General features: G+C 66.2%; 45 protein-coding genes and 1 tRNA gene (1 of these 46 running past the window's edge). 30 read left to right on the top strand and 16 right to left on the bottom strand.

The genetic code is table 11. The features are described from left to right. The 7 genes from PYV00_RS07315 to PYV00_RS07285 form a co-directional block, all read left to right on the top strand. On the top strand, positions 1 to 7 hold the final stretch of the coding sequence (locus PYV00_RS07315) for an NAD(P)-dependent oxidoreductase (protein ID WP_275227620.1). It extends 869 nt beyond the left edge of the window; only the last 7 of its 876 coding nucleotides appear in the window; its start codon lies beyond the left edge, outside the window; it ends in the stop codon at positions 5 to 7. Between the two features lie 31 nt (positions 8 to 38). Next, positions 39 to 926 carry a polysaccharide deacetylase family protein gene (locus tag PYV00_RS07310; RefSeq protein ID WP_275227619.1) on the top strand — a complete coding sequence of 296 codons (888 nt, stop codon included), beginning with the start codon at positions 39 to 41 and terminating at the stop codon, positions 924 to 926. A 5-nt stretch (positions 927 to 931) separates the two neighbouring features. Further along, a complete protein-coding gene (locus PYV00_RS07305; RefSeq protein ID WP_275227618.1) occupies positions 932 to 1,870 on the top strand; it encodes a polysaccharide deacetylase in 939 nt (312 codons plus the stop codon). Positions 1,871 to 2,009: 139 nt separating this feature from the next. Beyond that, on the top strand, positions 2,010 to 2,870 hold the full coding sequence (locus PYV00_RS07300) for a TauD/TfdA dioxygenase family protein (protein ID WP_275227617.1): 861 nt from the start codon (positions 2,010 to 2,012) through the stop codon (positions 2,868 to 2,870). A gap of 52 nt (positions 2,871 to 2,922) precedes the next feature. Next, positions 2,923 to 3,720, top strand: coding sequence for an ABC transporter ATP-binding protein (locus PYV00_RS07295; RefSeq protein WP_275227616.1), 798 nt, complete (start codon positions 2,923 to 2,925; stop codon positions 3,718 to 3,720). A 43-nt stretch (positions 3,721 to 3,763) separates the two neighbouring features. Next, entirely contained in the window at positions 3,764 to 4,573 is an 810-nt protein-coding gene (locus tag PYV00_RS07290) for an ABC transporter permease (RefSeq protein WP_275227615.1), read from the top strand. Between the two features lie 68 nt (positions 4,574 to 4,641). Continuing rightward, the gene (locus tag PYV00_RS07285; protein WP_275227614.1) at positions 4,642 to 5,013 is read left to right on the top strand and encodes a nuclear transport factor 2 family protein; all 372 of its coding nucleotides are present in this window, start codon (positions 4,642 to 4,644) and stop codon (positions 5,011 to 5,013) included. A gap of 21 nt (positions 5,014 to 5,034) precedes the next feature. On the opposite strand, the gene PYV00_RS07280 is transcribed toward PYV00_RS07285, so the two are convergent. Continuing rightward, the gene (locus PYV00_RS07280) at positions 5,035 to 6,510 is read right to left on the bottom strand and encodes an OprO/OprP family phosphate-selective porin (RefSeq protein WP_275227613.1); all 1,476 of its coding nucleotides are present in this window, start codon (positions 6,508 to 6,510) and stop codon (positions 5,035 to 5,037) included. A gap of 198 nt (positions 6,511 to 6,708) precedes the next feature. Between PYV00_RS07280 and PYV00_RS07275 the strand changes: the two genes are divergently transcribed. Beyond that, positions 6,709 to 8,313 (top strand): inorganic phosphate transporter, encoded by a 1,605-nt coding sequence (locus PYV00_RS07275; protein WP_275227612.1) that lies wholly within the window; start codon positions 6,709 to 6,711, stop codon positions 8,311 to 8,313. Positions 8,314 to 8,375: 62 nt separating this feature from the next. On the opposite strand, the gene ppk2 is transcribed toward PYV00_RS07275, so the two are convergent. Beyond that, a complete protein-coding gene (ppk2, locus tag PYV00_RS07270; protein ID WP_275227611.1) occupies positions 8,376 to 9,299 on the bottom strand; it encodes a polyphosphate kinase 2 in 924 nt (307 codons plus the stop codon). A 182-nt stretch (positions 9,300 to 9,481) separates the two neighbouring features. Between ppk2 and PYV00_RS07265 the strand changes: the two genes are divergently transcribed. From PYV00_RS07265 to PYV00_RS07230, 8 genes are all read left to right on the top strand, one after another. Further along, positions 9,482 to 10,987 (top strand): hypothetical protein, encoded by a 1,506-nt coding sequence (locus tag PYV00_RS07265; protein ID WP_275227610.1) that lies wholly within the window; start codon positions 9,482 to 9,484, stop codon positions 10,985 to 10,987. Between the two features lie 101 nt (positions 10,988 to 11,088). After that, positions 11,089 to 12,132 (top strand): glycosyltransferase family 2 protein, encoded by a 1,044-nt coding sequence (locus tag PYV00_RS07260; protein ID WP_275227609.1) that lies wholly within the window; start codon positions 11,089 to 11,091, stop codon positions 12,130 to 12,132. Continuing rightward, on the top strand, positions 12,129 to 12,827 hold the full coding sequence (locus PYV00_RS07255; RefSeq protein WP_275227608.1) for a class I SAM-dependent methyltransferase: 699 nt from the start codon (positions 12,129 to 12,131) through the stop codon (positions 12,825 to 12,827). Before PYV00_RS07260 ends, PYV00_RS07255 begins: the two co-directional genes overlap by 4 nt. Continuing rightward, positions 12,815 to 13,216: a GtrA family protein gene (locus PYV00_RS07250; RefSeq protein ID WP_275227607.1), complete on the top strand. Its 402-nt coding sequence runs from the start codon at positions 12,815 to 12,817 to the stop codon at positions 13,214 to 13,216. The genes PYV00_RS07255 and PYV00_RS07250 overlap by 13 nt, the downstream gene beginning before the upstream one ends. Continuing rightward, on the top strand, positions 13,213 to 14,769 hold the full coding sequence (locus PYV00_RS07245; RefSeq protein ID WP_275227606.1) for a hypothetical protein: 1,557 nt from the start codon (positions 13,213 to 13,215) through the stop codon (positions 14,767 to 14,769). The genes PYV00_RS07250 and PYV00_RS07245 overlap by 4 nt, the downstream gene beginning before the upstream one ends. A 331-nt stretch (positions 14,770 to 15,100) precedes the next feature. Next, positions 15,101 to 17,461, top strand: a complete 2,361-nt coding sequence (locus PYV00_RS07240; RefSeq protein WP_275227605.1) for a TonB-dependent receptor plug domain-containing protein — start codon at positions 15,101 to 15,103, stop codon at positions 17,459 to 17,461. Between the two features lie 23 nt (positions 17,462 to 17,484). Beyond that, entirely contained in the window at positions 17,485 to 18,756 is a 1,272-nt protein-coding gene (locus PYV00_RS07235) for an aminotransferase class V-fold PLP-dependent enzyme (RefSeq protein ID WP_275227604.1), read from the top strand. Between the two features lie 160 nt (positions 18,757 to 18,916). Beyond that, a complete protein-coding gene (locus PYV00_RS07230) occupies positions 18,917 to 20,209 on the top strand; it encodes a GGDEF domain-containing protein (protein WP_275227603.1) in 1,293 nt (430 codons plus the stop codon). Between the two features lie 43 nt (positions 20,210 to 20,252). Here PYV00_RS07230 and PYV00_RS07225 read toward each other — a convergent pair whose 3' ends face one another. Continuing rightward, a complete protein-coding gene (locus PYV00_RS07225) occupies positions 20,253 to 21,341 on the bottom strand; it encodes a tyrosine-protein phosphatase (protein ID WP_275227602.1) in 1,089 nt (362 codons plus the stop codon). Positions 21,342 to 21,364: 23 nt separating this feature from the next. Beyond that, positions 21,365 to 23,653 carry a TonB-dependent receptor gene (locus tag PYV00_RS07220; RefSeq protein WP_275227601.1) on the bottom strand — a complete coding sequence of 763 codons (2,289 nt, stop codon included), beginning with the start codon at positions 23,651 to 23,653 and terminating at the stop codon, positions 21,365 to 21,367. 174 nt (positions 23,654 to 23,827) lie between these two features. Here PYV00_RS07220 and PYV00_RS07215 point away from each other — a divergent pair, with 174 nt between their 5' ends. Then, positions 23,828 to 25,063: a TetR/AcrR family transcriptional regulator gene (locus PYV00_RS07215; protein ID WP_275227600.1), complete on the top strand. Its 1,236-nt coding sequence runs from the start codon at positions 23,828 to 23,830 to the stop codon at positions 25,061 to 25,063. A gap of 119 nt (positions 25,064 to 25,182) precedes the next feature. Next, positions 25,183 to 26,499, top strand: a complete 1,317-nt coding sequence (locus PYV00_RS07210; RefSeq protein WP_275227599.1) for an MFS transporter — start codon at positions 25,183 to 25,185, stop codon at positions 26,497 to 26,499. Positions 26,500 to 26,554: 55 nt separating this feature from the next. On the opposite strand, the gene PYV00_RS07205 is transcribed toward PYV00_RS07210, so the two are convergent. From PYV00_RS07205 to PYV00_RS07190, 4 genes are all read right to left on the bottom strand, one after another. After that, positions 26,555 to 27,694, bottom strand: coding sequence for an alpha-hydroxy acid oxidase (locus PYV00_RS07205; protein WP_275227598.1), 1,140 nt, complete (start codon positions 27,692 to 27,694; stop codon positions 26,555 to 26,557). Further along, positions 27,691 to 28,371 carry a Fe2+-dependent dioxygenase gene (locus tag PYV00_RS07200; RefSeq protein ID WP_275227597.1) on the bottom strand — a complete coding sequence of 227 codons (681 nt, stop codon included), beginning with the start codon at positions 28,369 to 28,371 and terminating at the stop codon, positions 27,691 to 27,693. Before PYV00_RS07200 ends, PYV00_RS07205 begins: the two co-directional genes overlap by 4 nt. 70 nt (positions 28,372 to 28,441) lie before the next feature. Further along, on the bottom strand, positions 28,442 to 29,197 hold the full coding sequence (locus PYV00_RS07195) for an energy transducer TonB (protein ID WP_275227596.1): 756 nt from the start codon (positions 29,195 to 29,197) through the stop codon (positions 28,442 to 28,444). 179 nt (positions 29,198 to 29,376) lie between these two features. Beyond that, positions 29,377 to 31,716, bottom strand: a complete 2,340-nt coding sequence (locus PYV00_RS07190) for a TonB-dependent receptor (protein WP_275227595.1) — start codon at positions 31,714 to 31,716, stop codon at positions 29,377 to 29,379. Positions 31,717 to 32,085: 369 nt separating this feature from the next. On the opposite strand from PYV00_RS07190, the gene PYV00_RS07185 reads away from it, so the two are divergent. The 5 genes from PYV00_RS07185 to PYV00_RS07165 all read left to right on the top strand — a co-directional run bounded on the left by PYV00_RS07185 (position 32,086) and on the right by PYV00_RS07165 (position 35,525). Continuing rightward, on the top strand, positions 32,086 to 32,709 hold the full coding sequence (locus PYV00_RS07185; protein WP_275227699.1) for a PepSY-associated TM helix domain-containing protein: 624 nt from the start codon (positions 32,086 to 32,088) through the stop codon (positions 32,707 to 32,709). A gap of 14 nt (positions 32,710 to 32,723) precedes the next feature. After that, positions 32,724 to 33,218, top strand: coding sequence for a DUF2271 domain-containing protein (locus tag PYV00_RS07180; protein WP_275227594.1), 495 nt, complete (start codon positions 32,724 to 32,726; stop codon positions 33,216 to 33,218). 12 nt (positions 33,219 to 33,230) lie between these two features. Continuing rightward, complete coding sequence (locus PYV00_RS07175) at positions 33,231 to 34,196, top strand: DUF4198 domain-containing protein (RefSeq protein WP_275227593.1); 966 nt, start codon at positions 33,231 to 33,233, stop codon at positions 34,194 to 34,196. Positions 34,197 to 34,240: 44 nt separating this feature from the next. Next, positions 34,241 to 35,179 (top strand): FAD:protein FMN transferase, encoded by a 939-nt coding sequence (locus tag PYV00_RS07170; protein WP_275227592.1) that lies wholly within the window; start codon positions 34,241 to 34,243, stop codon positions 35,177 to 35,179. Between the two features lie 109 nt (positions 35,180 to 35,288). After that, positions 35,289 to 35,525 (top strand): hypothetical protein, encoded by a 237-nt coding sequence (locus PYV00_RS07165; protein ID WP_275227591.1) that lies wholly within the window; start codon positions 35,289 to 35,291, stop codon positions 35,523 to 35,525. On the opposite strand, the gene PYV00_RS07160 is transcribed toward PYV00_RS07165, so the two are convergent. From PYV00_RS07160 to PYV00_RS07135, 6 genes are all read right to left on the bottom strand, one after another. Further along, on the bottom strand, positions 35,507 to 36,391 hold the full coding sequence (locus PYV00_RS07160) for an SUMF1/EgtB/PvdO family nonheme iron enzyme (protein ID WP_275227590.1): 885 nt from the start codon (positions 36,389 to 36,391) through the stop codon (positions 35,507 to 35,509). The genes PYV00_RS07165 and PYV00_RS07160 overlap by 19 nt on opposite strands. Before the next feature lie 2 nt (positions 36,392 to 36,393). After that, positions 36,394 to 38,058: an arylsulfatase gene (locus PYV00_RS07155; RefSeq protein WP_275227589.1), complete on the bottom strand. Its 1,665-nt coding sequence runs from the start codon at positions 38,056 to 38,058 to the stop codon at positions 36,394 to 36,396. Continuing rightward, the gene (locus PYV00_RS07150) at positions 38,058 to 40,502 is read right to left on the bottom strand and encodes a TonB-dependent receptor (protein ID WP_275227588.1); all 2,445 of its coding nucleotides are present in this window, start codon (positions 40,500 to 40,502) and stop codon (positions 38,058 to 38,060) included. The genes PYV00_RS07155 and PYV00_RS07150 overlap by 1 nt, the downstream gene beginning before the upstream one ends. Before the next feature lie 195 nt (positions 40,503 to 40,697). Further along, positions 40,698 to 41,570, bottom strand: coding sequence for a TauD/TfdA dioxygenase family protein (locus PYV00_RS07145; RefSeq protein WP_275227587.1), 873 nt, complete (start codon positions 41,568 to 41,570; stop codon positions 40,698 to 40,700). Between the two features lie 53 nt (positions 41,571 to 41,623). Continuing rightward, positions 41,624 to 43,030 (bottom strand): MFS transporter, encoded by a 1,407-nt coding sequence (locus PYV00_RS07140; protein WP_275227586.1) that lies wholly within the window; start codon positions 43,028 to 43,030, stop codon positions 41,624 to 41,626. 107 nt (positions 43,031 to 43,137) lie between these two features. Continuing rightward, positions 43,138 to 44,094, bottom strand: coding sequence for a TauD/TfdA dioxygenase family protein (locus PYV00_RS07135; RefSeq protein ID WP_275227585.1), 957 nt, complete (start codon positions 44,092 to 44,094; stop codon positions 43,138 to 43,140). Between the two features lie 649 nt (positions 44,095 to 44,743). Here PYV00_RS07135 and PYV00_RS07130 point away from each other — a divergent pair. From PYV00_RS07130 to PYV00_RS07105, 6 genes are all read left to right on the top strand, one after another. Further along, positions 44,744 to 44,817: transfer RNA gene (locus PYV00_RS07130), tRNA-Gly, on the top strand. Between the two features lie 195 nt (positions 44,818 to 45,012). Further along, positions 45,013 to 46,245, top strand: a complete 1,233-nt coding sequence (locus tag PYV00_RS07125; protein WP_275227584.1) for a tyrosine-type recombinase/integrase — start codon at positions 45,013 to 45,015, stop codon at positions 46,243 to 46,245. A 155-nt stretch (positions 46,246 to 46,400) separates the two neighbouring features. After that, entirely contained in the window at positions 46,401 to 48,221 is a 1,821-nt protein-coding gene (locus tag PYV00_RS07120) for a type I restriction-modification system subunit M (RefSeq protein WP_275227583.1), read from the top strand. Further along, positions 48,218 to 50,182: a restriction endonuclease subunit S gene (locus PYV00_RS07115; RefSeq protein WP_275227582.1), complete on the top strand. Its 1,965-nt coding sequence runs from the start codon at positions 48,218 to 48,220 to the stop codon at positions 50,180 to 50,182. Before PYV00_RS07120 ends, PYV00_RS07115 begins: the two co-directional genes overlap by 4 nt. Next, the gene (locus tag PYV00_RS07110; protein ID WP_275227581.1) at positions 50,179 to 51,642 is read left to right on the top strand and encodes an ATP-binding protein; all 1,464 of its coding nucleotides are present in this window, start codon (positions 50,179 to 50,181) and stop codon (positions 51,640 to 51,642) included. Before PYV00_RS07115 ends, PYV00_RS07110 begins: the two co-directional genes overlap by 4 nt. Positions 51,643 to 51,781: 139 nt before the next feature. Further along, positions 51,782 to 54,859: a type I restriction endonuclease subunit R gene (locus PYV00_RS07105; RefSeq protein ID WP_275227580.1), complete on the top strand. Its 3,078-nt coding sequence runs from the start codon at positions 51,782 to 51,784 to the stop codon at positions 54,857 to 54,859. A gap of 9 nt (positions 54,860 to 54,868) precedes the next feature. On the opposite strand, the gene PYV00_RS07100 is transcribed toward PYV00_RS07105, so the two are convergent. Both PYV00_RS07100 and PYV00_RS07095 read right to left on the bottom strand, forming a co-directional pair. Beyond that, a complete protein-coding gene (locus PYV00_RS07100) occupies positions 54,869 to 55,078 on the bottom strand; it encodes a helix-turn-helix transcriptional regulator (RefSeq protein ID WP_275227698.1) in 210 nt (69 codons plus the stop codon). 177 nt (positions 55,079 to 55,255) lie between these two features. Then, positions 55,256 to 56,409, bottom strand: a protein-coding gene (locus tag PYV00_RS07095; protein ID WP_428981612.1) for an IS3 family transposase whose coding sequence is annotated in 2 segments (ribosomal slippage) — positions 55,256 to 56,166 and positions 56,166 to 56,409 — 1,155 coding nt in all. Because the reading frame shifts where the segments join, the coding sequence is not laid out codon by codon here. Positions 56,410 to 56,901: 492 nt separating this feature from the next. On the opposite strand from PYV00_RS07095, the gene PYV00_RS07090 reads away from it, so the two are divergent. Further along, on the top strand, positions 56,902 to 57,648 hold the full coding sequence (locus PYV00_RS07090) for an ArdC family protein (RefSeq protein WP_275227579.1): 747 nt from the start codon (positions 56,902 to 56,904) through the stop codon (positions 57,646 to 57,648). Positions 57,649 to 57,671: the final 23 nt, after the last annotated feature.

Raw genomic sequence — 57,671 nt, 5'->3', positions numbered from 1 at the left:
CACCTAGGCCGCGCCTCTCACGGGAAAAGGGAACGATCGTGGACAGATATGAGGCCAGCGCAAACCGGGGCGAGCCGATCCAGTGGCCCGGCGGCGCGCGGATCGCGGTCTGGCTGGTGCCCAACATCGAATTCTACGAGCTGGATCCGCCGGCCAATCCAGCGCGCGCGGCCTGGCATCGCCCGGCGCCCGACGTGCTGGCCTATTCGCGGCGCGATTTCGGCAACCGCGTGGGCCTGTGGCGGCTGATGGACAGCCTCGATCGCCATCAGGTGCGGGCCAGCGTCTCGCTCAATGCGGCGGTCTGCGATCATTTTCCCGAGATCGTGCGCGAATGCGTCAACCGGCGCTGGGAACTGCTCAGCCACGGCATCTACAACACCCGCCTGCTGTTCGGCATGGACGAGGCGCAAGTCCGCGAAGTGATCCGCGACAGCGTGGAGACGATCCGGCGCTGTTCGGGCCAGCAGGTGGCGGGCTTCCTCGGCCCGGCGATCAGCTTTACCGAGACGATGCTCGACCTGCTGCCCGAATGCGGCATCTCCTATAGCATAGACCTGGTGCCCGATGACCGGCCGGTCATGCTCAAGCTGCGGTCGGGCCAGCTTGTCTGCGTGCCGTATTCCAGCGAGATCAACGATATCCGCATCCTGGGCTTTCGCAGCTACAGCGCCGCGCAATGGGCCGCGATGGTGACGGCCGCGTTCGACCAGCTTTACGAGGAAGGCGAGCGCGACGGCACGGTGCTGTGCATTCCGCTGCATCCCTTCATCATCGGCCAGGCGCACTGCATCGACGCGCTCGACACCGTGCTCGATCATATCGGCGCGCGCGAAGCGGTGTGGTTCGCCACCGGGCGGGAGATCGCCGCGCATTATGCCGCCCATGTCGGCGCGGCCGGCCAGTTCCCCCTGCTCGCGGATTGAACGCCATGCCTCTCGATCCCTCGTACCTGACTTACGCCAAGCGCGGCCCGGGCCTGGACCATGACTGGTTCGCCCACCGCACCGCGCGCGCCTGGCCGCGCCTGGCCTGGCCCGGCGGCAAGCCGGTCGCGCTGTGGCTGGTGGTGCCGGTGGAGCATTTCCCGCTCCATCCCGCCAGCGGCCCGGTGCGGCCGACCGGCGCACTGGAGCCGCCCGCGCCCAACCTGTGGGCCTATGCCAATCGCGACTATGGCAACCGCATCGGCATTCACCGCATCCTGCGCGTGCTGGACCGGCTGGGGCTGAAGGCCAGCGCCGCGATCGACCCCCTCGCCGCCGCACGCTATCCCGCGCTGATCCCGGCGGTCGAGGCGCGGGGCTGGGAGATCATGGCCCACGGCTGGCGTGCCGACGCGCCGCTGCACGGCGGCATGGACGCCGGGGAGGAAGCGGCGCGGATCACCGAGGCGCTGGCCAGCCTGCGCGCGGCGGCGACCACGCCCGTCACCGGCTGGCTTTCGACCGCCTGCTCCGAATCGTTCCACACGCTGGGCCTGCTGGCGGCGCGCGGCGTGACCTATGTCGCGGACTGGCAGAACGACGAGATGCCTTACGCGCTGACTGGCCCCGCCAGTTCGATGATGATGTTGCCGACCAGCCACGAATTGTCCGACCGGCACCTGCTGGTGGAACAGGACCGCATGGTGGACGATTACGCCGCCGCCGTCCTGGCCGCCTTCGCGCGGATCGGCCGGGAAGCGCGCGAACAGGGCGGCGGGCGCGTGTTGCCGCTGGCGATCACCCCATGGATCCTGGGCTATCCGCACCGCATCGCCGCGCTGGCCCGGCTGCTGGAGACGATCACCGCCAGCGGCCTGGTGTGGAACGCGACCGGCGCCGAGATCATCGCCGCCTGCCGCGCGCAGATCCGCAGCGATCCCTGACCGATTTTCCTCGCGCGCGGGCCGGCGCGTGGCGATTGTGCCGATGTACTATCCATTGACGAAATACATCGGTAGCGATATATATTTCTGATCCGGGATGCCGGCGCAGTCCCGATCCGTAGCGTGGAGACGTTTTTCGATGGAATACAGGGAAATCTCCGTAACCCGCGTGACCCCGCACATCGGCGCGGAAATCGGCGATATCGACCTTACCCGCCCGCTGGACGACAGCCAGCTTGCCGAGCTGAAGGCCGCCTTCGCGGAAAACCTGGTGCTGTTCTTCCGCGACCAGCCGGTCAGCGTCGAGAACCTGCGCGAGCTGGGGATGCATTTCGGCACGCTGCACCGCCACGTCGGCCCTTCGACCGAGAGCCGCCAGCACGCCGATTATCCCGACGTGCGCGCGCTGCATTTCGATGCCAATTCGGCCAAGGTCGCGGGCGAGCGCTGGCATACCGACCAGTCCTGCGCGCAGACGCCGCCCTTGGGCAGCATCCTGTACCTGCACACCGTGCCGCCCGACGGCGGCGGCGCCACGCTGTTCGCCAGCATGTATGCCGCCTATGACGCGCTGTCGGACAACATGAAGGCCTATCTCGCGCCGCTGACCGCCACGCATGACGGCAGCCGCGCTTTCGGCAAGGACGCGCCGGTCAATGTCCATCCGGTGATCGCGCGCCACCCGGTGACAGGCCGCAAGCTGCTTTACGTCAATCGCGGCCAGACCTCGCACCTCAACGGCATTCCGCCCGAGGAAAGCGCGGCGGTGCTGGAATTCCTCTACGATCACTGCGCCAAGCCCGATTTCCAGGTGCGCTTCCAGTGGCGCGCGCATTCGATCTGCTTCTGGGACAACCGCTGCACCCATCACCGGGCGATCTGGGATTACTATCCGCATACCCGCTCGGGCTATCGCGTGCAGATCCAGGGCGAGCGGCCGCCGGTGCCCGCCTATGGCCCCGAACAGGCAACGGTGCTTCATGCCGATGTTGCGGATTGATGGTCGGTGCGATGGGCAATTTGACGGCCAGCCCGCATCGGTGCACGATCGCATGACCGCCATGCCAGCCCAAGCCACCGCTCGCCCCTCGGTGATCATCGACGATGTCAGCCAGGTCTATCCCACGCGCAATGGCGATTACCTGGCGCTGGACCGCGTATCGCTGACCATTGCCCAGGGTGAGTTCGTCTCGCTGCTCGGCCCTTCGGGCTGCGGCAAGAGCACGCTGCTCAAGGCCGTGTCGGGCCTCACGCGCCACACCTCGGGCCGGATCGAGATCGGCGGGCACCCGGTGGTCAAGCCGCAGACCGATATCGGCATCGTCTTTCAGGAACCGTTCCTGCTGGAATGGCGCAGCGTGCTGCGCAACGTCATGCTCCAGGCCGAATTCCGCAAGCTGGACAAGGCGGTCTACACCGAAAAGGCCAGGGATCTGCTCGAACGGGTGGGCCTGGGCGGCTTTCTCGACAGCCTGCCGCACGAATTGTCGGGCGGGATGCGGCAGCGCGCGGCGATCTGCCGGGCCATGCTGCACGATCCCTCGCTGCTGCTGATGGACGAGCCGTTCGGCGCACTCGACGCGATGACGCGCGACAACCTCAACCTGCTGCTCCAGGATATCTGGCTGCGATCGCCCAAGACGGTGCTGTTCGTCACCCATGGCGTAACCGAGGCGATCCTGCTGTCCGACCGGGTGGTGGTGATGTCGCCGCGTCCCGGCCGGATCGCCGAGGTCATCACCATAGACTTGCCCCGGCCGCGCACCCTGAAGCTGCGCGCCACGCCGGAATTCGGCCGCTATGCCCATCAGATCCACGAAGTCTTCCGCTCGCTGGGGGTCGATTCGTGACGGCGGCCCGCCACCCTTTCCCTTCTTCCCAAGGACGCATCCCGTGGACCTGAGCGCCAAGATCCGCAACTATATCCGGTTCCACAACTGGATCCTGACCGTCATCGTCGTCGTCCTGATGATCGCGGCCTGGCACCTGGCGATCGTCGCCTTCGACGTGCAGCCCTTCGTCCTGCCCAAGCCGGCCGACGTGCTGGCATCGGTGATCTATGGCGCGGGCGATTTCCTGCCGGCGGCGCTTTCCACCACCAAGTCGATCCTGGGCGGCTTCCTGCTGGCGGTCGGGCTCGGCGTCGGGCTGGCGCTGGTGCTGCTGTCGTCGCGGACGCTGGAACGCGCGTTCTTCCCGCTGCTGGTGGGCGCGCAGCTGGTGCCCAAGGTGGCGCTGGCGCCGCTGCTGACGGTGTGGCTGGGCATCGGCCGGCCGACCGAGATCATGGTCGCCTTCCTGCTTTCGTTCTTCCCGATCGTGGTCAACACGATGATCGGCATCAAGGGCGTGGAACTGGGCAAGCTGGATGTCGCCCGCTCGATGGGGGCCGGGCCGATGGGCATCTTCATCAAGGTGACGCTGCCCAGCGCCTTGCCGAGCATTTTCGCCGGCATGAAAGTGGCCTCGACCCTCGCGGTGGTCGGCGCCATCGTCGGGGAGTTCATCGGCGCGCGCGACGGGCTGGGCAACGTGCTGCTGACCGCGAACAGCAATTTCGATACCGCCACGATGTTCGCCGCGATCCTCTATCTCACGGTGATCGGCATGGTGCTGTTCTTCGCGCTGGAACTGATCGAGCACTTCTCGATCCCCTGGCATCATTCCAAGCGCGGCCTGAACCTGACCCCCGGCGGCGCCTGAACCGCGCCGCCCGCAAGGGTCCGAAAGGCACGCTTGCCCCCGCGCCGCCGCCAGGGCATCACCGCCTGATGGACCCTATCGCCGAAATCGCCGCGCGCGAGGCGGACTTGCGCCAGGCCATGCTGGCCGGCGACGTCGCCGCGCTGGACCGGCTGCTGGCCGATGACCTGATCTTCACCAATCAGGACGGCCAGCGCCTGACGAAAGCCGATGATCTCTCGGCCCACCGCTCGGGCCTGCTGCGGATCGTGCGGCTCGATCCGGTGGGCGCGCCGGTCATGCGCCTGCTGGGCGATGCCGCGATCGCCTGCGTCACGGTCGATCTGGCGGGCACATACGCCGGCCAGCCGTTCGGCGGCGTGTTCGCCTATACCCGCGTCTGGCACCGCGCGGGTGAGGCGTGGCGGGTCGCCGCCGGCCATTGCTCGCCCGTGGCGTAGCGCAGGCCGGAATTCCGACCCTCAGAAATCGAGCTGCGAGCGCAGGCCCACCACGTCCGCGTCGAACCGGGGCTGGGCGTTCGGGATATCGTAGAGCAAGTGCATGTAATTCGCCATGAAGCGCACGTTGTCCACCGGCGTCCAGACGATGGCCGAGCCGAAGCCGTCCTGCGTGCCGCCGCCGATGCCGGCGTCGGTCAGGTCCAGGCGATCATAACGCAAGTTCACCTCGATCGCGCCGATGCCGCCCGCGCTCAGCGGATGGGTGGGCACGGTGCGATCGAACGTGCCGTTGCGGTAGCCGCGACTGTCGGGCGTCAGGAACAGGCCCGCTTCGAAATAGCCGCCGAAAAACGTCGGGCTGCGATCGGCGGGACGGCCGACCCGCAGCCAGGCCGCTTCACCGGCCAGATGCAGGCGCTTGCGGTTGAGCGCGAATTCAAGGCCGTACTGGGTCTCGTCCTCCACCGTCAGGATGCCGGTATCGACATAGCGGATATCGGTGGTGGCGATATAGGGCCGCGCGCGATAGCGGCTGCCCAGCGTCGCCTGGAAATCGCCCAGCCTGCGGTAATGCGCCGATCCGCCCAGATGCAGCTGCGCGGCGCCGAGCCGGGGCATCCACACCACGCGGCCATCATAGCTGACGCTCTTGTCGCCATCGTTGGTCAGGCTGCTGAGATCGTCGGTGAAGACGCCGGCATTGGCCATGAAGCTCTTGCCCCTGTAGCCCATCGACACGCCGACCCGCCGCTCAAGGTTGAACGCGGTGATGAACGAGGCGCGCTCGTTGAACGTCAGGAACAGGTCGGACTGCATCTGCTCCAGCGAAGTGAAGGCATTCTGCTGGCCGATGGTGACGTTGAACGGCCCCTTGTCATAGGCCAGGAGCAGATCGACCCACGAGACCGCGTTGGTGCCCAGATCGACTTCCGCGCGATAGCTGAAGCCGCCCGGAATCGTGCCTTGCGCACCCAGATAAGCGCGGCGCACCCGCGTGGTGACGCCGCGCCCGTCCGCCTGCCCGCTGAAGCGCGAAGCGGGCGCGGCCAGATAGCCGCCATCGATCTGCAGCCGTCCGCGCGGCTTGAAGCTCCAGCCATTGTCGCTCCTGAACTCCGGCGCGCCTTTCCAGGCGGTGGCCGCCAGCACGCCTGGCGCGGGCTTGCCGGCATCGGCGGGCTTGGCGGGCGGCGCGGCGCGGGCCACCTGGGCTTCGCTGGCGGGGGCGGCGGGAACCGGGGCTGCCGGCTGGCCCGCGGCCGCCATTTCGCCGCGCAGGCTGCGCATTTCCGCTTTCAGCGCTTCCACTTCGGCGCGCAGGCGCACGACTTCGTCCTGCAGTGCGGTGCCGGCGGGCGCCGGGTCGGGCGAGGCGGCCGTGGCGGGAGAGGCCGGCGCTGGCGGGGAAACCGCCTGGGCCACGGCCGGGGCGGCGCAGATCGTCGCGGCCGCCACACACGCCGGCACGCCCAGGGCAAAGCGCTTGCCAACCATACCGATGATCCCCGTTTCGTATCGGTCTATCACTGCAACACCCGGTCAGGTGGCATCGCCAGATGACGCTCTCATGTCGATCCGCCCGCGTCCTCCCCGCTTGCCCCCGGAACGTCGCGGTCGCCTGCGATTGCATGTCACACGCGTGTCACCACCACCTCCTAGCCGCTGGAAAACCAATCACACAAGGCAGAAACAATGGACGCAACGCTCGCAATAACCGAGCCGTTTGCCCGCCCCGATCTGGACAAGGGCTTGGGCAAGGCCGGACAACTGGGCTTCGGCGCGATCATGCTCGCGGCCATCGCCTATGTCGCCTACAGTGTCTATGTCGATGCGACCGCCACGGGCGCTCCGGCACTGGCGATCCTGCCGTTCATCCTGCTGTTCGTCGCATTGCTCATCGCGCTCGGGTTCGAGTTCGTGAACGGCTTCCACGATACCGCCAACGCGGTGGCGACGGTGATCTACACCAATGCCATGCCCGCCCATGTCGCGGTGGTCTGGTCGGGCTTCTTCAATTTCCTGGGCGTGCTCCTGTCCACCGGCGTCGTCGCCTTCGGCATCGTCTCGCTGCTGCCGGTGGAACTGATCCTGCAAGTCGGCTCCAGCGCTGGCTTCGCGATGGTCTTCGCGCTGCTGCTGGCCGCGATCATCTGGAACCTGGCGACCTGGTGGCTGGGCATCCCCTCGTCCAGTTCGCACACGCTGATCGGCTCGATCATCGGCGTGGGCGTCGCCAACGCGATCCTGCACGGCAAGAGCGGAACCGCCGGGGTCGACTGGAGCAAGGCGACCGAGATCGGCCAGGCGCTGCTGTTCTCGCCGCTGATCGGCTTCGGCGTGGCCGCGCTGCTGTTCCTGGCGATGAAAGTGCTGATCCGCCACGAAGCGCTTTACCAGGAACCGCATGACCGCCTGCCGCCGCCGTGGTGGATTCGCGGCCTGCTGATCTTCACCTGCACCGGCGTCAGCTTCGCGCACGGATCGAACGACGGGCAGAAGGGCATGGGCCTGATCATGCTGATCCTGATCGGCACGGTGCCCACCGCCTATGCGCTGAACCGCGCGGTCCCGGCCAACTATGCCGCCGAGTTCCACGCCAATGCCGATGCCGCGCGCACCGCGCTGCATGTCGCGCCCGGCACCGTCATGCCCGCGCCGCAGGCCCGCGCGGCGATCACCCGCTACATCGCCGACAAGACCTATACCCCTGTCACCACGCCGGCGATGGCCGTGCTGATCGGCGATATCGATCGCCAGGTCAGCGAATACGGCTCGCTGGCCAAAGTGCCCGCCGCCGCCGTCGAGAACGTGCGCAACGACATGTACCTGGCCTCCGAAGGCATCAAGCGGCTGAGCAAGGAAGAGGCCGCCGGGCTGACTGACGGGCAGAAGGAAGCGCTGGGCGCCTACAAGGACGGGCTGGACGCGGGCACGCGCTTCATTCCCACCTGGGTCAAGGTCGCGGTCGCCATCGCGCTGGGGCTGGGCACGATGGTCGGCTGGAAGCGGATCGTCGTCACCGTGGGCGAGAAGATCGGCAAGTCGCACCTGACGTACGCGCAAGGCGCCGCGGCGGAGCTGGTCGCCATGGGCACGATCTTCGCGGCCGATGGCCTGGGCCTGCCGGTTTCGACCACCCACGTGCTCTCGTCCGGCGTCGCCGGCACGATGGCGGCGAACCGTTCGGGCCTGCAGATGAGCACGATCCGCAACCTGGCCGTCGCCTGGGTGCTGACCCTGCCAGTGTCGATCTTCCTGGCGGGCGGGCTCTACATGATCTTCTCGTCGGTGCTGTAGGAGCGCCGGTGTGGGGATGCGCCTATCGGCGCATGTGGCACCGGCCCGCGCCCCCACCCGGGTCAGTAGATCGCGGGAACGTACATTTCCGGCGGGACGGGATGGCGGATGTAATCGTCATGCCGCACGCGCGCGGGCAGGATCACCGGCTCGCGCGTCACCTCGCCATAGGGGATCTGTGAAAGCAGGTGCGCGATGCAGTTGAGCCGCGCGCGCTTCTTGTCCACCGCTTCCACCACCCACCACGGCGCTTCGGGGATGTGGGTATGTTCCAGCATGGCTTCCTTGGCCACGGTGTAATCTTCCCAGCGCCGCCGCGATTCCACGTCCATGGGCGATAGCTTCCACTGCTTGAGCGGATCGTGGATGCGCATACTGAAGCGGAACTGCTGCTCCTCGTCGGTGATCGAGAACCAGTATTTCAGCAGGATGATGCCCGAACGCACCAGCATCCGCTCGAACTCGGGGACCGAACGGAAGAACTCCTCCACCTCCTCGTCGGTGCAGAAGCCCATCACCCGCTCCACCCCGGCGCGATTGTACCAGCTCCGGTCGAACAGCACGATCTCCCCGGCGGCGGGCAGGTGCGCGACATAGCGCTGGAAATACCACTGCGTGCGCTCGCGCTCGTTGGGCGCGGGCAGCGCGACGACGCGGCAGACGCGCGGATTGAGCCGCTGCGTCACGCGCTTGATGACGCCGCCCTTGCCCGCCGAATCGCGGCCTTCGAAGATCACCAGCACTTTCAGCTTCTGGGTCTGCACCCAGTCCTGCAGGCGCACCAGTTCGTGCTGCAGGCGGAACAGCTCGCGGAAATAGAGCCGGCGGTCGATCTGCTCCTGCTCAGGGTGGTCGGCCAGGTCCTGGAACATCGTTTCCAGGCGGCTCTCGTCGATCTCCATCTCCAGCTCCTCGTCGAAGCTATCGGCGATTTCCTGCTTGATGCGCTCCATTTCGAACGCGGGATGGTTGGCGGAGGAGGTCATGGCAGGCCCGTTCCTTTCGGTTTGCGATGCCCGGTCTGTCACTTTGCTGTGACACTCGGGTTACGACGGTTCCATCGCGATTCGGTCAAAATACTGTAAGCCGGGCGTGCTCTAGGCTTGGGTTGGCAATAGGCTCGGGGTTGGCGACGGGATTCCCCATCGCATTGGAGACAGTGAAGGACATGGCCAGCGTTTCCCGCATCATCGCGGCGGTCCTTCTCACATACGCGGGGCTGAGCCTTGGCGCCTGCGGCGGCGGAGACGGCGCCGGCCCGACGCCGACACCCACGCCGGGGCCCAGCCCGACGCCGTCACCCGGCGCGCCCGCCGCCGATTGCCCGCAACCCTTCGCCAACGGCGGCGTCATCGCCGGCAAGCGCAACTGCGTGCTACCCAATCGCATTTTGCAGAACCTGACGCTGCCCCGCCGCGACGGCACGATCTATTCGCTGTCGGGCCGCGTCGAAGTGGGGCGCGATGTCGGCAGCGACGCACGCGAACCGGGCGGCGTGCCGGTCACGCTGACGGTCGATCCCGGCGTGGTCGTGTTCGGCTCGGGCGGGCTCGATTATCTCGTGGTCAATCGCGGGTCGAAGCTGCGCGCGGCGGGCACGGCCACCGCGCCGATCATCTTCACCAGCCGCGCCAATGTCGAAGGGCTGGCGACCGACAGCAGCCAGGGGCAGTGGGGCGGCATCATCGTGCTGGGCCGGGCGCCGATCTCCGATTGCCTGGGCGGCGCGCCCGGCGGCTCGGACACATGCGAGCAGGCCTATGAGGGGTTGAGCGACATCCGCTATGGCGGCGGCGTGGCGAACGATGACAGCGGCACGCTGCAATACCTGCAGATCCGCTATGCCGGCTTCGAACTGGCGCCCGATCAGGAGATCAACGGCCTGACGCTGGCCGGCGTCGGCTCCGCGACGGTGATCGACCATATCCAGGTGCACAACAGCGCCGATGACGCCATCGAATGGTTCGGCGGCCGGGCCAATGCGAAGTACCTGGTCCTCACCGGCGCCGACGACGACAGCCTCGATACCGATCAGGGCTATCAGGGGTTCATCCAGTTCGTCATCGCGGTGCAGCGCGCGGGCGGCGCATCGGGCGACACGATCGTCGAGGCCGATTCGCCGGGCAACGAGGATTCGCTGCCGCGCCAGTGGACGCGCCTGGCGAACTTCACCTTCATCGAACGCTCCACCGGCGCGGCCAGCGCCATGCTGATCCGGGGCGGCGCGGACTATACCATGGCCAATGGCGTGGTCGTCTCCCCCGGCACGTGCGTGAACATCGCCTCGACGCGCGGCACCACCTTCCGGGCGGCCGACGCGGCGCTGGCGGATCAGGGGCCGCCGGTGTTCCGATCGGTGGCGCTCAGTTGCGGCGAGGGCAATTTCCCGCGCACCAGCGAGATCACCGCCGCGATCTGGTCCGGCATCTTCGACTTTCCGGCATCGAACAACCACGCCAATTTCACCCCCACGCTGACTGGCCTGTTCGTCAACGGCGCGAACGAGAATGCCGTGCCCGCCTTCGACGCCTCGACGCTGGGCGGCTTCATGGCGCGTACCGATCACATCGGCGCGGTGAAGGATGGCGCCGACACCTGGTATCGCGGCTGGACCTGCGATTCCGCCACCGCGGGCTTTGGCAGCGGCGCGTCCTGCCTCAGCCTTCCGCAATAGCGCGCCGCTCCCCGCCGGGGCGAGGCCCGGCTACACGCTTCGTTAACCATGGCGAGCGGATAAGCCTTGACTATATCAGGGAATTGGCAAGGTAATCGGCCATGATGATGGCGCCATTCGTGACGGATGCTGAAACGATGCCGCCGGCCCTGTCCGTGGTTGTCCCGTGCTATAACGAGGAAGCCGTGCTCGATACGCTCGAAGCGCGGCTGGCGGCGGTCTGCGCCGCGCAATTCGGCGACAGCTACGAGATCCTGCTGGTCAACGACGGGTCGCGCGATCGCACCTGGAACGTGATCTGCGCGCTGGCGGAACGCAATCCGCGCGTCGTCGGCCTCGATCTTTCGCGCAACCACGGCCACCAGCTCGCGGTCACGGCCGGGCTGCATCTCAGCCGGGGCGATCTCGTCCTGATCATCGACGCCGATCTGCAGGACCCGCCCGAGCTGCTGTCGCGCATGGTCGCGCGGATCGCGGAAGGCTATGACGTGGTCTATGGCAAGCGCACCCACCGCCATGGCGAAAGCGCGTTCAAGCGCGGCACCGCATCGCTGTTCTACAAGCTGCTCAATCGGCTGGCGGATCACGAGATCCCGCTCGACACCGGCGATTTCCGGCTGATGACGCGCCGCGTGGTCGATCAGCTCAACGCCATGCCCGAACACTTCCGCTTCATTCGCGGCATGGTCAGCTGGATCGGCTTCAACCAGACCGCGATCGAATACGAACGCGATCCGCGCCTGGCGGGCGAAACGCACTATCCGCTGTATCGCATGATCCGCCTCGCGCTCGATGCGATCACCAGCTTCTCCACGCTGCCGCTGCGCATCGCCTCGCACCTGGGCGTGTTCATGGGCGTGGTCGGCTTCGGCCTGCTGGTCTGGGCGCTGGCCTCGTGGCTGGCCGACGGGACGATGGCGGGCTGGACCAGCATGATCGCGGTGATGCTGATCATGGGCAGCCTGCAGCTTATCATCCTGGGCGTCTTCGGCGACTATCTGGGCCGGCTCTATATCGAGAACAAGCGGCGGCCGCTGTTCATCCTGCGCGAAGTGCGCGGCCAGTCGCGCGTGCCAACGCCGCCCGATGCGCGCGCCACCGACGCGAAGCCCAGGGCCGCCGCGCCGCTCGACCTGGTCAAATGACCGCCGAGTTCGACAGTATCGCCACCAGCTACGAGGACCAGCACCGCGCCTCGATCCGGCTGAGCGGCGAGGAGACCGGCTTCTTCGCGCGATATAAGGCGCGCGATGCCCGGCGGCTGGCCGATGCGCACGGGATCGCGCCTGCCAGCGTGCTCGATTTCGGCTCCGGCATCGGCAATGCGATCGGCCCGTTGCGGGCCTGCTTTCCCCAGGCGCGGCTGACCTGCCTTGACGTGTCCGAAGTCTCGCTGGCGCTGGCGCACCGCCGCCATGGCGATGCCGCCGCCTATCGCCATTACGACGGCACCGCCCTGCCCGGTGATCTCGGGCGCTTCGACCTGATCTTCACCGCCTGCGTCTTCCACCACATCCCGCCCGAGGCGCATGTCGCGCTGCTGGCGCAACTGCGCGAACGGCTGACCGATCGCGGCCTGATCGTGCTGTTCGAGCACAATCCGCTCAACCCGCTGACGCGGCACGCGGTCAACACCTGCCCGTTCGACGCGAATGCCGTGCTGATCCGCGCGGGCACGATGCGCGCGCGCTTTCGCGACGCGGGCTTTGCCGCGCCGCGCGTGGAATACCGCCTGTTCTTTCCGGGCTTTCTCGCGCGCCTGCGGCCGCTGGAACCCTGGCTCGCGGCCGTGCCGCTTGGCGCGCAATATCTGGTGACCGCAAGCCGATGCGCCAGCTGATCCGCTTCGGCGCGGTCGGCCTGGTGAACACGCTGGTCGGCCTGGCCGTGATCATGGGGCTGATCGCGCTCGGCGCCGGCGACTATGCCGCCAATCTCTACGGCTATCTGGTCGGGCTCGCGCTCTCCTTCGTACTCAACCGCTCGTGGACCTTCGGCGTGCGCGGCGCGGTGCACTGGGCGGAAGTCGCGCGGTTCCTGGGGGCGGTGGCGATCGCCTATGGCCTCAGCCTGGCCGTGCTCACGCTGATGCGCGGCTGGGGCTTTCGCGAAAGCCTGGTCGGCCAGGGCGCGGCGATGATCACCTATTCGGGCTGCCTGCTGGTGCTTTCGCGCGGTTTCGTGTTTCCTCGCGCGCGGGCCGAGGCGGGGAGAGGCAAGGGGGCATGAAGCTGGCGAACGCGGTGCAGGAACGCGCGGCGATGCGCGGCGCGCTGGCGGTTTCGCCGCGCTGGGCCCTGCTGCTGGTCCTGCTCGCGCTCGTGCCGCTGCTCTATCCCTCGGTCCCGCCGCTGACCGACCTGCCCGCGCACATGGCGCGCTTCATGGTCCAGCTCGATCAGGGCCGCTCGGCCGATATCGCGCGCTGGTATCATTTCCGCTGGAACCTGATCCCCAACTTGGGCACCGATCTGCTGGCCGAAGCCTTCGTGCCGCTGTTCGGCATCGAAGGCGCGATGAAGGCGCTGGCGATGCTGATCGTCGGCTTGCAGAGCGCCGGCTACCTGCTGCTCGCGCGCGCGGCGCATGGCCGCATTCCGGTGACCGCGCTGTTCGCGCTGCCGCTGGCCTATGGCAATCCGTTCCAGTACGGCTTCCTCAACTTCACGCTGGGGATCGCGCTGGCGACGCTGGCGCTGGCGCTGTGGATCAGCCCGCGCATGGCCGCGCGTCCGCTGGCGCGCTGGGCGCTGTTCTGCGTGATCGGCAGCGCGATCTGGCTGTGCCACCTCGCCGCCTGGGCCACGCTGTGCATCCTGGTGGGCGCTTGCGAACTGGCCAGCCGCCACGAAAGGAGCGGCAGGCTGGTGCCTTCGCTGATCGCCGGGGTGATCGCCAGTTCCTGCCTGCTGGTGCCCCAGGCGCTTTCGCTGCTCTGGCCCGACACGCCCGCGCACTTGCCGACCGAGGGATTCTTCGACTGGCCCTACAAGCTGCTGTACCTGGCGAACGTGCTGGCCGACCGCTGGGCCGCGTTCGATGTGCTGTGCGCCCTGGCGCTCTTCGGACTGGCGGCGGCAATGTGGCGCCTGCCCGCCTTCGCGCTGCATCGAGGGCTGACGCTGGGCGCGCTGGTGCTGCTGGCGATTTACCTGCTGATGCCGGCCTGGGTCTATGGATCGTTCTACGCCGACATGCGGATGGTGCCGATCACGCTGGCCATCGCCATCCTGGCAGCGCGCCCGACCGAGCGGCTGGGCGCGCGCGGCCAGCGTATCCTGGCCGTGGCGGCGATCGCCTTCATGCTGGTGCGCCTGGCGGGGACGACCGCCAGCATGGCCATGTGGGACCGGCGGCTGGCCGAAGAGCTGAAAGTGCTGGACCACTTGCCGCGCGGATCGCAGCTCGTCAGCTTCAGCGCCCTGCCTTGCCGGACTTACGTGCTGCAAGGGCGCGAGCGCAACATGCACATCGCCAGTTATGCCCTCACTCGCCGGCACGCCTTCGCCAGCGACCAGTTCGCCATGTCGGGCGGGCAATTGCTGAGCATCGCCAATCCCGTGGTCGGCCCGTTCGACCGCGACCCTTCGACGATCGAGATCGGCGAGCCGTGCCAGGGCTCCACCATCCCGCTGATCGACAGCATCCGGCGCGTGCCGCGCGGTGTTCCTTACCTGTGGATCATCTGGCACGTTGCGCCACGCCCGGTGCCCGGCTGGCAGCCTTTCGCCCGGTCCGGCGACTCGTTCCTCTATCGCCGTTCGGCGCGCCAGGGGCATTGATGCGGCATCAGCGATCGTAGTATCATCGCATATTCAGGAAGAAATTCAGAAAATCCCTGCCAGAATGGCGCGATTAACTGTAAATTTCCCGCCTGACCTCCCCAAAATCAGAGAAGTATTCTTTCCTACAAAGAAATATTCCGATCTGAAACTGATAGATTCGGATTGTTTAAGTTTTGTGGCAAAAACAATATTTTTCGTTTGAAATCAAACTGTCACCCCGCCTCCCTAGCCGCCGCCTCCTGCTTCACGCGTGAATGCCGGTCACTTCGCCGTGGCCCCCGCCACGCTTTTCGGTTCGCACGTTTTCGGTTCGCACAGGGAGGACACAATGAATTATCGCAGCGCCGGGTTGCTCACCCTTTCATGCCTGATGGCCATCCCATCGCTGGCCCGTGCCGAGGAGGCGGCTCCCGCCTCGACCACTGGCGCCGATATGGATGCGATCATCGTCACCGGCACGCGCGAGCGTTCGCGCACCGCCGACCAGACGCTGGCACCCGTCGACGTGCTGTCGCAGCAACTCGTGCAGTCGAGCGTGTCCAATGACATGAACGACACGCTGGCCCAGCTCCTGCCTTCGTTCAACGTGCAGCGCCTGCCCGCCGCCGATGGCCAGGCCTTCGTCCGCCCGGCCACGCTGCGCGGCCTGCCCGGCGACTATGTCCTCGTGCTGGTGAACGGCAAGCGCTACCACGGCTCGGCCGCCTCGCAGGCCACCGACCTGTCCAGCATCCCGTCCACCGCCGTCAAGCGCATCGAAGTGCTGCGCGATGGCGCTTCGGCGCAATATGGTTCCGATGCGATCGCGGGCGTGATCAACATCATCCTGGAAGACCGGCCCGGCATGGAAGCTTTCGGCCAGTTCTCGCAATATTACGAAGGCGATGGCGATGAATACCGCGTCGGCGTGCGCGGCGGCGCCGCGCTGGGCGCGAACGGCAGCATCGTCCTGACCGGCGAATACAGCGATGGCGCAGTCACATCGCGCACGCGCCAGCGGCCGGATGCGATCACCTATCAGGCGGCCCATCCCGAACTCGTCGTGCCCGATCCGGTGCAGCGCTGGGGCCAGCCGGAGGAACAGCGCATTCGCGGCGCGATCGACGCGCATTACACGCTGGCCGACGCGGCGACGCTCTATGTCTTCGGCACGGTCCAGAGCGGCGAGGGGCTGACCGATTTCAACTGGCGCAACCCCGATGCCACCGCCAGCGTCTACAAGGGCACGAAGGCGTTCCCCGGCTTTTCGTTCCTGCCGCTCTATCCCACCGGCTTCACGCCGCGTTTCGGCACCGAATATTCCGACCAGCAGCTTGCCGGCGGGCTGCGCGGCGATCTGGGCGAGAGCCTGAGCTATGATCTGAGCGCCGATTACGGCCACAACAGCACCAGATACACGATGTCGGAAAGCCTCAACGCCTCGCTCGGCCCGGCCAGCCCGACCAGCTTCTATCTGGGCCGTCTGGCGCAGGAGGAATTCATCCTCAACGCCGATTTCGTCTATCGCCTGCCGGTGGGCGGGGCGGAGCCGATCAACCTTGCCTTCGGGGCCGAGCGCCGTTCCGAAACCTACAAGGTGGCGCAGGGCGAGCGGGCATCGTGGGAAATCGGCCCCGGCGCGGCCGAGGGCCTGGCCACGGGCGCCAACGGCTTCCCCGGCTTCGAGCCGGCCCGTTCCGGCCAGTGGAACCAGACGAGCTATGCCGGTTATGTCGACCTGGAATGGAAGCCGGTCTCGCTGGTCACGCTGGGCGCCGCCGGCCGTTATGAGGATTACGATTCGTTCGGCGGCACGTTCAACTACAAGTTCTCGGGCCGGATCGAGCCGACTTCGCGGCTGGCCTTGCGCGCGACTTATTCCACCGGCTTCCGCGCGCCCGACCCGGCGCAGCTCTATTCGACCAACACCGCGCAGAGCCTGAACACCACCAAGGGCACGATCGACACGCGCGGGCGCCTGCGAGTGGACGATCCGGTGGCCATCGCGCTGGGCGCCAAGCCGCTCAAGCCCGAAAAGTCGCGCAACTTCACCGCGGGCCTCGTCTACAACAGCCAGACCGGGCTGGTGCTGAGCGCGGACGTCTACCAGATCGAGGTGCGCGACCGGCTGACCACATCGCCGCAGTTCACCGTGCCCACTGGGTTCGAGAACCCGAAGGGCTATACCGCCGTCAACTACTACATGAACGCCTACAAGACGCGCACGCGCGGCGTGGATCTGGTGCTGTCATACCGCCATCCGGTGGGCCCGGGCACGATGAACCTCAACCTGTCGTACAACTACAACCAGACCAGGATGCTGGACGACGGCGGCACCAACCTGAACGAAACCTCGCGCGTGACGTTCGAGCAGAAGCTGCCGCGGCACAACGCCACCGGCACGCTGGGCTATGACGTGGGGCCGGTCTCGCTGCTGGCGCGGGCGCGCTATTACGGCGCGTGGACCGATATCAGCGGCAACGGCACCGAGGATCTGTTCCAGGATTTCGGCGCGATGGTGCTGGTCGATCTTTCCGCGACCTACAAGCTGAACGAGCATATCTCGCTGCGCGCGGGCGCGGAGAACCTGTTCAACAGCTATCCCGACGAGGCGACCAACCAGGCGGTGCGCGGCCTGATCTATTCGCGCAACGCCCCTTACGATACCGATGGCGGACAGTATTACGTCCGCTTCGGCGTCACGTTCTGATCCCGTCGGGGGAGGAGGCAACCATGCAGGTCGATCGTCGCACTTTGCTGATCGGCGCCGCCACGGCGCCAGTGGCGAACGCGTTCGCCGCCTCCCCGACGCTCGCGGGGCCGGCCACCGGGTCCGGCGCCGGTGACGACGCGTTCTGGCGCGAGATCGCCGCGCAATACGATGTCACGCGCGAAGTCATCCAGCTGGAGAACGGGAACTGGGGCATGATGCCCCGCCCGGTCCAGGCGCGCTATCTGGAAGAGACCGCGCGGGTGAACCGCGATACGAGCTATTACGCGCGGCGGGGTATGGGGCGCGACATGCGCGCCGTGCAGGAGCGGCTGGCGGCCATGCTGGGGGTTCCGCCCGGCGAGATCGCCTTCACCCGCAACGCGACCGAAGCGCTCAAGGCCCTGATCGGCGGCTACAACCGCCTGCAAGCGGGCGACGCGGTGCTTTATGCCGATCTCGATTACGACGCGATGCAGAACTGCATGGATCGGCTGGCCCGGCGCCACGGCGCCAGCGTGGTGCGGATCGCCTTGCCCGAGCCGGCCAGCCGTCAGGCGCTGATCGACGCCTATGCCCAGGCGTTCGAAGCCAACCCGCGCATCCGGCTGGTGCTGCTGACCCATCTCGGCCACCGGACGGGGCTGGTCATTCCGGTGCGCGAGATCGCCGCCATGGCCCGCGCGCGCGGCATAGACGCCATTGTCGATGCCGCGCACAGCTGGTGCCAGATCGACTTCGCCCTGCCCGATCTCGATTGCGACTTCGTCGGCCTCAACGGCCACAAATGGCTGACCGCGCCGCTCGGCGTGGGCATCGTGCATATTCGCGGGCAAGCGCTTGATCGGATCGACCACGATCTGGCCAGCGACATGGCATCGCGCGACACCCTGGGCGAGCGCGTGCATACCGGCACGGTGAACGCCGCCGCCCTGCTGGCGGTGCCCGCGGCGATCGATTTCCACGAGCGGATCGGATCGGCCCGCAAGGCCGCCCGCCTGCGCGCGCTGCGCGACCGCTGGGTGGCGCGCGCGCGGGGCATCGCCGGCGTGGAGATCCTGACGCCCGACGACCCCGCGCTCCACGGCGCCATCACCTCGTTTCGCCTGACCGGCCGCACCAGCGGCGCGGAAAACGAGCAGATCGTCCAGCGCCTGCTCGAAGCGCACCGCATCTTCACCGTCCAGCGCGGCGGCGTCCACAACGGCGCCTGCGTGCGCGTGACCCCCGCCCTGTTCAACACCTTTGCCGAGATGGACGCGCTGGCCAGGGCGATCGAGGCGATCCGGTCCTAGCCCGACAGCCGCTGCACCGCGCGCCGATCCCGTTCCGGCGCCCCGGATTTGTGGCAAGAAATCCCCGGTCAAGCGTTACCAGCGAAAAAACCGGGCGTGCCGATTGCCCAAAGGGCAGGCAGATGGCATCGCAGAGCGTCGCTTTAAACCGTGGTTAAGCATGATCGGCGCCCTGTTCCTTCTCGCCCAGGCTCTCCTCTATTTCGGAGTGATGGCTCTGCTCCTGCGGCTGCGGGCCCAGCTTGGCATCGGCGTGTTCGTCTGCGCCATCGGCGTCATGCATTTTCTCGAAACCTATCTGGCGGCGGTGTTCTTCATCCGCCTGCCATTCGGCCTGATCTCGCCCGGTTCCACGGTGATGTTCACCGGCAAGCTGGCGATGATCCTGCTGCTCTATATCAAGGCCGATGCCGAAACCGTGCGCCAGCCGATCTATGGCCTGCTGGTCGGCAATTGCCTGATGGTCGCGCTGGCGGCGATCCTGCGGCTCTATTCGCCCGTGGCGATGCCCGGCTACAACCCGGACCTGCACCTGCTCAGCCAGCTTGGCGCGCTGATGGTCTGGGGCACGGCGCTGCTGTTCGTCGACAGCATCGGCCTGATCCTGCTGTATGAGCGGCTGGGCCAATGGCTGGCCGATCGCTTCTGGGTGCGCGCGTCGCTGGCGCTGATCGCCACGCTGAGCTTCGATCAGGTGCTGTTCTTCACCGGCCTGCACCTTGTCACGGCGGCGCCGCCAATGGCGCTGTGGGGCGGCTGGCTGGCGAAAGTCGCCGCGGCGCTGGTCTATAGCGCGCTGCTCGGCTTCTACCTGAAGCATGTGGAAGCGGTCACGCCTGCGGCCGACAGCAACGAGCCCATGTCCGACCTGTTCGGCAAGCTGACCTACCGGCACCGCTACGAGGCGCTGGTCGAGCAGAGCGGCATCGACGCGCTGACCGGCGTGGGCGATCGCAAGCGGTTCGAGACGATCGCCGAAGCCGGCATCGCCCGCGCGCTGGCCGAGCGCCGGCCGCTGAGCCTGGCCATCATCGATGTCGATCACTTCAAGGCGATCAACGATCGCCACGGCCATGTCATGGGCGACGAGGCGCTGCGCCGCATCGCCGCCGCGCTGAAAGGCTCGATCCGCTCTGACGATCATGTCTTCCGCTATGGCGGGGAGGAATTCATCGTCCTGTGCGAAGGGATGCCGCACGAAACCGCGCTGGCCCATGCCGAGCGGCTGCGCCAGGCGGTTCCCGCCGCGTTCGAAGGCACGCTGGACCAGCCGCCCACCGTCAGCATCGGCGTCGCCACCGCGCCCGATGACGGCGCGAACGTGGTCGAACTGGTGCACCACGCCGACCTCCATTTGTACGAGGCCAAGCGTGGCGGCCGCAACCGGGTGGTCGGAAACGAGATCGGCAAGGCGGCCGCGCCCCGGCGCCAGCCGGTGGCGCGGTCTTCCTGACCGCCGGGACCGGGCACGTCCGGCCCCGGCGGCCGCGTCTGCGCTATTCCAGATAAGTCGCGCGCAGCGCGGCGATGTCCGCGCCGGTCAGGCCGATCTCCTTTTCGAGATAGGCATCGACCGAGCCCCAGCGGCTGTCGATCTCGGCCAGGGCGAAGGCGAGGAACGGCGTCCCGTCCTGCGTCACCAGCGGCATCGCCTTGGCCGCCGCCGGGTCTTTCTGGAACTTGGCGAAGAAGCCGGCGATAGGATTGGTTCCGGCCATCGCATCGCTGATCTCGGGCAGTTCCCAGCGGGGCTGGCGCGAAGGCGTGGACAGCACGTAGTCCGCATAGATCGTCTCGCGCGGCACGCCCAGCGCGCTCAGGATCATGGCGGTGGTGAAGCCCGTGCGGTCCTGCCCGGCCGAGCAATTGTACAGGACCGGCCCCTCCTTCGCCAGCAGCTTGCGGAACACGAGGCGGACATGCGGCGCAAGCTGGGCGGGAAAGGCGCGGTAGCCGTTTTCCATGCCCTGCATCGGATTGGCCGGGTTCTTGCCCACTTGCGTCATGTTGGCCATGATCTCGGCCATCGAATAGCCGATGGCGTTATAGGGAATGCCATCCAGCTTGGTGGGCGCCAGCACGCGTTCCTCGTCCGAGCGCAAGTCGATCAGGTTGGCGATGCCCAGTTGCTTGACCTCCTTCACGTCCGCCGCGGTCAGCATCGGCTGGCCGCCCGAACGGAAGATCATGCCCCAGCGCACGTGCTTGCCGCCCGCCGCCGGATAGCCGCCGACATCGCGGAAGTTGGAGCCCTGCTGCAAGGGCAGGACTCGCTCGGCCAGGTGCACCACTTCGCCGCTGCGGCTATCGCGCAGCAGGAAATAGGGGCGCGCGGCGCCGGGCGCGAAGGCCACTTCGTGGGTGCCGTCGCGGTCCCTGGCGGAAACCACGGTGGCGCTGGCGGCATCGGCATCCGGCCGATCGGCCTGAAGCACGTCGACCGGGTCCTTGTCGTTCCAGCGCAGCACCAGCCTGTCGGGCGCGACGCGCTCGACCGTGGGGCTGGCGATCGTGCCGGCGAAGGCGGCGGGCGCCGCGAGCATCGCCAGCAGCGGCAGCGCTGTCAGTAACGTGATGCGTTTCATGGCGGTTCTCCTTGTTCTGTCCGTCAGAAGCGGACTGTCGCCTCGATGCCGTAAGTGCGCGGCTCGTTATAGATGCCAAGCTGGAGCGATTGCGCCGTGCCGGTCTTGAAGAAGGTGTGCTGTTCGTTGAACAGGTTGCGCGACCAGGCGGAGATCTGCAGGTCGGCCGCGTCGTTCAGCGCGATGTCGGCCAGCGAGAGACGGCCGTTGACGATGAACGACTTGTCGGTCAGCACCAGATCGCTCGATTGCGAGTGATAGCCATCGCCACCGGCGGCATCGACATGCGCGCGCAGCGTCGCGCCGCCGAGCGGCAGGCTGTAGTCGATCGCCGCGCTGTAGGCGTTCTCGGGCGTGTAGACCAGGAACACGTTTTCCAGCGCATTGTTCTTGAACGGATTGCCCGCCTTTTCCAGATCGCCCTTGGTATAGGCATAGCTGGCGGTCAGCGTCAGCCCTTCCAGCGGCGCGATCGTCAGATCGGCTTCCACGCCCTTGATCGTGCCGTTGCCCTTGGCGTTGACCGTTTCGATCGTGGTGCGGGTCGGCCCGCCGGGAACCGCGGAAAGCACGGCGTTGAAATCGATCTGCTGGTCCTTGTAGATCGTCTTGAACGCGGCCAGGTTCAGGCGGACGTGGCGATCGAAGAACTCGCCCTTGAAGCCCAGTTCGGACGTCTCGACTTCCTCGGGATCATAAGCGCGGTACGTGATCGAGCGCGAGTTCGCGCCGCCCGCGCGGTAGGCCGTGCCCCACTTGGCATAGAGGTGGATGTTCTCGCTGGCATCGAAGGCAAGGGTGAACGTGGGGTCCACCCGGCTGCTGGAAATGCGGAACGCGAAATTGGTGTCGACGCCGTTCACCTTGAACAGATCGCCGTGCTTCTTGTCGCGGGTATAGCGCGCGCCGGCGGTCAGGTGCAGCGCATCGTTGAGCAGCGCGGGCGTCCAGGTGGCCTGGCCATAGAGCGCGAAGCTGGTGGCCACCGCGTCGCTCGCCCGGTCGGGATAAGGGCTGACCTGGCCGGCCTGCAGCGTGGGCAGGCGCGTGGGCGCATCGGCCGGCGTGGCGCCCCAGCGCATGGTGTAGGGCGCCCAGGCCCAGTCATCGCCCTTCTCGTGATAGTAGTAGGCGCCGGCCACGAAATCGAGGCGGGACAGCGTGCCCACCACTTGCAGTTCCTGGCTGTATTGCTCCTGGTGCAGATCGGCGAGGCTGTAGCGGGCGAAGTTCGCGTTCGGGCCGAAAGCGCCCTGGTGCGCGCCGCCGTTGTCGTACTGGTCCTGGCTGAGCTTGCGGTACGAGGAGATCGAGCGGACGTGGATGCCGTCCGCCACCGTCCAGTCAAGGTGCAGCGCATGGCCATGCGTGCGGCCCAGGCTGACCTGCTCGGGCACGCCGATATCGGCCACCTTGACGCGATCGGGCTGGACCTTGGCCATGTCGGCGAACGGGATCATCGGCGATTTGGCCAGCACCTGCATGTAGTAAGGCGTGCTGGCATCGCGCGAGACATCGAAGTCATACAGCGCGCTGAAGCTGTCCGAAGGTTCCCACAGCACGCCCACGTGCAGGCCGCGCTGGTCGTTCTGGTTATAGTCTTCCTCGCCCTCCATCGGGTTGTCCAGCGTGCCGTCGCGCTTGGTGATGATGGCGTCGAGCTTGACGCTGACATTGGCGAAGCTGGGCAGGTCGAGATGGGTTTCGACCTTGTAGCCGTTGTAGTTGCTGATGCCGCCGGTCTGCGTCAGGTGGAATTCGCCCGAAGGCTTGCGCGTGACGATGCTGAGCGCGCCGCCGGTGGAGTTGCGGCCGAACAGCGTGCCTTGCGGGCCCTTGAGCACCTCGATCCGCTCGATATCGTAAAGCGCCGCGCCCAGGCCCTGCGAACGGCCGAGGTAGATGCCGTCGATATAGACGCCCACGCCCGCATCGCGGCTGGGCTGGTTGGCGTCGAACGGCACGATGCCGCGGATGCCGACGGTGAGCGCCGAATTGCGCGAGGCGAACGGGGCGATGCGCAGCGAGGGCACGGCACCGTCCATCAGGCTCTTGAGGCTGACGACGCCCCGGTTCTTCAGATCCTCGCCGCTCAGCACCGAGATGGCGACCGGCGTACGCTGCAGGTTGGTCTCGCGCTTCTGCGCGGTGACGACGATGTCGCCCAGGCCATTGCCCTCGTCCTCGGCCGGAGCCTGCGCCGCATCGGGCGCGGCGGTCTGCGCCTGTGCCGGCATGAGCGGAACGCCCGCGAGCAAGGCGCCGCCGGCAAGGATGAAAGCACGGAATTCACGCGAATTGAAGGTGTTCATAAAGCCCCCCTGATGTTTGATTCGGGCGGACATGTGGAGCGTTTGTATTTCACCTCTGTGACGTCTGTATCATCGAACTGTCATCAATCAGCGATTCCATCCGGGCCGCAATCGGCTATGTCTTTGGGATTGCGCGGCGAACAACCGGCGCAGGACGCCATGCGGAGAGATTCGGTGAAAGACGCGGCCGTATCCAGTGAATCCAAGGAAATCCCGTCACCCGACCGGCTGATTCAGACGGTTCTGGCGATCTGGGAAACCCACGGCAATGCCGGCACCTCGGTCCGCTCGGTCGCCCAGGCGACCGGGCTGCCGGTTTCGAGCATCTATTACCACTTCGGTGATATGGAACGCTTGTTTTTCGCCGCACAGGACAGCGCCCGCGCCGCCGCCGAGCAATGGTGCGCGGCCCATCTCGATACCTTCGCCGATGCCGGCGCGCTGGGCGCCGAAGCGCTGCCCGCGCTGATGGCCGCGCTGATCGACGATTGGTCGCACGCGCACCGGCGGCTCGCCTTCGCCTGGCGCGAATGCCAGATCATGGCCGCGCGCGATGCGCGCTACATGCCCGCGCTCCAGCGCTGGCAAGCGCTCTGGCAGGGATTCTGGCAGAACGTCTGCGCGCGCTGCGGCCTTCCCGAGCATGGCGAGTTGACGTACCACTTGTTCGACGGCGAAAGCCTGCTGCACCTGACGCAATGGCGCCGGGCGGTCGATCGCGCCTGCCTGGAAGAGACCTGCCGGGGCTGGGGCGAATGGCTGGCCGGAAGGCTGGTCGACGAAGGACCATGGCGGCGTTTCGCGCGGACCGAGGCGAGCCGGCTGATGCCCGCGCTCTCGATCAGCGGCGTGGTGCCCGAACAGGTCGCCGCCGCCGCCGCCGACACGGTAGCCGAACTCGGCGTTTCCGGGCTCACCCATCGGGCCGTGGCCAGGCAGGCCGGGCTGTCGCTGGGCGTCGTCTCCTACAATTTCCGCACCAGCGCGGAACTGTTGCGCGCGGCCTTCGAGATGATCTACCGCCGGGTGCTGCCGTTCACGCCACAAGAGCACGTCACCCGGACGATCGAGGAGCACGGTATCCGCCTGATCGACAAGCTGGTGGACCAGACCGCGCCGACCGACCGGCTGCTGGCCTTTGACGAACTGCTGATCGCGGTGGCGCGCGATCCGGGGCTCAAGCCGCTTTCCGCCCAGTTGCGCTATCTGCGCGGGCAGACCAGCCGGGGGCTGCTCGAAGCGCTGCTCGGCCCCGGTTGCGCGGTCTCCCCGCTCGACGCGGCGCTTTTCTCGGGCCTGGGCAGCGGGCAAAGGCGCGCCGCCGTGGGAATCGCGCCCGAAGCGGCGCGCGGCCACGCGCGCGACAGCATGGTCCGCCTGCTGGAACTGCTGGGCCCCGAAAGCGGCTGAGCCTCTCGCCGCTTTCCCCGCGCATCGCTCGCTTCAGCCGGGTTCCGGCCGGCCGTCATCGAAACTTAGAAAACCGGCCATATGGCGGAACGGGTCTGTTGCGGACCAGCGGAGACGCCATGAACGAGCATCGCAGTGAGCGGCTGACCTGGGCCCAGCTAACGGTCTTTTCGCTGCCGGTCGTGCTGTTCCAGGCGATCGAGCTGCCCTGGCGCATCTATCTGCCGTCGTTCTTTTCCGAAACGCTGGGCCTGCCGCTGGCGGCGGTGGGCACGCTGCTGATGGCGATCCGCCTGTTCGATACGGTGGTCGATCCGCCGATCGGCTGGGCCAGCGATCGCTTCCCCACCCGCTTCGGCCAGCGCCGGCCGTGGATGGTGGCGGGCGTGCCGCTGGTCATGATCGGCACCTGGCAAGTGTTCTTCGCCGCGCCGGGCATCGGCATCACCACGCTGGCGGGCTGGTGCCTGGTCATGCATTTCGGCTATTCGCTGATGCTGACCCCGCATGGCGGCTGGGGGCTGGAGATCGCGCGCGACTATCACGAGCGTACGCGGATCATGGGGGCCAAGATCTGGTTCGCCGCCGCCGGTATGCCGCTGACCATCCTGCTGCCCAGCATCCTGGAACGCGGCTTCGGTGCCGGCCGGGCCGAGCAGGTGGGCGCGATGGGGCTGCTGCTGATCCTGCTGGCGCCGCTCTCGGTGCTGCTGGTGCTGCGCTTCATTCCCGAACCGCCCAGCGATCGCGCGGCGGCGGCGCGCGCGGTCGGCCCGTTCCGCCTGTTCGGGGCGATCCTGAAGGATCGCGAACTGGCCATCGTGCTGGCGCTTTACGCGCTGGTCGGGCTGGCCGATGCATCGAGCAGCGGCACGTTCTTCTTCTTTGTCGAGCAAGTGCTGGGGCTGAACGGCTGGGGCAGCACGCTGATGCTGATCCCCGCACTGGTCGGCCTGGTCACGCTGCCGCTCTGGGCGCAGGCCAGCCGCCGGCTGGGCAAGCGGCGCACGCTGATGGGGGTGTTCGCCTGGCAAGCCCTGGCCGCGCCGCTGGCGCTGCTGCTGCCGACGGGCGGACTGGCGCCGCTGGCGATCTACATGCTGGTGCGCAGCGCCTGCTTTGGCGGCGACTATATGCTGCTGCGCTCGATGGTGGCCGACATCTCGGGCCGGGACGCGGCCAGCGGGATGCGCCGTTCAGGCAGCTATTACGCGTTCTTCAACGTCACGCTGAAGCTTGCTTCCAGCCTGGGCGTGGGCGCGGCGCTGTGGATACTGGCGACGGCCGGCTTCGTTCCGGGCGCGCCGGCCAGCCTGGGCGCGCAGGAGGTTATCCGGCTGGTCTATGTGCTGCCCACGTTCCTGGCCGGCATCGCCGGGCTGCTGATCCTGGCGAACGGCTGGCGCGAAGCGCCGCCGGTCGAGGCGGTGGCGTAGAGCCTGATCCCCCGGCGAGGATGCGGCGCCGCTGGATCGGACTTTCACAGATGCTTCAGGCGTTCGAACCGCTACCCATCAGCAGATCCCCGCGCGCGATCGCGGCGAGCGAGGGGCAGCCCACTTGCGCCATGGCCAGTTCCAGCTCGGTGCGCAGGATGTGCAGCGCGTGGGCCACGCCCTGCATCCCGGCCACCGCCAGCGCGTGGATCTGCGGGCGCCCGATCAGCACCGCCCGCGCGCCGAGCGCCAGGGCCTTGAGCACGTCGGTCGCCTCGCGCACGCCGCTGTCGAGCAGCAGCGGTACTTTGCCGTCCACCGCCTCGGCCATCGCCGGCAGCACGTCGAGCGGCGTGGCCAGGCCATCGAGCACGCGGCCGCCGTGGTTCGACACGATGATCCCGTCGGCGCCCCGCCCGGCGGCCATGCGCGCATCCGCCGGCGAGAGCAGGCCCTTCACCACGATCGGCAAGCGGGTGATGCCGCGCAGCCAGTCAAGGCTTTCCCAGGTGGGCGCGGCATCGAGCAGCGCGGTGCCGAAAATCATCCGCCCGCCTGCCACGCTGGCGCTCTGCGACAGCACCGGCATTCCGCGCAAGTTGGCCGCATCCACCCCCGGCGGCAAGGCGAAGCCCGATCGCTTCACCCCGGCATCGACGGTGAAGACCAGCACCTGATAGCCTGCCGCTTCGGCCCGCCGCACCAGTTCGGCGGTGTGGCCCCGGTCCGGCTGGAGATAGAGCTGGAACCACAGCGGCGGCGGCGCCATGGCCAGCTCGCTCGCCACCGCGCGGGCGCGCGCGGCGATGTCTTCCAGCGGGACGCTCGACAAGGTGCTGACCACCATCGTGGTTTCGAGCGCGGTGGCCGCGCTCACGGTCGCCAGCTCGCCGTCCGGGTGGGCCAGGCGGTGATAGGCGACGGGCGCGAGCAGGATCGGCGCCGCGTGGCGCAGGCCGAACAGGTCCAGCCCGGTCGTCGCGCCGCGCATGTCGGCCAGCGCGCGCGGTACCAGGCGATGGCGATCGAACTGCGCGCGGTTGGCCGCCAGCGTGGTCTCCGCCCCCGCACCCGACTGGACATGGCGCCACGACGCGGCGGGCATATGCGCCTCGGCCTGGCGCTCATAGTCGCGCAGGCTCCGCAGGCTGTCGGGAATCATGGTGAGCGGGGGCAGCGGCGCCGGGCCGGTCATGGGGCCGACCACTGGCGCAGCAGGTTGTGATAGACCCCCGTCAGCGCCGCGATCGAGGCATGGCCCGGATGATCGGCGGTCAGCCGCTGGATCGCGCTGTCCAGCTCGAACAGCGTGCGCCGCGCGATCTCCGACCCGACCAGGCTCTGCGTCCAGAAGAACGAGGCGAAGCGCACGCCTTGCGTCACCGGCGTCACCCGGTGGTGGCTGGTGCCCGGATAGATCACCATATCGCCCGCCGGCAGCTTGACGCGATGCTCGCCATAGCTGTCTTCCACCACCAGATCGCCGCCCTCGTATTCATCGGGATCGCTGAAGAACACGGTGCAGGAAACGTCGGTGCGCACGTAGAGCCCGGTCAGGTGGTTCTGCTGCAAGGCGTTGTCGATGTGGCTGCCATAGGCGCCTTCGCCCTCATAGCGGTTGAAGCGCGGCGGCAGCACGCGCAGCGGCAGCACCGAGGCGATGTAGAGCGGGCACTGTTCCAGCCGGCGCAGCAGCAGATCGCCCAGCCGGCGCGTCACCGGATCGTCGAGCGCGAGTTGCCGGTTGGTCTTGACGCCGACCGCCTGATGGCCGGCGGTGACGCGCCCGTCGACCCAGGCCGCGCCTTCCAGCGCCGCGCGGCATTCGGCCACGTCTTCGGGCGAAAGCAGCCCCGGCACTGTCAGCATCATGCGCCGATGCCCCCTTGCCCGCGAGGGATCGCATGGCCACGCGGATGCGCCAGTCGGGCCGTGGCGGCCATCAGCCTTGCAGCATGAACGGGATTTCGACTTGCCCGCGCACCATCACCGGCTGGCCATCGCGCACGGTGGGCGCCCAGCGCCACTTGCGCACCGCGCGCAGCGCCGCTTCGTCAAGGCGCGGGAAGCCGCTGCTGTGCGCGATCGCGATCGTCGCGACGCTGCCGTTGAGATCGAGCGTCAGCGCCAGGACGACCGTGCCCTGCTCGCGCTGGCGGCGGCTTTCCAGCGGATAGCGCGGCGGCGGGGCGGAGATCATCCGCGTGCCCAGGTTGCTGGCTTCCACCGGGCTGGGCGGCGCCGGGGGCGCGGGCGGGCCCGGCGCCGCCGCCGGGGCGGGCGGCGCGGCCACCACCGAGGGGGCGGAAGGCGCCACGGGAGCAGGCGTGAGCGTGATCTGCGGCGCCGGGCGGGGCGCCTGCACCAGCGGCACGGGCGCGGCCACGGCGGACTTGGGCTCGGGCGGCCGGGTCGCCGCAGGGGGTGGAGGCGGCGGCGCGGTGAGATCGACCACGGTCAGCCGCTGGCGCTGCTCGTGCGTCGCCTGCTGGCGAACCTGCACGACAACGAAGATCAGCACGGCATGGAACAGCACCGTGAGCGCGATGGCGACGGGGTTGAACCGGCGCCCCTCGCCATAGCGGGCCGGCGCTTCGACCGTCGAGGGGGCCGGGAACGGCGCGGCGGCGGGCCCGCCCGGCAAGGCCAGGTGTTCCGCTTCCAGTTCCTCGTAAGCCTTGTCCGCCGTCAGCAGCACGACATTGCACCCCTCGATGATCCGCGAGTCTCGCCTCTACCGGATGTCCTATTGCGAGGCAATCGCATTAATCCGTTGCCCCAGCTTTGATCCCGATCAAACATTCCGGGCGGGGCGACGATTTCGCCGCCCCGCCCGAACCTTCCGACCAGCCGGTGGGACCGGCCGGAAGGTATCGATCAGAACTTGTAGGCCACCGTCAGCACCGCCGAGCGCCGCTCACCCGTGGTCGCCCAGCCGTTGTTGCGGATGCGCGTGTAATAGACCTTGTCGGTGAAGTTCTTGACGTTGATCTGGGCCGAGATGTTGTCGGTGAAATCATAGGCCAGATAGGCGTTGTGGATCATGTAGTCCGGCGCCTTGTAGAGCACCGTCGTCGGCGTCGTCAGCGCGTTGTTCAGGTAGAAGCTGCCCTGGTAGGTCATGCCGTAGCCGACCTTCAGCCCGAACGGGAACGCATAAGTCGCGAACAGGCTGCCCGAATGCTTGGGCACGTTGGTCAGCGGATTGCCGGCCTGGGCATCGGCGGGCGGCGTCGTGCCCGGAGGGGCGTTGTCGGCGACGCTGCGGATGACCTTGCTGTCGAGATAGGTGTAATTCGCGGTGATCGACAGCGCGGACGTGACCTGGCCCGACGCGCTCAGCGCCACGCCGTTGACGCGCGACTTGCCGTCAAGCTGCTGGTCGGGGATGGTCGGATCGACCGAGGCCACCTTGTACTGGTCCCGCTCGTTGCGGAACACCGCGGCGGTGAGCAGCACGCCCGATCCCAGTTCTGCCTTGACGCCGACTTCATAGTTCTTGGCGCTTTCGGGCTTCACGTTGCAGGTTTCGGCCGCGCACGAACCGTTGACCGAGGTTTTCGACGGCGTCTTGGCATTGCCGTAGGCGGCATAGACGCTCACCGCCTCGACCGGCTTGTAGACCAGCCCGACGCGGTAGGAGAACAGGTTGTCATCGTTGTGGAACTTGGTGCCGATCGTGCGATCGCCGTCGCTCGTCGCGGTGGCGCGGGCGACGGTGTCGTTGCGGTACCAGCCCTTGTTCTTTTCATAGCGGATGGCGCCGTTGATCTCGAACTGCTCGGAAACCTTGACGGTATCGAACAGGTAGGCGGCGTAGTTTTCCAGCTCGCCGTTCTGCTTGGCGGTGGGGATGAAATTGACCGGGCCGGTCCACAGGTTGCTGCCATAGGCAAAGCCGGCCGGGCCGACGACCACCTCGTTGGGATTGGCGATGTTGATCAGCGGGAAGCCGCCCGCGATGGCCGTGCCATCGGCATTACGCGCCCAGTTGCCGGTGAGCAGGCCGTACTTTTCCCAGGCGACCGACGCGCCAAGCACCAGCGTGTGCTCCAGCCCGCCCGTGTCGAACACCGCCTTCAGGTCGGTCTGGTTGTACATCAGCTGGTTGCGCGAATCGCGCGTGTTGCCGCGCGGCCCGCTCGCCAGATAGTATCCGGGCGGGGTGCTCGCCGGGCAGGCCGCGCCGGTGGGCAGCAGGCCCGAGGCCAGGCAATAGGTGCCCTGCGGCGGGCTGACGCGCGTGAGCTGCTGGACATCCTGCCAGCGCGAAAGGTTGCGGATGTTCACCCGGTCGGAAAAATCGTGCTCGAACGTCGCGGTCAGCTGATCGACGTTGATCTTCTGCGTATCGACATTGCGCGATCCGAAATAGTCGCTGGTGTGAACGCCGGGGATCGGCCCGTTGTAGCTCGCGTTGATGTAATAGGGCACGCCGTATTGCGGGATGTTCTCGTCCTGCTGGTGCAGGTATTGCAGCGTCAGCCGGGTCGGGCTTTCGATGCCGATCGTCACCGACGGAGCGATGCCCCAGCGCTGGTAATCCTCCACGTCGCGGCCAGGCACGTCGTTCTGGTGCGCCATGGCGTTGAGGCGCAAGGCGATCAGATCGCTGGCGCGCACATTGGCGTCGATCGTGCCGCGATAGTAGTTGTCGGTGCCGATGCCGCCGTTGACGATCACTTGCGTGTCCGCCGTCGGCCGCTTGGTGACGAGGTTGATCGACCCGCCGACCGAGCCCGAACCCGCGACCGCCGAGTTGGCGCCGTTGGTCACTTCCACCTGCTCAAGATTGAAGGGATCGGTGCGGGTGTACTGCGCGCTGTCGCGCACGCCATCGACAGTGATGTCGGTATTGGCCGAATAGCCGCGCAAGTTGATGCTGTCGCCATAGCCGCCGCCGCCTTCGCCGGCGCCGAAAGTGATGCCGGGCACGGTGGACAGCACGTCGCGCAAGGTCAGCAGGTTCTGCTGCTCGATCACCTGGTTGGTCAGGATCGTGACGGTCTGGGGCGTATCGCGCACCGGCCGCGTCGCTTTCGGGCTGGCCTGCTGGCGCCCTTCGTTCTCGGTGATGGCCGTGTCGGTGACGGTCACGCCGCCAAGCTTCTGGCCCTGTCCGGTCTCCTGGGCGTGGCCCGGCGTGGCGACGGCGATCGCGCCGATGCAGCTGAGCGCCAGGAACGAAGGCGTGGATGCCGAAAGCGGACGAGTCATGTTTCCCCCTATTGCAAATGGTTCGCAGTTACGATGATGGCGCTAATGCAAATGAGTCGCGACAATTGCAAGAGATAATCGTTCAACGGTTGATGCGGCGTGCGGATCGGGGCAGCGGCCTGGCCATGCGGCGACCCCGCGCCCGCCGGCCAGGAGCGACCCTCAATCGCTCTTGATAATAATTCTCAATAGGTGCATAGGGCCGCAAGCCCGCCGGGATCGCGGGCGAAATTTCAGGCGATGGCGCGGTTTTTGGAGACAGAGTTGGATCAGGTGCAAGTGCTTGGTCGCGGGGATGGCGAGCCGGTGGCGAACGAGGATTCGCCGCTCCGCGCCAAGTCCGCGCCCACCCCGGCCGCCGCGCCGAAGGTGAAGCCGCGCAAGCCCCGCAAGATCCGCCAGTTCTGGCTGAAGCAGCTCCACACCTGGCACTGGATCAGCGCCGCGGTGTCGCTGATCGGCATGTTCCTGTTCGCGATCACCGGCATCACGCTCAACCACGCCGCGACGATCAGCGCCGCGCCGCAAGTCACCGCGCGCCAGGCCATGCTGCCCCCGGCGCAGTTGCCCCTGCTGGCGAACCCGCCCGCCAGCGACGCGCCGCTTCCCGCCCCCGTCGCCGGCAAGATCAAGGAACTGGTCGGGCTCGATCCCGCCGGCCGGCCGGGCGAATGGTCGGACGAGGAAGTCTATGTCGCCATGCCCGGCCCCGGCAGCGACGCCTGGGTCAGCCTTGACCGGGCGACCGGCGCCATCGAGGCCGAATATACCGACCGGGGCTGGATCTCCTACCTCAACGACCTGCACAAGGGCCGCAACTCCGGCACGGCCTGGTTCTGGTTCATCGACGTTTTCGCCGTCGCCTGCCTGATCTTCACCATCACCGGGTTGCTGCTGTTGCAGATCCACGCGCGGCACCGGCCCTCCACCTGGCCGCTCGTCGCGCTCGGCACCGCGATCCCGGTCATCATCGCCCTGTTCCTGATTCACTGAAGGTGCCCATTTCCATGAAGGACTCCCCGTCGATGCGCATAAGCCTTGCTCTTGCCGCCGGTGTCGTGGCCGCTCCGGCGACCGCCGCGACGCTCAACGTCACCATCCCCGCCAAGTCCGTGGCCGAATACCACCGGCCCTATGTCGCCGCGTGGATCGAGCCGGCCGGCGGCGGCCAGGCGCGCACGCTGGCGGTGTGGTACGACATCAAGAAGAAGGGCAACGAGCCGGGCACCAAGTGGCTTTCGGACTTGCGCACCTGGTGGCGCAAGGGCGGCCGCAGCCTGAAGCTGCCGGCCGACGGCGTGAGCGGCGCGACGCGCGCGCCCGGCGCCTATCGCATTCCCCTGCCCGCCGACCTCAAGCCCGGCTCCTACGTGGTCTATGTCGAAGCCGCGCGCGAGAACGGCGGGCGCGAGCTGGTTTCCGTCCCGCTCACCGTGCCGGTGCGCGCTGCTTCCGCCACTGGCCGCAGCGAGCTTGGCGCGGTTTCCGTTTCCCTCCGTTGAAGGCTTGAGAACATGCTGAGAAAATCACTCCTCGCGGCGGCGATCGCGACCATGGCCGTTTCCGCCCCCGCCCACGCGCACCGCGCCTGGCTGCTGCCGTCGATCACGGTGCTGTCCGACCTGACCCAGATGGTGACGGTCGATGCCGGCGCCTCGACCGATCCCTTCGTTTCCGACCATGCGCCGATGAATGTCGATGGCATCCAGGTCTGGGCGCCGGACGGCTCGATGGGCAAGATCGAGAACGTGGGCAAGGGGCGCTATCGCACCACCTTCGATGTCGCCATCGACAAGCCGGGCACCTGGCGCATCGGCATGGCATCGTCCTCGGTCATGGGCAGCTTCAAGGTGAATGGCGAGGACTGGATGGTCGGCGGCCGCCGTCGCGGGCCGGGCGGGCCCGGAGCCGGTGGCGCGGGTGCGGGCGGTCCGGGAGCCGGGGCGAACGCCGCCGGCCGGCCGATGGGCGCGACACCGCCGGCTGGCGGCGAGGGGCCGGGCGAAGGCGGCCCGCGCCGGATGATCGATCCCAGCCACATGGTCGCCAGCGTGGACGATATCCCCGCCGGCGCGACCGACCTCAACCTCACCCAGATGGACAACCGCAACGAGTTCTTCGTCACGGCGGGCGAGCCCACCGACACCCTGTTCAAGCCCACCGGCAAGGGGCTGGAAATGGTGCCGATCACGCCCCCCACCGATCTTGTCGCCAACGAGCCGGGCAAGTTCCGCTTCCTGGTGGACGGCAAGCCCGCGCCCGATCTCAAGGTCACGGTGATCCCGGGCGGCCAGCGCTATCGCGAGGCCGACCACGCGCAGGAGCTGACCACCGACCGTGACGGCGTGCTCACCGTCGCCTGGCCGGTCGCCGGCTTCTACTGGGTCAACGCCAGCCTGGCCGACGACAAGCCGAGCGTGGCCAAGGCCAGCAAGCGCCGCATGAGCTACACCGTCACGCTGGAAGTCGTCGCGCCGTGACGATGGCTTTCGCGTCCCTGGCGCCGCGCATCGCGGTGCCAGGGATGCTTGATGCCGCCCTGATCGCCGAATGCCGATCGCAGGACGGCATCGTCGCTCTGGGCGGCGAGACGATGGGCACGCGCTGGAACGCGCGCCTCGCCCTCGCGGCGGATCGCGATGCCGCGCCGCTGGCGGGCATCATCCAGGCGCGGCTCGATGCGATCGTCGCGCAGATGAGCCATTGGGAGCCCGGCTCGCTGCTGTCGCGCCATAACCGGGCACCAGCGGGAAGCTGGACCGAGTTGCCGGCCGACTTCGCCGCGGTCATCGCCGGCGCGCTCACGGTCGCGGAGCGATCGGGCGGCGCGTTCGATCCCGCGATCGGGCGCCTGACCGACGCGTGGGGCCTGGGCCCGCGCCCCGTAGACCGCGCGCCGGACGTGGCGGCCATCGCGGCGGCCCGCGCCGATTGCGGCTGGCAGCGCCTTGCCTATGATGCCGAAACTGCGCGCCTGCGCCAGCCGGGCGGCGTCTGGCTGGACTTGTCCGGCATCGCCAAGGGCTACGCCGCCGATGCCGTGGCCGATGCCCTGGCCGCGGCCGGCGTGCGGCACGCGCTGGTCGAGGTGGGCGGCGAATGCGTCGGGCGCGGCGTGCGCCCCGATTGCGATCCGTGGTGGGTGGAGCTGGAAACGCCCGAGGGCTTCGCGCTGCCGCCGCTGCGCGTGGCACTCCACCAGCTCGCGGTCGCGACTTCGGGCGATTATCTGCGCGGGGCGCACACGCTCGATCCCGCGACCGGCCGCCCGCCCGCGCAGGCGGCCACCGCCGTCAGCGTGATCCACCCTTCCTGTATGCTGGCCGATGCCTGGGCCAGCGCGCTGGGCGTGCTGGCGCCCGCGCCGGCCCGCGCGCTGGCCGAGCGCGAACTGCTGGCCGCGCGCCTGCTGTTTCGCGACGGCACCGAATGGCTCAGCAGCGCGCTGGCCGCCATGCTCTGACGGCGGGCGCGGGATACAAATTCTTACCAGAGGATACAGGCCGGGCATAAGCCTGCGACACCTTGCGTGCAGGGATGCGGCATCGCAACGATGACGGAGCCCCGCGCCGATGATCCCCCTGCTGATCCTTTCCGGCAAGCTTGTCGCGGCACTGCTGGCGTTGGGCCCGGCCGGCCCCGCCACGCCCACGCCCGCGCCCGCGCCCGCGCCTCTGTCGGCCAGCGCCGCGCCGCGCGCGCAAGTCGCCCGGCCGGTGTTCCTGGGCCGCATGGTCGTGACCGCAAGGGCGCTGCCGCCCGCCGCCATGCCCCCCTATGCCGTTCCCGCCTATCGCGCCGCGCGGTAAGCCACGCGAAAGCCGATGTGCGAAGTGCCCAGGTTCTCTTCCTGCGCCTGGAAGGCGGCGGGGCGGAAATTGGCGCAATAGTTCATCGCGCACAAATGGCTGCCGCCCTTGACCAGCCCCACCGCCCCTTCCCCGGCGGTCCATTCCCAGACATTGCCGACCATGTCGTAGACGCCGAAATCGTTGGGCTGGAAGCAGCCGACCGGGGCGATGCCGGCAAAGCCGTCCTCGGCGGTGTCGCGCACCGGGAACACGCCCTCCCAGACATTGGCGCGCGGCTTGCCCGCGCCGTCGAAGGCCCAGCTCGCGGGATCGACCGCGTCCTTCTGGTTGCCCCGCGCCGCGCGTTCCCACTGCGCCTCGCTGGGCAAGGCGCCGCCCGCCCAGCGCGCATAGGCCGCCGCGTCGGCCCGGTCGACCTGCACCACCGGATCATCGTCACGCCCGGCCAGGCCACTGCCGGGCCCGCGCGGATGGCGCCAGTCCGCCCCGCTCACGAAGCGCCACCAGCGCGCCGCGTTGTCGAGCGGGACGCTTTCGGTCGGCTGGACGAACACCGCAGAGGCGCCTTCGCGCTCGGCCTGCGTGCGATAGCCGGTCGCCGCGACAAAAGCGGCGAACTGGCGATTGGTCACTTCGTGGCGATCGATCCAGAAGCCGGGCACCGCCACCGCGCGGCCCGGCCGGTCCAAACCGTCCTCGCCCAGCAGCACGATGCCGGCCGGGACGCGAACCCGGCCGTCCCCGCTCAGGCAGCGGTCGCGCGGGGTGGAGGGCTGCCCGCCCGCCCCGCCGAGCGCGAGGACCGCGACCGGCGCGAGGGCGAGCCGCCAGCGGCGGCGCGGCGAAAGACGCGGGCGGTCCATCGTCAGCGTCGGCTCGGCCGGTCGAGGATCGACTGGCGCGGTTCGGGCAGGATCACGCCGACCTGCCCGGCATAGGCGTCCCACGCCTTGGCCAGCGCCGCGAGGCGCGCCGGCTCGGTGGCGGCCAGGTCACGCGTCTCGCCCGGATCGGCGGCGACGTTGAACAGGCGCCACTTGCCGTCGCCGATATCGGTGATCTTCCAGTCGCCCTGGCGCAGCGCGCGGCCGCCGAACAGCTCCTCGCCGATGGGCTGGTCGGGCGCGTAGACCCGCCCCGCCTCGCGGTTGCCGAGCCAGTCGGCCCAGCTCCTGCCCCGGATCGGCTTGATCGCGCGCCCGTCCAGCGTGCCCAGCGGCTGCGGGACATGGGCCAGATCGAGGAAAGTCGGCACCACGTCCATCACGTTGGTATAGGCCGCGCCCACGGCGGGGCGCACGCCCGGCCCCGACAGGATCGAGACGACCCGCGTGCCGCCCTCGCTCTGGAACGCCTTCACCCGCCAGGACGGCGCGGTCGCCGCTTCGGCCCAGCCGGGCCCGAGCGCTTCGTAGGACGAAGCCTTGCCGATGTTCTCCAGCCGGTTGTCGGCCGCGGCATAGACCGCGTTCAACATGCCCATGCTCCGCTCGGACAGGACCGAGCCTTCGGCGCCGTTGTCGGCCAGGAACAGGATGACGGTATTGTCCAGCTCGCCACTCTCCTTCAGCGCGGCGATCACCCGGCCCACGTTCTGGTCCAGCCGATCGACCATCGCGGCATAGACTTCCATCCGGCGCGAGGCCTTGGCCTTGTCCTCGGGCGACAGCGAATCCCAGCGCGGCGCCAGATCGAAGCCGTGCGGCACCACCTTGGGATCGAGCAGGCCCAGCGCCACTTGCCGCTTCAGCCGCTGCTCGCGCAGCACTTCGTATCCGCCGTCATAGCGGCCCTTGTACTTGGCGATGGTTTCGGGCGGGGCCTGCAGCGGAAAGTGCGGCGCGGTGAAGGCAAGATAGGCGAAGAACGGCTTCTTGCCGTCGGGCCCGGCCCTGGCCGCCTTGAACTGGTCGATCAGCTTGGTGGCGAAATAGTCGGAGGAATAGAACGTGTCCGGCAGCGTGGAGACATGCTGGCCGTTTTCGGTATATTCGTACCCCGGCCCGCCCGGCGCCCGGGCGATCTGCAGGCCGAAGTGGTTGTGGCCGCCCGGCAGCAGGGCGAAGCTGGTCTGGAAGCCCCGGTTGTGCGGGTCCTGCTCCGGCTTCACGCCAAGGTGCCACTTGCCCGAATAATGCGTGCGATAGCCGCCCGCGCCCAGCAACTCGGCCAGGGTGGCATTGTCCGCCCGCAGATAGCCCTCGTGCCCCGGACGGCCCTGCTGGTTCGGCGCGATCAGCTCGGCCATGTTGCCCACGCCCGCCTCGTGATGGTCAAGCCCGGTCAGCAGCATCGAGCGGGTGGGCGAGCACGTGGGCGCGGTGTGAAAGCCCGTCAGCTTGAGGCCGCGCGCGGCCAGCGCGTCAAGATTGGGCGTCTCGATCTCGCCGCCGAAAGCGCCGATGTCCGAATAGCCCAGATCGTCGGCGACGATGATCAGGAAGTTGGGCCGCGCCACGCTCTCGCGCGCGGCGGCCGGGGCGCTCAGGCAGAGCGCCGCCAGCAAGGCCAGCATCGGCCGCCGGGCCATCACAGCTTCACCCGGAAGGTGGCGCCGAACGTCCGGGGCTCGCCCACCGCGGCGCTGATCAGGCCGAACGTGCCGGGCGAGCGCGAGACATAATAGTCCTTGTCGGTCAGGTTGCGCACCCAGAACGCGAAGTCATAGACCCCGTCGGCGCTGCGCAGCCCGATCCGGCCGTTGAGCAGGCCATAGGCGGGCACGATGCCGTAGATGCTGTTGGTCGCGGTGGAATTGAACGTGGAGCGGTGCAGGTAATCCGCGTGGCCATAGACTTCGAAATCATCGCTCACCGGCTGGGCGACATCGGCCCCCAGCGAATAGGCGAACCTGGACACGCCCGGCAGGCGCTGGCCGGAAAGATCCTGCACTTGCAGCGTGCCGGGGATCGCCAGCTCGGGCCGCTGCGGCGCGTTGGCATAGCTGACGAACCTGGCGTCGGTATAGGCGCCCGATGCGGTGAAGCTGAGCCATTCGTTCGCCGCGAAGCTGAGATCGGCCTCGATGCCCTTGGAACGGACCTTGGGGATATTGGCGATGTACTGGTTGCTCGCGGTGGAGCCGGGAATCTGTTCGGAGACGTTGGCCTGATAGTCCCGGATCTCGGTGAGGAAGGCGGCCGCGTTGAACGTCAGGCGCCGGTCGAGGAACTGCGACTTGAGGCCCAGCTCGAAGGCGTCGACCTTTTCGGGATCGACCGTCGGCCGGCTCGCGCCGCCGGCGGTGATGTTGAGCCCGCCCGATTTGCTGCCGCGCGAATAGCTGCCGTAGACCAGCACGTCGGGCGTCAGCTTGTAGCCCAGCGTGACTAGGCCCGAGACGGCATTGTCCTTCAGCGCCGCCGAGAACGAGAGGTTGCTGAGCTGGTAGGCGGCGGCATTGCGGATCGCGGTGACCGCCGCGACCTGATCGGGCGTCAGCGTCGCCAGGTTGACGCCGGTGCCGGCAAGCTGGAAGCGGCTGAACGAGCCCTTCTTGTTCTCATGCGTATAGCGCAGGCCCGCCGTCAGCGTCAGTTCGTCGGTGATGTGCCAGTCCGCCTGGCCGAAGGCGGCATAGCTTTTCGTGCGGGGATCGGAATAGCTGTCGGCCTCGAACCCGGTCAGCGCCAGCGCGGTGTTGGCGATGGTCGCGGCCGGCGTGGTCGCGGGATTGAGGTTCCACGCCGCGAAGTCCTGGCCATATTGCGTCGCGCCATAGCCCCGGATGATCTGCCAGAAATAGAACAGCCCGGCGACGTAATCGATCTTGTTGGTGCCGTTCGAGGCGATGCGCAGTTCCTGGCTGAACTGGCGCTGATAGTTGATCTGCTGGCCCTTGATGTTGATCGAGAGCGAAGTGCCGTCAACGTCGTTGGCCGGATACCAGTCCCACCAGCGATAGGCGGTGATCGAGGTCAGCGTCGCGGGGCCGATATCCCAGTCGGCCTGGCCCGAAACGCCATAGCTTTCCATGTTCGCCTGGAACGGCGCGTCGGCATTGCCCACGCGCTGGAAGGCATCGGGCGCGGGCAGCGTGTAGTTGAGCCGCGCGGCCCGATCGAAGATGTTGTTCACGATCGGCGCGCCATTGGCGAACGTGGTGAAATAGCCATCGACCAGGCTCAGCGAGAAGTGCTGCTTCTGCTTGGAATAATCGCCGATCAGCCGGATCTTCAGATCCTCGGCGGGCTTGATCAGCACTTGCCCGCGAATGGTGAAGTTGTCGTAGTCCTGCGCGCGGCTGAGATCATAGCGGTTGAGCAGGTAGCCGCCGCGATGCGTATCGGCGACGCTGAGGCGCACCGCGATCTTGTCGTCGAGGATCGGCGCCGATGCCGAAGCGCGCACCTGATGGTAATCGAAATTGCCCAGCGATGCCTCGGCCGTCAGCTCCGGCTCGAAGCTGGGCTCGCGCGAGGTGATGTTGAGCGCGCCGGCGGTCGTGTTCTTGCCGAACAGCGTGCCTTGCGGCCCGCGCAGCACTTCGATCTGCTGCAGATCGACCAGATCGAACTGCGATTGTCCCGGCCGCCCGTAATAGACGCCGTCGATATAGAAGCCGACGCCATATTCGAGGCCGTCGACCGCGAGCGCCGAATTGGCGCCAAGCCCGCGAATGTTGATGTTGGAATTGCGTGGATTGGTCGCGCTCACCTGCAGGCTGGGCACGAGCTGCTGGATCTGGTTGAGCGTGAAGTTGCCGGTGCGCTCCAGCGTGCCCGAATCGACCACGCTGATCGCCACCGGCACGTCCTGCGATTTCTCCTCGCGGTGACGCGCGGTGACGACGATCGCCTCGCCGGCATAAGCGTCCGCGGCATCGTCGGCGGCGGAGGCAGGCGCGGTGGCAGCGCCGCCCGCCCCGGCCTCCCCGGCGGCGAGCGCCGGCGTGCCGGCGATGAGCGCCAGCAGGCCGGCGGTGGAATGGAGCGCGCGCCGGGTTCGGGCGCCGTGCAGAATGATCGTCTTCATTGTCTTGTCCATTGTCCCTGTTGCGCGGGCACGCGGCATCGCTCGCGCGAGCGGGGGCCGCGTGCGTGGAAGCGCGGGGCCCAAGCCGGCCTCGCGCGGAAAATCGGTCAGGCCCGCCCGCCGTTCACCGGCCAGGCGGGGTCGTCACGGGATGCGGGCCGCCCCGGGGTGAGGGAGCGGCCCTTCTCCCAAGCCTTAGCGGGTCGGCCTCTCGCCGGCGGCGACCACGCGCACGAGCTGGCGCTGGGCATTGCCGTAATCGGCCACGCCCTTGTGCTGCACCGCGCGGTTGTCCCAGATGGCCAGTGATCCGGGGCGCCACTTGAAGCGCACCTGATGCTCGGGCCGGGTGAACTGCTGCTTCAGGAACGCCAGCAGATCCTTGCCTTCCCCTTCGGGCAGGCCGACCAGTTCCTCGGTAAAGCCCTCGTTGACGTAGAGCACCTTGCGGCCGTTGAACGGGTGGGTGATCACCACCGGGTGCTGCACGCCGCTGTATTGGCGCAAGTAATCGTCCAGCTCGTCCTTGTCCTCGATCAGCTTGTAGGCCTTGCTGTTGGGGCGATGGATCGCGGTCAGCCCGTCGATCCGCTCCTTCACGTCCTGCGGCAGCGCCTCATAGGCCGAGATGCCGCTGGACCAGACGGTGTCGCCGCCCAGTTCGGGCGCGATCACGCTGCGCAGGACGGAGACGAGATAGGGCTTTTCCAGATAAGTCGCATCGGCGTGCCAGGGCGTGCCGTAATAGGCGTTGGCATAAGGCCCGGTGTTCATCGGCAGGATGTCTTCATCCTTCACCCCGTGGCGTCTGGAAATGCTGTCGGCGATCGGCGGGCCGAACACGCGGCCGATCGCGGCCTGCTGCTGGTTGTCGATGCCGGTATCGCGGAAGAACAGCACCTGGTGCTCCCACAGCAGCGTGCGCAGCAGATCGGCCACTTCGGGCGTGATCGGCGCGGTGAGATCGAGGCCGCGAACCTCGGCGCCGAGATTGGCCTCGACCCGGACGATCGCGATCTCCTCGTGGCTGTCCTGGCGGGCGACTTGCAGGGTGGTGATGGCATTCATGACGGTTTTCCTTCTTGATCTGGGTGTCTGCTTTATTGGGATACTGGGATAATTCAGGCGGCGGCGGCGTGGGCGCGGCGCCGGTCAAGCTCGCGTCGGACGGCGGCATGGGCCTCCTCGTCGAGCGGGAAGCCGCGCAGCAGGGCGGCGGAGCACAAGTGCGCCAGCGCGGGCCCCAGCGCGAAGATCACCAGCAGGACTTGCAGCGCCTGCGGGCTGTTGCGCGCGGCGGCCGGATCGAAGCCGGCAAGGGCGACCAGCGGCAAGGCGATCCCCACCGCCAGCGCCGTTCCCGCCTTCATCGACAGGCTGAAGCTGGAGAAGAACAGCGCGGTGCGATCGTGCCCGGTGCGCAGGCGATGGTGATCGGCGATATCGGCGACCATCGCGCGCAGCATGAGATTGCCCGAACCCTGCGCCAGCCCCTGCGCCACGGTAAGGCCGATCAGCAGCGCCAGCGTGCCCGGCGCGATCGCCAGCAGGCCCAGGTTGATCGCGACTTGCGCCAGTTCGCCGGCAATGGCGGTGCGATGCTTGCCGAAGCGCCGGGCGATGGTCATCCAGATCGGCCCGGCGGCGATGCCGAAGACGAACTGCGAGAGCATCAGGAGCGCCCCCCATTGCGGCAGCCCCATGTAGAACGAGACGACGAAGAGGAAGAGCGTGCCGCGCACGCCCTGGCCGAACGTCACCGCCAGATCCGAAAGCAGCACGCGCAGCAGCAGCTTCTCGCCCAGGACGAAGCGCAGCGTCGCCACCAGGCCGGGCCGTTCACGCGGGCCGGAGACGGGAACGACCGGCGCTTCGGGAAAGGCGCGCAGCGTCAGCCAGGCGGCGGGCAGCAGCGTCAGCAGGATGACCGAGCCCATGGCCGCGAGCTTGAGCGTGCCATCCTGCGGGCGCACCTGCTCGATCAGCGCGGGCAGCAGCAGGACCAGCAGCAGCGCGATCGAGCCGGCGACGGTCACGTAAGTCGCGATCCGGGTCCGCTCGTGGTATTCACCGGAGATCTCGCCCGACCAGGCCAGATAAGGGATCTGGATCATCGACCAGCCGAGATAGAAGGCGAACAGCGCGATCCCGAGATATCGCGACGCGATGCCGGCCGGCGGGAAGAACAAGGCGATGGTGGCCAGGCCATAAAGGACGCCGCCGGCCGCGATCCAGGGCTTGCGGCGGCCGAAGCGGCTGCGGGTCCGGTCGCTCAGCGCGCCGACCAGCGGATCGGCGAAAGCGCCCCAGAGCCGTTCGACAAGGAAGATCGTGCCCAGCACGGCCAGCGAGATGCCGAACTCCTGCGCATAGATCGCTGGCAGGAAATTGGTGATCGGCACTTGCGCGGCGGCGATCGGCGCCGCCAGCGTGGAAAAGCCGACCAGCCGGGCGGTCGCCAGATCGCGCGCTGGCCGCCCGCGCGCCGGGGCGGGGGAAAATGTGGTCGAGGCAAAGCTGGTGGCCATGGCGGATACTCGCTGGTTGGCTTGCGTGGCGACGGGATGGACGAAAGTGAGAGCCCGGGGAGAGAGCCAGGGGCCGGCGGCAAGGTGCCGGCCCCTGGCTCCGGGCGTCAGGCGGACTGGCGGTCCGCCGCCACTTCCTTGCGCGTGGTGCGGCTCACGCGGCCATCGATGCCCACCGGCGCATCGCCATTCACGGTCGCGCGGCGCAGCGTGCGCCGCTGCAGCGCGAAGTCGGCGACGGCGCGGTGCTGGGTCGATCGGTTGTCCCAGAAGGCGACATCGCCCGCCTGCCAGCGCCAGCGCACGACGTTCTCCTCGCGCGTCACATGGTCCTGCAGGACATTGTAGAGCCGCGCCGAATCCTGCTGGTTCAGCCCCAGGAAGTTGCGCACGAAATGGCCGAGCAGCAGGCTGCGCTGGCCCGAGACCGGATGGACGCGCACCACCGGGTGCTCGGTTTCATAGATGGTCGAGGCGAAGACGTTCCGCTGGAACTTCTGGCGATCGTGCACCGATTGCGGCGCATCCTTGGCCACGCCGAACTGCGCGGCATAGTCATAGTCATTGGTGTGCAACGCCCAGAGATTGTTGACAAGCTGGCGCAGCGGCTCGGGCAGGCCTTCATAGGCGGTCTCGGCATTGGCCCAGACGGTGTCGCCGCCGGCCTCGGGCACGGTGATCGCGCGCAGGATCGAACCCTTGGGATAGGCATCGACGAAAGTCACGTCGGTGTGCCAACTCGAAGCGGCGTAGCCTTCCTTGCTGTCGAGATCGAGCAGGTAGCGCGATCCTTCGGCCACCGGCACGGTGGGATGGGCCACGGGATCGCCGAACAGCGCGGCGAAGGCTTCGTGCTCGGCGTTGTCGAGGTGCTGCTGGCCGCGGAAGAAGATCACCTTGTGGCGGACAAGCGCGGCCTCGATCGCGCGGACCGTCTCCGCATCGAGATCGCCGGAAAGCTGCACGCCGCGGATTTCGGCGCCGATGCGGCCGGTGACGGGGTGGATGTCGAGCGGTGAGGCGGGGTCCTTGGCGTTGGGATAACGATCGATAAGCGTGGTCATGGCAAACTCCGAAAGTAGGGGTCGAAAGGCACGGGGCATCGGCCGGAAAAGCGCGATCGGCGCTTGTCCGGGGGCCGCACGGCCATCATCGGCGCGCGCGGATCGGGTACGGGTTCACGAGACGCGGGACGTCACGCGTCCGCCCGCGGGGACTGGGGGAGAAGTGCTGTTTCTACGGACCCAGCCGGCGCCAGGCCTGGCACTCATGCCCGGCCCGCGCCCCGCTCAGGTCAATTTATGGTCGAACACATGCGCATCGTATCACCTCATCGTTGGCAAGAGAGGAACACGAAGCCTGGCGAGGTCGCCTGAGCATCGCGCGCTTTAGCGGTTGGTAACGCGGAGCAAGCTGCTTCCCATCAAAAGCCGCGGGCCAGGGTCCGGTAAATGCACGGCGGGCCTGACCACCCATTGCCGTGCGGAGTAATGTCTACTTATTTCGTTGAAACAGGTTTAGTCAAGGCAAAGGTTTGCTTTGCCGGCAGGTAGACAAGGTTTTGCGACGAACCCCGCGCCGCACGCCGTGCGCGATTCCGGCAGATCATGCGTTGACCAGCCGGGCGTGATTGTGGCAATCGGCAACCGCATTCAACGAGCGCGCCCGGCCTTGCCGGGCCCTCAACGAATGATCGCGTGTTGCCAGCGACATGCGGGTGTAGCTCAATGGCAGAGCAGAAGCTTCCCAAGCTTACGACGAGGGTTCGATTCCCTTCACCCGCTCCAATTTTCGATCTCACGACATCCCAGACGCGTTTGCAACCCTAGGAAATCTGGGGTATTTTTCGGGCCATCCGGCTCGTGAAATCTCGCCTCATGCCGTGGAAGCTCAGGCAAAAGTGGGGCCTTTTCTGAAAATATCGGGCCAAAAGATGCACGAGGCCCCCAAGCGTCGGGGCCTCGCCATGGAAGGCCCGATCTATGCCGTTGACTGATATAGCAATTCGCAGAGCCAAGACGCGTGATAAGCCCTACAAGCTATATGATGAGCTGGGCCTCTTTCTGGTGATCTCCCCGTCAGGCTCGCGACTCTGGCGAATGAAGTTCCGCCATGGGGGATCTGAGAAGAAGCTGAGCTTCGGCGCGTACCCCCAGGTGAGCCTGCGCGACGCGCGTAAATTGCGGGACGACGCACGTGACTTGATCGCAGAGGGTAAGGACCCTGCCCTTGAGCGGCAGCGCGATAAACTCAGAGCGGGCACGCTGGCGGAAAACACTTTCACCAGCATCGCCAACGAATATTGCCGCAAGCGACGCCGCGATGGTGACAGGGCTTGGGCACCGGCAACCGCTGCGCGCTGCGAGTATCTGCTCAGTCTGCTGGACAACTCGATCGGCAAGATGCCGATTCATGAGATCGAGCCGATCGACGCCCTCGCAGCGATCCGCAAGATCGAGAAGCGGGGCAAGCTGGAAAGCGCTCGGCGCACCTTGCAACTGGCCGGAGCCGTGTTCCGCTACGCCGTCGCCACGGCCCGCCTGCGATCAGACCCCACTCGTGATTTGCGCGGGGCGCTGACCACCCCAACGGTCACCCACTATGGTGCAATCACCGATGCCAGTGAGGTTGGCGACCTGCTCAGGGCCATCGATGGCTACGAAGGCCTGGGCATGACGAAATGGGCACTGCAACTGGCACCACACGTGTTTGTGCGCCCAGGCGAGCTGCGCCATGCGCGATGGGATGAGATTAACTTCGAAGCGGCACTATGGACCATCCCGGCCGAGAAGATGAAGATGCGCAAGCCGCATCATGTGCCGCTCTCGCGTCAATCGATCGCGATTTTGCAGGAAATCCAATCCATCACCGGGTCTTCGGGCTACGTTTTTCCGTCGATGCGGTCCCGAACGCGGCCAATGTCGGAAAACACCCTCAACGCGGCGCTGCGCCGTCTGGGTTATGCCAGCAACGAAATGACCGGGCACGGCTTTCGGGCGATGGCGAGCACTCTGCTCAACGAATCGGGCAAATGGTCCCCCGATGCCATCGAACGCGCGCTCGCGCATGGGGACAGTGACAAGGTGCGCGCCGCCTACCATCGCGGCGCGCATTGGAAGGAGCGGGTTGCCATGGCGCAATGGTGGTCCGATCTCTTGGACTCATTGCGGAGCGGAGCCACCGTCCTTCCCTTTCCGGGGGTAATGGCTGGCTGAGCCGAACCTTCCTCGGGGGCCATTTCCACAGCCTAGCAGGTGGGCAGTAGCTGGACCGACGGGCCGGCCCAGCTCTCGGCGTTCCACCAAAGGTGAGCGAGAATGTTGCTCGGCGAACTTCGGTGATGCATCAGAGCCTCAGGGGAGTCACCGGCTTGAACCATCAATCGCTTTCAAATTTCATTTGGTCAGTCGCTGATCTGCTGCGCGGTGACTACAAGCAGTCAGACTACGGCAAGATAATTCTGCCCTTCACCGTCCTGCGGCGGCTGGATTGCGTGCTGGAGTCGACCAAGGCCGCCGTTCTCAAGGAAGCCGAGGCAGGCCGCCCCGATCCGTTCCTGTTGCGCGCGGCCAGGCAAAACTTTTTCAATCGTAGTTCGCTCGACCTCGCCAAGCTGGTCGGCGATCAGGACAACATCGGCACCAACCTGCTTTCCTACATCCAGGGTTTTTCGCCCGAGGTTCGGGACATCTTCGAACAGTTCGAGTTCGCGGCGCAGATCGACCGGCTGGCTAAGAACGGCTTGCTCTATCAGGTGACCGAGCGATTTGCGGGGATTGACCTCCACCCCGCCAGGGTGAGCAACAACCAGATGGGCCTCGCCTTCGAGGAACTGATCCGCAAGTTCGCCGAAATCTCAAACGAGACGGCCGGTCACCACTTCACGCCTCGCGAGGTCATCCGGCTGATGGTGAACCTGCTTTTCGTGGAAGATGATGACGTGCTGTCAAAGCCCGGCGTCGTTCGGAGCATATACGATCCAACGGCTGGCACGGGTGGGATGCTTTCAATCGCAGAGGAATATCTGCTCGAACACAACCCCGACGCCCAGCTCACCATGTCGGGCCAGGAACTGAACCCCGAGTCCTACGCGATCTGCAAGGCTGACATGCTGATCAAGGGACAGGACATCACCCGGATCATTCAGGGCAACACCTTGTCCGAAGATGGCCATCACGGCCAGACGTTCGACTACATGCTCTCCAATCCGCCGTTCGGCGTGGAATGGAAGAAGGTCCAGAAAGAGGTCGAGGACGAGCACAAGCGGCTGGGCCATGCCGGTCGCTTTGGTCCCGGCCTGCCGCGTGTGTCCGATGGCTCTCTGCTGTTCCTGATGCACCTGCTATCCAAAATGCGGCCGTGGACGGAGGGCGGTTGCCGCTTCGGTATCGTGCTGAATGGGTCACCCCTGTTCACGGGCGGTGCTGGCAGCGGTGAAAGCGAGATACGCCGCCATGTGCTGGAGAGCGATCTGGTGGAGGCGATGATCGCCCTGCCCACCGACATGTTCTACAACACCGGTATCGCCACCTACGTCTGGATTCTGTCCAACAGGAAGCCAGCCGAACGCGCGGGCAAGGTGCAGTTGATCGACGCCAGTTCCTTCTGGCGGAAGATGCGGAAATCGCTGGGCAGCAAGCGCAAGGAGATGAGCGAGGGACAGATCGCCGATGTCACCCGCCTGTTCGGTTCCTTTGTCGAGGCTGACCTGGCCACCGTGCTGGATGCCGATGGCAAGGAATTATCACGCGAGATCGTGCTTGCCGGTGATCAGCCCCCAGCCGCACCGGACGGCGGCAAAGTCAAGCTGGCCCCGCTCTCCCGCATCTTCGACAACAAGAGTTTCGGCTATCGCACCATCACCGTGGAGCGCCCCTTGCGCGATGAGGCTGGCAAGGTGGTGCTGGGCCAGCGCGGTAAGGCGAAGGGCAAGCACCAACCGGACAGCAGTCTGCGCGATACAGAGAATGTGCCGCTGGCCGAGGACGTGGAGGCCTATTTCGCCCGCGAGGTGAAGCCCCACGCGCCCGACGCATGGATTGATCATGACAAGACCAAGATCGGCTATGAAATCCCGTTCAACCGGCATTTCTATGTGTTCGAGCCGCCCCGGCCATTGGCGGAGATCGACGCCGATTTGGCGGAAGTGACAGGACGGATTCAGGCTATGTTGCGGGAACTGGCGGCGTGAGCTTTCCGGCCTATCCCGACTACAAAGACAGCGGAATAACGTGGTTAGACGAAGTGCCGAGCCACTGGATTGTGGCTCCCGTCAAGGCCGTCGCCACTTTTAATGACGAGGTGCTATCCGAGGCGACCGATCCCGAACTGGAAATTGATTACATCGAGATTTCTGACGTTGATGAGGTTGTCGGAATCAAGGGGACGACCACTCTAGCGTTTGGGAATGCGCCATCGAGGGCGCGTCGGATCGTGAGGGCTGGTGACATCCTCGTTTCGACGGTTCGAACTTACCTTCGGGCGATAGCGCCACTGCCGCAAGACCTCGATGGCGCGATAGCCTCTACCGGATTCTGCGTCATACGCGGACAGTGCGCTGACAGCGGCTTTCTCGGCTACGCCATACGTTCAGAAGCGTTTGTTGCCGAAGTTATCTCTCGCTCGGTCGGCGTCAGCTATCCCGCAATCAACGCCTCCGATCTGGTGGCGATTCATATTTCCATCCCGAGTTTGGCAGAACAAGCCGCCATTGCCGCCTTCCTCGACCGGGAAACGGCGAAGATCGATGCGCTAGTGGCAGAGCAGGAGCGGTTGATCGCACTGCTGCGGGAAAAACGGCAGGCGGTCATCTCCCACGCCGTCACCAAGGGCCTCAACCCTGGCGCCCCCATGAAAGACAGCGGCATCGAATGGCTGGGCGAAATCCCGGCGCATTGGGAACTGCAACCCCTTAAACAACTGGCCGATCCCGACACCTCTATTACCTACGGCATCGTGCAAGCCGGTCCGGATATTCCTGACGGCATCCCTTATATCAGAACGTCAGATATGAGCGGCGAAGAACTGCCTGAAGCGGGCTATCTCAGGACGTCTCCCGAGATCGACGCATCCTATGCCCGCTCCAAGGTCGCCGCTGGTGATCTGGTGATCGCCATTCGCGCCACGATCGGAAAGCCGCTGATTGTGCCCGAGTACCTTGCGGGCGCCAACCTCACTCAAGGGACTGCAAAGTTCAGTCCTGGCCCGGCAATCCTAAATCGCTTCGCCCAGTTCATATTGGGAAGCGAAGGCAGTAGCACAGAGTTTCAACGCATCGCAAAGGGGGCCACATTCAAGGAAATCACCTTGGACATGCTCCGGCGCTACAAGATTCCCGTTCCGCCAATCGAAGAGCAACAAGCAATCTGCCAATGGCTAAAAGGGCCTCAAGCCACGTTTAACGAACTGATCTCTGTCGCCGAACAAACCAAAGCCCTCCTCCAAGAACGCCGCGCCGCGCTGATCTCCGCCGCTGTCACAGGCAAGATCGACGTGCGCGCGCAGGCACCGCAGAACAACGTCGTATCTATCGACAGCCCCCGACCATCAAACCTGCCGCCGTTGCGGACAGTAGTCGGGGCTTACGCCATCCGAGAACTCGGCACGATGGGCCGCATGGCCGTGATGAAGGCGGGCTATCTCGCCGAAGGACACACCGGGTTTAATGATTTGAACGGGCGATACGAGCGCTTCGCGGCCGGCCCATATGACTCAGGGTTGATTTCGGCCATGGAACGTGGAGCTGGGGAGATCTGCGCCATCGTGACCAACGAGCCCAAAGATGAGGGCAAGCCGGTCACTTATGATGTTCCCAAGGGCTATCAGCCTCCCTTCGACGCCTTGTCGGCCTTGGTGGGGGAAGACCGGGCGAAGAGCTTTCTCGCCATGCTGTCCTCGCTCAAGGGTATCGGCCGGGACGGCGTAGAAGCAGTCGCCACGCTCTATGCGGTGTGGAACGATCTGCTCGCCGCCGGCAAGGCTGCTGATGAGGACGCCATTTGCAATGCCGTTCTCAACGACTGGCATCCCGAAAAGGCCAAGAAGTTCAAGCGCGCCGATCTCGATCACTGGCTGGCGTGGATGTGCCGAAATAACCTTGTGCCCGATGGCACGGCACCGCGCACCGACCACCAAGGAGACTTGTTCGCATGAACGAGGAACAGCCCGGCTATCTGGAACGGCTGGTCCGCGAACTCACGCGTCTGCCCGCCGAAACCGAATGGCTGGAATTCAAGGAAAACAACGCCGAACCCGAAAGGATCGGCAAGACCATCTCTGCCCTGTCCAACGCCGCTACGCTGGAAGGGCAGGACAAGGCTTATCTGGTCTGGGGTGTACGCGACGGCGATCATGCGATCGTCGGCACGAATTTCGTTCCAGGCACGGCCAAGAAGGGCAATGAAAATCTTGAAGCCTGGTTGGTGCGCTGCCTGAGGCCGCGTCTCAACATCCGTTTCCATTCGCTGGCCATTGATGACCTATCTGTGGTGCTTCTGGAAATTCCCGCCGCTGCGAATGAGCCAACCAAGTTTGATGGGCGCGAATGGATCAGGGTCGGCTCGACCAACCAGCCGCTTGGCGATCTTGGCGACAAGGAAGCGGAACTCTGGCGGCAATTCGATCGTCGGCCATTTGAAACGCTGATCGCCAAATCGGATTGCGACGGCGCGCAGGTGGTCGATCTGCTCGATTACCGGGCCTATTTCGACGGCGTGAAGGTGCCCTTACCCGAGGATCGCGCCCGTATCCTCGATCGGCTGGCGGAAGATCGCCTGATTGCGCCCAACGAGGCGGGGCATTTCGACATCACAAACCTGGGGGCGATCCTTTATGCCCGGCGGCTGTCGGATTTTCCCACTATCTCCCGCAAAGCCGTCCGTGTGATCGTCTATCGCGGGCGGGATCGTATTCAGACCGAGCGCGAGCAGGAAGGTGCTCGCGGCTATGCCGCCGGCTTCGAAGGTCTGATGGAATGGATCGATGGGCAATTGCCGCGCAATGAGCAGATCGGGCAAGCTCTGCGCCAGGAGGTGCCGCTCTATCCCGAACTGGCCGTTCGCGAATTGGTGGCGAATGCCCTGATCCATCAGGACTTCAGCATCGACGGCACCGGCCCTACGGTGGAGATATTCGCGGGTCGGATTGAGATTACCAATCCTGGCGCTCCTTTGATCGATCTGGATCGGCTGCTCGATCATGCGCCCCGTTCGCGCAACGAAGGGCTCGCCCGCTTCATGCGCCGTATTGGCATTTGCGAGGAACGAGGCAGCGGCATCGACAAGGTGGTTTTTGAAACAGAAGTCCACCAGCTGCCGGCGCCGGTCTGGGAACAGCAGGATCATGCTTTCCGGGTCACGCTCTTTGCGCCCAAAGCGCTGCGCGACATGGATCGGCAGGAGAAGATACACGCCTGCTATCTCCATGCCTGCCTGCGCCACGTAATGCGCGAACTGGTCACCAATTCCTCGCTGCGGGAGCGTTTCGGCGTGGCTCCTGGCAATGCCGCCACGGTTTCACGGATCATAAAGGACACGCTCGGCGCTGGGCTGATTAAACCCTACGAGGAGGGGCAGGCCAACAAGAGTGCCCGCTACCTGCCATGGTGGACGTGAGTTTCTTTGATAGGTATTTGATTGCACCCCCACCCCCCGGGGGGAGGGGGTGGAGTGAATCACGGTTTTCCGGGGCTTTTGGAGACGCCATTTATTTGACGGCCAATTGCAGCGGGTCTGCTCCCAGGAAAGGATGGGCATGAGCACGCTGCATCGGGAAATCAGCTTCGAGGACGAAATCTGCGCGGATCTCGACGCGGCGGGTTGGCTTTATGATCAGGGTTCGGCCGTTTGCTACGACAGGATGCGGGCGCTGTTTCCTGAAGATGTGCAGACTTGGCTGGAAACGACCCAGCCGCAGGCATGGGAGGCGCTGACCAAAGCACACGGCCATGCGGCTATCGATGTGCTGTGCGACCGGCTGCGCAAGTCACTCAACGATCGTGGCACGCTCGATGTCCTGCGCTACGGCGTGGAACTGATCGGGGTAAAGGGGCTGGTCAGCCTCGCGCAATTCGCGCCGGCCTCCGGCATGAACCCGGACATCGTGGCGCGCTATCAGGCAAACCGCCTGCGCGTGGTGCGGCAACTGCGCTATTCGAAGAGCAATGAGAACTGCATCGACATCGGCCTGTTCCTCAACGGGATACCTGTCGCCACCGCCGAGCTGAAAACGGATTTCACGCAGTCGGTCGGCGATGCGATCGACCAATACAAGTTCGACCGTCCCCCTCGGGGCGAGCCGCTACTCGCCTTTGCAAGTGGCGCGCTCGTCCACTTCGCGGTCAGCAATCGCGACGTGATGATGACCACCAAGCTGGAAGGCGGTGCCACACGCTTCCTGCCCTTCAATCGCGGCAACCATGGCGGTGCGGGCAACCCCGTGAGCGGTCCCGGCCATCCGACCGCCTATCTCTGGCAGGAGGTCTGGCAGCGCGATAGCTGGCTGGAAATCATTGGCCGCTATATGATCGCCCGGCGCGACAAGAAGAAGCAGATTAGCGGGATCATCTTCCCCCGATACCATCAGCTTGATGCCACCCGCCGACTGCGGGCACAGGTTAAGTCGGAAGGGGCTGGTAGCCGTTTCCTGATTCAGCACAGCGCCGGATCGGGCAAGACCAACTCCATCGCCTGGTCAGCCCATTTCCTGGCCGATCTGCACGATGACCAGGACAGCAAGGTCTTCTCCAGCGTCATCGTGGTGTCCGACCGCAACGTGATCGACGTCCAGTTGCAGGAGGCTCTATTCGAGTTCGAGCGGACCAAGGGCGTTGTCGCCACCATCACCAGCGATAGCGGTAGCAAGAGCGCGGCGTTGGCCGAGGCGTTGGACGCGGGCAAGAAGATCATCGTCTGCACCATGCAGACTTTCCCGTTCGCCTTGGAAGCAGTGCGGGAACGCGCGGCCACGCAGGGCAAGCGCTTTGCCGTGATCGCCGACGAGGCCCACAGCAGTCAGGCCGGCGAAACCGCCGCTAAGCTCAAGGCCGTTCTGACCCCGGAAGAAATCGAGGATATTACCGACGGCGGAGAAATCAGCACCGAGGATTTGCTGGCCGCGCAGATGGCCGCCCGCGCTTCTGCGGACGGCGTTACCTATGTTGCCTTCACCGCGACGCCGAAGACGAAAACCATCGAGTTGTTTGGCCGCCGACCTGACCCCGCGCTTCCCGTCAGCGAGACGAACAAACCTGCTCCGTTCCACGTTTACTCGATGCGGCAGGCGATCGAGGAAGGCTTCATCCTCGACGTGCTGAAAAACTACACCCCCTATCGGTTGGCCTTCAAGCTGGCCAATGGCGGCGAGGAGTGGGACGAACAGCAGGTCGAGAAAAGCGCAGCCATGAAAGGCATCATGCGCTGGGTCCGTCTGCATCCCTACAACATCGCGCAGAAGGTGCAGATTGTTGTTGAGCACTTCCGTGAGAACGTCGCTTCGCTATTGGAGGGCAAGGCCAAGGCGATGGTCGTGCTGGGAAGTCGGCTGGAGGCGGTGCGATGGCAGATGGCCATCGAGAAATACATCAAATCTCAGGGGTACAAGATGTCCACGCTGGTGGCGTTCTCCGGGGAGGTCAACGATCCTGGAGGGAGTGGGGATCCATTGTCGGAAACCAGTGCCAAGCTCAACCCCAGCCTGAGGGGCCGTGACATCCGCGATGCCTTCACCGATGATGATTGCAAGATTCTGCTCGTGGCCAACAAGTTCCAGACCGGCTTCGACCAGCCGCTCCTTTGCGGGATGTATGTTGATCGGCGGCTGGCCGGTATTCAGGCAGTGCAGACTCTATCGCGCCTCAACCGCGCCCATCCGGGCAAGGATACCACCTATATCCTCGATTTCGTGAACAGTTCGGAAGAGGTGCTCCTGGCCTTCCGGCAATACTACGAAACGGCCGAGATTGAGGCTGAAACCGATCCCAATTTGATTTTCGATCTGCGTGCCAAGCTGGATGCCTCTGGTCATTATGATCAATATGAGATCGACCGGCTGGTGACGGTGGAACTTGATCCTTCCGCGACGCAAGGCCAGTTGATCGCAGCACTTGAGCCAGTGGCTCAACGCCTCCTCCATTTGTTCAAGGAGGCCCAAGAGCGATACAAGGTGGCGCGGGACAAGGCGGAAAAGGACGAGGCCCGCGACGAAATTAATGCCTTGATCCTGTTTCGCAATGACATGGGCGGGTTCGTTCGTATCTACACCTTCCTGTCGCAGATTTTCGATTACGCCAGCACCGAGATCGAAAAGCGCTTTCTGTTCTATAAGCGTCTAATTCCACTGCTGCAATTCGGTCGTGAGCGTGAAGGCGTGGATTTGTCCGGCGTGAAGCTGACACATCACAACCTCAAGGATCAGGGCAAACGGAACCTCTCGATCGCCGGTGATCTTGTTCCGTTGCCGCCGATCACCGGCGTCGGTTCGGGGAGCGTTCAGGACAAGGAGAAGGCCCTGCTGGCGGAGATCATCGCCAAGGTAAATGATCTCTTCGAGGGTGAACTCACCGACGACGATCAACTGATTTACGTGAACAACGTGATCAAGGGGAAGCTGCTGGAGTCCGAAGCCTTGCGGGTTCAGGCACAGAACAACACAAAGGCCCAGTTCTCCGCCTCACCGACATTGTCGAACGAAATCCTCAATGCAGTGATGGATGCCCTCGTCGCGCATGAGACAATGAGTAGTCAAGCTCTGCACAGCCAGAAGGTTCGCGATGGCTTGAAGGAAATTCTTCTTGGACCTGGCGAACTCTATGAGACCCTGCGCAGGGCGTGATTACGGCCGTTATCGGGCCTCCTCGACCCGATAGAACATCGGATTACGCATCCACTCGTTGACCGCCGACTCCCGCCATCCCGCACAGCGGGTGGCGATGCGCACCTGTCTGGGAAAGGTGCCATCCTGGATCTTCCGGTAGAGGGTGGCGCGGGACAGGCCAGTGCGGTCGAGCACGGTGTTGAGGCGTAGGATACGGTCGGGAGGCTGGTCGGTCATCATGCGAATGTCCTGAGTTATGATCGGTCGTCTTGTTGCGATAAGCCAAGAATTGAGACCGAATTTCTCAGGGTCAAGGCTCCCAAAAGAGCCCTTCTGAGCCGCACTTACGCCAGGATATCCGTGGAGAACCCACGCGACCCCTTCTTTGTGACCTGCCCCCCGCTGGTCCCGCGGTCATAACGAGAGTCTGCCGGTTTGATATTCGTGCTGCGCCACCGGCACAAGCGCGTCGGGCGTGACGCCTCCATTTAGCAGGAACGCCCGGCGCGCTTGTGCCGGTGTTCGGTTCCCCAGCGACGAGTGCGGCCTGACGTTGTTGTAGTCGTAGCGCCAGACAGCCAGCTTGCGCCGAGCGTCCGCAAGGCTGTCGAACAGCTCCTCGTTCAGGAGCTCGTCGCGCAACGACCCATTGAACGATTCAATGAACGCATTCTGCTGCGGCTTGCCGGGGTCGATGTAATGCCACTCGACCCGGTTCTGGCTGGCCCACTTCAGGATCGCCCTGCTGGTAAACTCGGTTCCGTTGTCGCTGACGATGCAAGCGGGTTTGCCATACAGGCGCACCAGCGTGTCCAACTCGCGGGCTACCCGCACGCCGGAGATGCTGGTGTCCCCCACCAGGCACAGGTTCTCGCGGCAGGCGTCATCATTGATCGCCAGGATGCGCAGCCGGCGGGAAGCGCCGAAGGTGTCGGCGACAAAGTCCATCGACCAGCAATCGTTCGGCCGCAGCGGGACCGGCATTGGCGTTCGGCTGCCGCGAGCGCGCTTACGGCCCCGTCTGCGACGCACCGACAGACCCTCCTCCCGGTACAGCCGGTAGAGCTTCTTGCGGTTCATGATGTGTCCCTTGCGTTCGAGCATCACACCGACACGGCGACAGCCGAACCGCCGACGCAGGCCGGCGATCTCGCGCATCTCCTCGCGGATCTCGGCATGGTCGGGCGGACGTTCTCGCCGGACCGTCTTGGGATCGACGCCGATCAACACGCAGGCACGGCGCTGCGAGACCTTATGGTCCCGCATCACGCCGAGCGCCGCATCCCGTCGCTGGCCTGGCGTCGTCAGACTTTTCCCAACAAGTACTTCAGGATCGCGTTGTCCAGCACACTCTCGGCCAGAAGCCGCTTGAGTTTGCCATTCTCATCCTCGAGCTGCCGCAGCCGCCGCGCATCAGATACCTCCAGGCCGCCGTACTTCGCCTTCAGCTTGTAGAACGCCGCCGGGCTGAGCCCGTGCTTGCGGCACACTTCGGCAGTCGGCAGGCCCGCCTCCTGCTCCTTGATCATCCCGATTATCTGTTCCTCGGAAAAACGGCTCTTTCTCATTCGTCTGCTCCTTCGTTGGGGCAGACTCTACATCAGATCGAGGGAGCCAGCGGGGGGCAGGTCATTTGCGAAAAATAAATTTCCACGAGAGTTCAAGGAGGCGTCTCAGGCCGTCTCGGCCTGACCGCGCTCTACTTCCGCTTCGCTCCAGCCGAGCCGCCTTTGGCGTCTCGTCGGCACGGCCGTGACGATCGCGTGACGCGTTCCGGCCCGCTCTGAGCGGGTCGGTCGGGATGCAGCGCATCCCGCCAGCGGTCGCCGCGCTGGTGGCGCGGCGGCGTCGGGCCTTCGGCGTCAAGGTGGCGGGGGGCGTCGCTGCCTCGTAGCCCCGCCTCGACGGCGCGCAACCCGTCCGCTTCGCTCCCGGGTCTTCCACTCCGTTCCAGCCCTTCGGGTGCGCCCCGCCTTACCGGCGGGGCTTTTGGTCCGCTCCTGCCGCCCCCCGCCACCCTGGCGCCGGTCAATGGCGGTTGAGGAAGGAGTGAAGGAGCCGTGAGCCATACCGAACGTCAGAGCCTCTATGGAGAGGTTACCGCCAGGATCATCGCTGAGCTGGAAGAGGGCCGGTTGCCATGGGTGCAGCCGTGGGATGCTTCGAAGTGTCCGTGCATCATGCCGGCGAATGCGGTGTCAGGGCGGACCTATTCCGGGATCAATGTGCTCATTTTATGGGCAGCAGGGGTCGGCGGCGGGTTCGGCGCGCAGCGGTGGCTGACCTATAAGCAGGCCGCAGCGGCGGGCGGGAACGTGCGGCGCGGCGAGAAGGGAACGGTGGTCTGCTATGCCGATCGTTTCACCCCGAAGGACGAGGCGGCCAAGGCGCAGGGCGAGGACCGCGAGGCGCGAAAGGTTGCGTTCCTCAAGCGCTTTACTGTGTTCAATCTCGACCAGTGCGAGGGTTTGCCCGAAGGGCTTCTGGGTGAGCCCGCCTTGCCCGATCCGGTCATGGCGATCGCCGAGGCCGACCGGATCATTGCCGCGACCCGCGCGGATTTCCGCATCGGGGGAGGCGAGGCATTCTATTCGCCGGGGCAAGATTACGTGCAGGTCCCGCCGCAGGCTGCCTTTCCCGATCCGGTGAACTGGTATCGCACGGCGCTGCACGAGCTCGGTCATTGGGTTGGCGGCAAGGGGCGACTGGAGCGGGACAAGTCCGGGCGGTTCGGCTCGATGGCCTATGCCAAGGAGGAACTGGCGGCCTTATCTGGACAGTCTGCGCCGCTCGCAACTTTGCAGTAAGGTCGGCGATGGACGCCCACGGT

Source organism: Novosphingobium album (ex Liu et al. 2023) (genome assembly GCF_029076845.1).
Lineage (GTDB): Bacteria > Pseudomonadota > Alphaproteobacteria > Sphingomonadales > Sphingomonadaceae > Novosphingobium.
The sequence above is the reverse complement of the archived record's forward strand: the minus strand, read 5'-3'. Positions and strand labels throughout refer to the sequence as shown.

Bases quoted from the DNA above. Each gene is read 5' to 3' on its own strand.
- PYV00_RS07305 (WP_275227618.1), top strand. From the start codon at position 932: ATGCCTCTCGATCCCTCGTACCTGACTTACGCCAAGCGCGGCCCGGGC.
- PYV00_RS07300 (WP_275227617.1), top strand. From the start codon at position 2,010: ATGGAATACAGGGAAATCTCCGTAACCCGCGTGACCCCGCACATCGGC.
- PYV00_RS07295 (WP_275227616.1), top strand. From the start codon at position 2,923: ATGACCGCCATGCCAGCCCAAGCCACCGCTCGCCCCTCGGTGATCATC.
- PYV00_RS07285 (WP_275227614.1), top strand. From the start codon at position 4,642: ATGGACCCTATCGCCGAAATCGCCGCGCGCGAGGCGGACTTGCGCCAG.
- PYV00_RS07280 (WP_275227613.1), bottom strand. From the start codon at position 6,510: ATGGTTGGCAAGCGCTTTGCCCTGGGCGTGCCGGCGTGTGTGGCGGCC.
- PYV00_RS07275 (WP_275227612.1), top strand. From the start codon at position 6,709: ATGGACGCAACGCTCGCAATAACCGAGCCGTTTGCCCGCCCCGATCTG.
- ppk2 (WP_275227611.1), bottom strand. From the start codon at position 9,299: ATGACCTCCTCCGCCAACCATCCCGCGTTCGAAATGGAGCGCATCAAG.
- PYV00_RS07265 (WP_275227610.1), top strand. From the start codon at position 9,482: ATGGCCAGCGTTTCCCGCATCATCGCGGCGGTCCTTCTCACATACGCG.
- PYV00_RS07260 (WP_275227609.1), top strand. From the start codon at position 11,089: ATGATGATGGCGCCATTCGTGACGGATGCTGAAACGATGCCGCCGGCC.
- PYV00_RS07255 (WP_275227608.1), top strand. From the start codon at position 12,129: ATGACCGCCGAGTTCGACAGTATCGCCACCAGCTACGAGGACCAGCAC.
- PYV00_RS07250 (WP_275227607.1), top strand. From the start codon at position 12,815: ATGCGCCAGCTGATCCGCTTCGGCGCGGTCGGCCTGGTGAACACGCTG.
- PYV00_RS07245 (WP_275227606.1), top strand. From the start codon at position 13,213: ATGAAGCTGGCGAACGCGGTGCAGGAACGCGCGGCGATGCGCGGCGCG.
- PYV00_RS07240 (WP_275227605.1), top strand. From the start codon at position 15,101: ATGAATTATCGCAGCGCCGGGTTGCTCACCCTTTCATGCCTGATGGCC.
- PYV00_RS07235 (WP_275227604.1), top strand. From the start codon at position 17,485: ATGCAGGTCGATCGTCGCACTTTGCTGATCGGCGCCGCCACGGCGCCA.
- PYV00_RS07230 (WP_275227603.1), top strand. From the start codon at position 18,917: ATGATCGGCGCCCTGTTCCTTCTCGCCCAGGCTCTCCTCTATTTCGGA.
- PYV00_RS07225 (WP_275227602.1), bottom strand. From the start codon at position 21,341: ATGAAACGCATCACGTTACTGACAGCGCTGCCGCTGCTGGCGATGCTC.
- PYV00_RS07220 (WP_275227601.1), bottom strand. From the start codon at position 23,653: ATGAACACCTTCAATTCGCGTGAATTCCGTGCTTTCATCCTTGCCGGC.
- PYV00_RS07210 (WP_275227599.1), top strand. From the start codon at position 25,183: ATGAACGAGCATCGCAGTGAGCGGCTGACCTGGGCCCAGCTAACGGTC.
- PYV00_RS07205 (WP_275227598.1), bottom strand. From the start codon at position 27,694: ATGACCGGCCCGGCGCCGCTGCCCCCGCTCACCATGATTCCCGACAGC.
- PYV00_RS07200 (WP_275227597.1), bottom strand. From the start codon at position 28,371: ATGATGCTGACAGTGCCGGGGCTGCTTTCGCCCGAAGACGTGGCCGAA.
- PYV00_RS07190 (WP_275227595.1), bottom strand. From the start codon at position 31,716: ATGACTCGTCCGCTTTCGGCATCCACGCCTTCGTTCCTGGCGCTCAGC.
- PYV00_RS07180 (WP_275227594.1), top strand. From the start codon at position 32,724: ATGAAGGACTCCCCGTCGATGCGCATAAGCCTTGCTCTTGCCGCCGGT.
- PYV00_RS07175 (WP_275227593.1), top strand. From the start codon at position 33,231: ATGCTGAGAAAATCACTCCTCGCGGCGGCGATCGCGACCATGGCCGTT.
- PYV00_RS07170 (WP_275227592.1), top strand. From the start codon at position 34,241: ATGCTTGATGCCGCCCTGATCGCCGAATGCCGATCGCAGGACGGCATC.
- PYV00_RS07165 (WP_275227591.1), top strand. From the start codon at position 35,289: ATGATCCCCCTGCTGATCCTTTCCGGCAAGCTTGTCGCGGCACTGCTG.
- PYV00_RS07160 (WP_275227590.1), bottom strand. From the start codon at position 36,391: ATGGACCGCCCGCGTCTTTCGCCGCGCCGCCGCTGGCGGCTCGCCCTC.
- PYV00_RS07155 (WP_275227589.1), bottom strand. From the start codon at position 38,058: ATGGCCCGGCGGCCGATGCTGGCCTTGCTGGCGGCGCTCTGCCTGAGC.
- PYV00_RS07150 (WP_275227588.1), bottom strand. From the start codon at position 40,502: ATGAAGACGATCATTCTGCACGGCGCCCGAACCCGGCGCGCGCTCCAT.
- PYV00_RS07145 (WP_275227587.1), bottom strand. From the start codon at position 41,570: ATGAATGCCATCACCACCCTGCAAGTCGCCCGCCAGGACAGCCACGAG.
- PYV00_RS07140 (WP_275227586.1), bottom strand. From the start codon at position 43,030: ATGGCCACCAGCTTTGCCTCGACCACATTTTCCCCCGCCCCGGCGCGC.
- PYV00_RS07135 (WP_275227585.1), bottom strand. From the start codon at position 44,094: ATGACCACGCTTATCGATCGTTATCCCAACGCCAAGGACCCCGCCTCA.
- PYV00_RS07125 (WP_275227584.1), top strand. From the start codon at position 45,013: ATGCCGTTGACTGATATAGCAATTCGCAGAGCCAAGACGCGTGATAAG.
- PYV00_RS07110 (WP_275227581.1), top strand. From the start codon at position 50,179: ATGAACGAGGAACAGCCCGGCTATCTGGAACGGCTGGTCCGCGAACTC.
- PYV00_RS07105 (WP_275227580.1), top strand. From the start codon at position 51,782: ATGAGCACGCTGCATCGGGAAATCAGCTTCGAGGACGAAATCTGCGCG.
- PYV00_RS07100 (WP_275227698.1), bottom strand. From the start codon at position 55,078: ATGACCGACCAGCCTCCCGACCGTATCCTACGCCTCAACACCGTGCTC.